The sequence below is a fragment of the Paenibacillus sp. JJ1722 genome (genome assembly GCF_048282685.1).
Taxonomy (GTDB): domain Bacteria; phylum Bacillota; class Bacilli; order Paenibacillales; family Paenibacillaceae; genus Paenibacillus; species Paenibacillus polymyxa_B.
This window is the reverse complement of record NZ_CP182500.1, coordinates 5490748-5548418: the sequence shown is the minus strand read 5'-3', so window position 1 is coordinate 5548418 and position 57671 is coordinate 5490748. Positions and strand designations below refer to the sequence as shown.

Annotated in this window: 38 protein-coding genes (2 of these 38 only partly in view); 34 read left to right on the top strand and 4 right to left on the bottom strand. The window is 42.6% G+C overall.

Translation table 11 applies throughout. From position 1 onward, the window contains the following. The 9 genes from ACM1ND_RS24590 to metK all read left to right on the top strand — a co-directional run. Positions 1-649, top strand: partial view of a glycosyltransferase family 4 protein gene (locus ACM1ND_RS24590; RefSeq protein WP_013312307.1) — the 3' portion only. The gene continues 482 nt to the left of window position 1, outside the view; the window shows 649 of its 1131 coding nt (coding positions 483-1131); the start codon falls outside the window, past its left edge; the stop codon is at positions 647-649. 190 nt (positions 650-839) lie between these two features. Then, a complete protein-coding gene (locus tag ACM1ND_RS24585) occupies positions 840-4859 on the top strand; it encodes an S-layer homology domain-containing protein (RefSeq protein ID WP_418026734.1) in 4020 nt (1339 codons plus the stop codon). A gap of 352 nt (positions 4860-5211) precedes the next feature. Beyond that, a complete protein-coding gene (locus tag ACM1ND_RS24580; RefSeq protein WP_053326259.1) occupies positions 5212-8349 on the top strand; it encodes an efflux RND transporter permease subunit in 3138 nt (1045 codons plus the stop codon). A gap of 19 nt (positions 8350-8368) precedes the next feature. Next, positions 8369-9715, top strand: coding sequence for an efflux RND transporter periplasmic adaptor subunit (locus ACM1ND_RS24575; protein WP_418026732.1), 1347 nt, complete (start codon positions 8369-8371; stop codon positions 9713-9715). Between the two features lie 542 nt (positions 9716-10257). Then, complete coding sequence (locus tag ACM1ND_RS24570; RefSeq protein WP_190298120.1) at positions 10258-12639, top strand: copper amine oxidase N-terminal domain-containing protein; 2382 nt, start codon at positions 10258-10260, stop codon at positions 12637-12639. A 99-nt stretch (positions 12640-12738) separates the two neighbouring features. Beyond that, complete coding sequence (locus ACM1ND_RS24565; protein ID WP_250240588.1) at positions 12739-14280, top strand: stalk domain-containing protein; 1542 nt, start codon at positions 12739-12741, stop codon at positions 14278-14280. Positions 14281-14326: 46 nt separating this feature from the next. After that, the gene (locus tag ACM1ND_RS24560) at positions 14327-14905 is read left to right on the top strand and encodes a hypothetical protein (protein ID WP_053326256.1); all 579 of its coding nucleotides are present in this window, start codon (positions 14327-14329) and stop codon (positions 14903-14905) included. Positions 14906-15046: 141 nt separating this feature from the next. Then, entirely contained in the window at positions 15047-15337 is a 291-nt protein-coding gene (locus ACM1ND_RS24555) for a small, acid-soluble spore protein, alpha/beta type (RefSeq protein ID WP_418026730.1), read from the top strand. A gap of 332 nt (positions 15338-15669) precedes the next feature. Next, a complete protein-coding gene (metK, locus tag ACM1ND_RS24550) occupies positions 15670-16872 on the top strand; it encodes a methionine adenosyltransferase (RefSeq protein WP_418026728.1) in 1203 nt (400 codons plus the stop codon). A 129-nt stretch (positions 16873-17001) separates the two neighbouring features. Here metK and ACM1ND_RS24545 read toward each other — a convergent pair whose 3' ends face one another. The 3 genes from ACM1ND_RS24545 to ACM1ND_RS24535 are packed head-to-tail and all read right to left on the bottom strand — an operon-like array spanning position 17002 to position 22483. Continuing rightward, positions 17002-17904 carry a TetR/AcrR family transcriptional regulator gene (locus ACM1ND_RS24545; protein WP_025722448.1) on the bottom strand — a complete coding sequence of 301 codons (903 nt, stop codon included), beginning with the start codon at positions 17902-17904 and terminating at the stop codon, positions 17002-17004. A gap of 56 nt (positions 17905-17960) precedes the next feature. Further along, on the bottom strand, positions 17961-21077 hold the full coding sequence (locus ACM1ND_RS24540; protein ID WP_418026726.1) for an efflux RND transporter permease subunit: 3117 nt from the start codon (positions 21075-21077) through the stop codon (positions 17961-17963). Further along, on the bottom strand, positions 21074-22483 hold the full coding sequence (locus tag ACM1ND_RS24535) for an efflux RND transporter periplasmic adaptor subunit (RefSeq protein ID WP_053326254.1): 1410 nt from the start codon (positions 22481-22483) through the stop codon (positions 21074-21076). The genes ACM1ND_RS24540 and ACM1ND_RS24535 overlap by 4 nt, the downstream gene beginning before the upstream one ends. A gap of 266 nt (positions 22484-22749) precedes the next feature. Here ACM1ND_RS24535 and ACM1ND_RS24530 point away from each other — a divergent pair, with 266 nt between their 5' ends. The 25 genes from ACM1ND_RS24530 (at position 22750) to ACM1ND_RS24410 (ending at position 48741) form a co-directional block, all read left to right on the top strand. Then, positions 22750-25467, top strand: coding sequence for a stalk domain-containing protein (locus ACM1ND_RS24530; RefSeq protein ID WP_316244331.1), 2718 nt, complete (start codon positions 22750-22752; stop codon positions 25465-25467). Positions 25468-25514: 47 nt separating this feature from the next. Next, positions 25515-26675 carry a sensor histidine kinase gene (locus ACM1ND_RS24525; protein ID WP_013312293.1) on the top strand — a complete coding sequence of 387 codons (1161 nt, stop codon included), beginning with the start codon at positions 25515-25517 and terminating at the stop codon, positions 26673-26675. Between the two features lie 4 nt (positions 26676-26679). Beyond that, complete coding sequence (locus ACM1ND_RS24520) at positions 26680-27402, top strand: response regulator (RefSeq protein ID WP_007432713.1); 723 nt, start codon at positions 26680-26682, stop codon at positions 27400-27402. Between the two features lie 169 nt (positions 27403-27571). Next, positions 27572-28012, top strand: coding sequence for a hypothetical protein (locus tag ACM1ND_RS24515; RefSeq protein ID WP_025719114.1), 441 nt, complete (start codon positions 27572-27574; stop codon positions 28010-28012). 200 nt (positions 28013-28212) lie between these two features. Further along, entirely contained in the window at positions 28213-30327 is a 2115-nt protein-coding gene (locus ACM1ND_RS24510; protein ID WP_418026724.1) for a DEAD/DEAH box helicase, read from the top strand. An 88-nt stretch (positions 30328-30415) separates the two neighbouring features. Then, complete coding sequence (locus ACM1ND_RS24505; RefSeq protein ID WP_418026723.1) at positions 30416-31243, top strand: ComF family protein; 828 nt, start codon at positions 30416-30418, stop codon at positions 31241-31243. 383 nt (positions 31244-31626) lie between these two features. Then, positions 31627-32094 (top strand): LysM peptidoglycan-binding domain-containing protein, encoded by a 468-nt coding sequence (locus tag ACM1ND_RS24500; protein ID WP_418026721.1) that lies wholly within the window; start codon positions 31627-31629, stop codon positions 32092-32094. 745 nt (positions 32095-32839) lie between these two features. Beyond that, complete coding sequence (locus ACM1ND_RS24495) at positions 32840-33250, top strand: TIGR03826 family flagellar region protein (protein ID WP_069009992.1); 411 nt, start codon at positions 32840-32842, stop codon at positions 33248-33250. A 196-nt stretch (positions 33251-33446) separates the two neighbouring features. Then, positions 33447-33722, top strand: coding sequence for a flagellar biosynthesis anti-sigma factor FlgM (flgM, locus tag ACM1ND_RS24490; protein ID WP_013312286.1), 276 nt, complete (start codon positions 33447-33449; stop codon positions 33720-33722). A gap of 10 nt (positions 33723-33732) precedes the next feature. Beyond that, the gene (locus ACM1ND_RS24485; RefSeq protein ID WP_418026719.1) at positions 33733-34233 is read left to right on the top strand and encodes a flagellar protein FlgN; all 501 of its coding nucleotides are present in this window, start codon (positions 33733-33735) and stop codon (positions 34231-34233) included. 18 nt (positions 34234-34251) lie between these two features. After that, a complete protein-coding gene (gene flgK / locus ACM1ND_RS24480; protein WP_418026717.1) occupies positions 34252-35820 on the top strand; it encodes a flagellar hook-associated protein FlgK in 1569 nt (522 codons plus the stop codon). Positions 35821-35881: 61 nt separating this feature from the next. Further along, a complete protein-coding gene (gene flgL, locus ACM1ND_RS24475) occupies positions 35882-36802 on the top strand; it encodes a flagellar hook-associated protein FlgL (RefSeq protein ID WP_418026715.1) in 921 nt (306 codons plus the stop codon). Positions 36803-36819: 17 nt separating this feature from the next. Then, positions 36820-37389 carry a DUF6470 family protein gene (locus ACM1ND_RS24470; protein ID WP_418026713.1) on the top strand — a complete coding sequence of 190 codons (570 nt, stop codon included), beginning with the start codon at positions 36820-36822 and terminating at the stop codon, positions 37387-37389. A 93-nt stretch (positions 37390-37482) separates the two neighbouring features. Continuing rightward, positions 37483-37935 carry a flagellar assembly protein FliW gene (gene fliW / locus ACM1ND_RS24465; protein ID WP_418026711.1) on the top strand — a complete coding sequence of 151 codons (453 nt, stop codon included), beginning with the start codon at positions 37483-37485 and terminating at the stop codon, positions 37933-37935. Positions 37936-37937: 2 nt separating this feature from the next. Continuing rightward, positions 37938-38177, top strand: coding sequence for a carbon storage regulator CsrA (csrA, locus tag ACM1ND_RS24460; protein WP_029514583.1), 240 nt, complete (start codon positions 37938-37940; stop codon positions 38175-38177). A gap of 151 nt (positions 38178-38328) precedes the next feature. After that, positions 38329-39144 (top strand): flagellin, encoded by an 816-nt coding sequence (locus ACM1ND_RS24455; protein WP_418026709.1) that lies wholly within the window; start codon positions 38329-38331, stop codon positions 39142-39144. A 175-nt stretch (positions 39145-39319) separates the two neighbouring features. Beyond that, complete coding sequence (locus ACM1ND_RS24450) at positions 39320-41197, top strand: glycosyltransferase (RefSeq protein ID WP_418026707.1); 1878 nt, start codon at positions 39320-39322, stop codon at positions 41195-41197. 173 nt (positions 41198-41370) lie between these two features. Continuing rightward, positions 41371-43122, top strand: coding sequence for a glycosyltransferase (locus tag ACM1ND_RS24445; RefSeq protein ID WP_418026705.1), 1752 nt, complete (start codon positions 41371-41373; stop codon positions 43120-43122). 297 nt (positions 43123-43419) lie between these two features. Then, the gene (locus tag ACM1ND_RS24440) at positions 43420-44640 is read left to right on the top strand and encodes a methyltransferase domain-containing protein (protein ID WP_418026704.1); all 1221 of its coding nucleotides are present in this window, start codon (positions 43420-43422) and stop codon (positions 44638-44640) included. Next, on the top strand, positions 44586-45236 hold the full coding sequence (locus tag ACM1ND_RS24435; RefSeq protein WP_418026702.1) for an acyltransferase: 651 nt from the start codon (positions 44586-44588) through the stop codon (positions 45234-45236). Before ACM1ND_RS24440 ends, ACM1ND_RS24435 begins: the two co-directional genes overlap by 55 nt. 285 nt (positions 45237-45521) lie before the next feature. Further along, positions 45522-45920 carry a flagellar protein FlaG gene (locus ACM1ND_RS24430; RefSeq protein WP_418026700.1) on the top strand — a complete coding sequence of 133 codons (399 nt, stop codon included), beginning with the start codon at positions 45522-45524 and terminating at the stop codon, positions 45918-45920. Positions 45921-45932: 12 nt separating this feature from the next. After that, positions 45933-47435 (top strand): flagellar filament capping protein FliD, encoded by a 1503-nt coding sequence (gene fliD / locus ACM1ND_RS24425; protein ID WP_418026698.1) that lies wholly within the window; start codon positions 45933-45935, stop codon positions 47433-47435. 20 nt (positions 47436-47455) lie between these two features. Beyond that, positions 47456-47848, top strand: coding sequence for a flagellar export chaperone FliS (gene fliS / locus ACM1ND_RS24420; RefSeq protein ID WP_165146241.1), 393 nt, complete (start codon positions 47456-47458; stop codon positions 47846-47848). A 3-nt stretch (positions 47849-47851) separates the two neighbouring features. Next, positions 47852-48190 carry a hypothetical protein gene (locus ACM1ND_RS24415; RefSeq protein WP_418026696.1) on the top strand — a complete coding sequence of 113 codons (339 nt, stop codon included), beginning with the start codon at positions 47852-47854 and terminating at the stop codon, positions 48188-48190. 353 nt (positions 48191-48543) lie between these two features. Further along, positions 48544-48741, top strand: a complete 198-nt coding sequence (locus ACM1ND_RS24410) for a cold shock domain-containing protein (RefSeq protein ID WP_013312263.1) — start codon at positions 48544-48546, stop codon at positions 48739-48741. 159 nt (positions 48742-48900) lie between these two features. On the opposite strand, the gene ACM1ND_RS24405 is transcribed toward ACM1ND_RS24410, so the two are convergent. Continuing rightward, positions 48901-57671, bottom strand: the 3' portion of a protein-coding gene (locus ACM1ND_RS24405; RefSeq protein WP_418026694.1) for an adhesin. 2305 nt of this gene lie beyond the right edge of the window; the window shows 8771 of its 11076 coding nt (coding positions 2306-11076); its start codon lies beyond the right edge, outside the window; its stop codon occupies positions 48901-48903.

The following is a 57671-nucleotide window of genomic DNA, read 5'->3' as shown; positions in this document are numbered from 1 at the left end:
CATCAATTTGATTGACGGTCTGGATGGACTGGCTGCAGGTGTCTCAGGAATTGCGATTGGAACTATCTTTGTGATGTCGGTATTGATGGGCAATTACATGGTAGCTATGCTTTGTCTTGTGCTGCTGGGCAGCATTATCGGATTTTTATTTTTCAACTTTCATCCTGCGAAAATATTCATGGGTGATACAGGGTCATTATTTTTAGGTTTCTGTCTGGCCATGCTATCCATGCTTGGTTTCAAGCAAATTGCTATCGTATCTTTTATTACGCCATTGATTATTATCGGTGTACCTTTGTCAGATACATTCTTTGCTATCATTCGTCGCAAGTTGCAGAAAAAACCGATTTTCTCTCCGGATAAAGGTCATTTGCATCACTGCTTACGCGAACTAGGTTTCAGTCACAGACAGACGGTGTTGATTATCTACGGTATTGCTGCATTTTTCGGTGTATTGGCCGTGATTCAATCGTCTGCTGCGCTTAATGAAGCGAACTGGGTCACCTTTGTCGTGATTTGTATTATGATGTTCTTCCTACAGATCGGTGCAGAGGTTATTGGTCTTGTTGGCAAGACCAAACGCCCAGTTATTAACACACTGATTCGGTTGCTGGCTAAGCCAGATTCCCAAACACGTTCGAAATTATAATTTTAATTTAAAAGTAAGCCTTCAAGCTTGGCGGTATACCGCGGGTTTGAAGGCTTTTTTGATGTTTGCTGTAAAAAAACTCCCTCCTTTTTTGAGAATTTACTAATTTTTTGTATGTTTACTACCGATAAAAAAAGTATTGAATGATTACGTACCCCAAGGTGCGACAGAATCAAAGGAGGACAATGATTTGAAACGATTGCTATCCATGTTGCTGACGGTTGGTCTCATCATTGGCTTGGTGCCGGCGGCCCTGGTAGGTACGGCTCATGCTGCGACGGGAACTTATTTTATTTTTCCAAGTGAAAAATATGATGTGGATTCGGCTAGAATGGTAAACACTGACCGAGTTACAGTTAACGGTACGATTAACGGAGTGAACGGAAGTACTATATCTTATAGTGTATTCCAACTCTCTAAAAATGGAACAAACCTTAACGTAGTTAATAAGAACGAGAGTCAAAAAGGCGGAATTACGGTCAGTGGCTCTACGCTTAAAGTTACAGACATTAAACTGTTTCCTGGTTTGAACCGGATTACATTTCAAAGTAGCCAAAATTCGGCTGATATGAAGGACTCCATTTACATTGAGTATCAGGATGGACCTAAGCTTTATGATCTATCTGCTACGCTGAATGGTGCAACCGAGCAGTTGCTAGAGAATCAGACAGCGGTGCTGACAGACGCACGCAATAGCGGTACGGATGATGTAAAAGTAGTCATTCAAGGTACGGCTCCTAATGCTGACAGTGTAACGCTCACGTCTGCAAAAAGCAGTAATACGTACACAGTTAACTCTTATACCGCATATAAATTAACAGGTAGTGTGGTACTCAGTCCAGGTAAAAATATAGTGACTATTAAAGTGGGCAACGGAACTCAGGCCCTCACAGTTACACGTGAAATTACGATTTATACGGGTAAACCGGAATTCTCTGATTTGACCTTGAACAAGGATGGAAATGTTTCTGCCGATCTGACCACTTCGCCTGACTTTACTGTATCGTCTACAAGTGGTGTGGTTTTAAAAGGTAACGTTTTGGTACCAGCTGGTGCGACCGATCCAGGAGTGGCCACAATTAATGCACGTTTTACCGATGTGAGTAACAATGGTAGTGCTGTGGGTAGTGCGACTGGGATTGATGCCACAATTGATACTGCAAATATAGTTACATCAAATGGCTATAAAGTATATCCATTTCAGGTGACTGTACCTTCGGAAGCTGTACTTGATCATTTGACCAGGGCATCCCTGGGCATAACTTATACGGATAGCAGTACACCTCCAGCTCCATCGGCTGTCCAATTTACGTTGCGCAGCAGTACTCAGCCGTATATTGATGATATTAACTATCTTCCTGATTTTAATACTCAATTGTTGAACAGAACTAAAGGAAGCGGGTCTGATCAGGCAGCTGCCCTAGATGAAGCTATGAAATTAACAGGTAGCTCTATGAAGAACAAGACTACAGATGCTGCATCTGTACCTGTAGGTATGGAGTTTATCGTTGTTAATGGTGCACCTTCTTCGATTAGTGAGCTTTCCGGAGTAACGGTTCATACTGTAGGGTCTCCTCAAGATGTGATTCGGACAATCAATGGTAAGTCAACGCAAGTAAAGAAAATTGTTGCTTATGTAGACACTTTACCTAAAGAAGGACAAAATGTACTGAATTTTTATCTGAATGGTGACTCGACTAAGTTAATTAAAGCAACAGTGAATCTGTTGCAGGGTCCGTTCATGAAATACGATACGATTTATGATGGGCAACAAATTCCGTTGAATACATCCAGCTCAAACTTGAATACCTATAAATTGACTCAGCTGGGCAACTTTAAAGGTAAATTACTTGATGTGAGTAACGCAGCAGATATTCATTACACTGGAAGTAACCGAAATGTATTCCTGTATGTTAATAATGTATTGGTTGATTTGGATGGTTCAGGAGCGGACTTCAAGCTTGCTGCTTCCTCGGAAACAGCCGCAGCCAATGCCTTGGCGAACGGGAATAATGAAATCAAGTTTGTATACAAGCCAGGTATTGAGTATAGCAATACGGTAAAAGTAAACTTTACACAGACGAATATTCCAGTAATTCCTGTTCCGAATACACAAGGAATCATCCCTTTTACACCAGTTAGTGGCTTGAGCAATACGCCGAAATATAGCGAAATTGCTCCGAAATCAAAAGATGCTAATTTCACCAAAGTGGATGACACTAACTACAACACATCTCTGAAAAATATCAATGTATTTGGTACTTTCAGTATTGCTGATTTGGGTAAAGCAGATCAGGTAAGTGGTTCGTTAAGTGATATTGCTAATAAAGATCAATATATTTTGGAGATTAAGGGATCGGATGACAGTGAAGTCAACTGGACGCTGAGTAACGAGTTTTTCTCAGCAGAAGATGCTAAGACAACATACAATTCCGGTTCTACTACAGATAAATTTACAAATAAAGATTTAAAAGACCTGCTTGTGTACTACCATCCGGACAAAAAGTATTTCAGCTTTGTGTTGAAAAACCAAACTATTTCGCAAGATGGAACACCAGTAGCTTATAACATTACCTTGTACAATAGCGGCAAGAGCGGACCATTTGCTACTTTCCGACTGCAAGTATCAGGTCAATCCACATCTTTTGATATTTTGCGTCCGCTCCCTGAAAAGAGAATCGTGAATCAAAACTTTGTGCAAGTTGTTGTAAACGCAGGTAATGCAGATAGTGTTACGGTAGGTAAAGAAACAGCAGTTCAAGAGGGATTCGACTCTGATTATGATGGTACCATTGATTATCCATCTACTTACAAAGCCATCGTTACAGGTCTAAAAGCCAACAAAGATAATAAAATTGACGTAGTGGTTACTGTAGGCAAAGAAAAATTGAAACAGACCATTACTGTTAAATATGTGCCTACTAATATTCCTGGTGAGCAGTACATGGAAGCGATGAAAACATCGCACAAAGTGTTCGATGGCAATCTTACACTTGCTTTTGCAAAGGGAACGAGTCTGATTCGTCGGGATTACGATCAACCGCAACAGTTCAAAAACCAGGTTTTCTCTGGTCACACTTTGTACTTTGCAATAGCAAATAGCGAAGATGGTGTGGTCGATCGTCATGAATTTGAAACCGAAAAAGCATTGTCGGATATGCAGAGCTTGATTGCAGATGGAAGTAGATACTTTAACAGAGAATTCCCAAATCGTTTTACCAAGTCAAGTCCAGTATTCTGGATTGACCCAGGTACAGCAGATGACATTAAAACAGATGATTACGATCCGGTAACTTATGGTGCCGATCCTTATCAATTGGCTAACAAGTCGCAAAATGACAGTAGCAAGATTAAAAACTTCTACTGGCGTGATCCTTCTAATGAATTAGTACCATCCAAGCGTGCAACATTAACTTTGACGTATGATAACAGTATCGCTCAGGATGCAGGGAAACAAATGACGGTGTTCTATTTTGATTCTGATCTTAAAGATTGGCAGAACATTGGTGGTGTGGTGGATCCGAAAAAACATACCATTAAGGTACCGTTTGATCGTTTCGGTTACTATGTAGTTGCTAAAGTTGGAGAAACGTATAGTGATGTCATTAAGCATAAATACGCCAGAGATTACATCGAAGCCATCTTGGCTAAAGGTGTTATGAACCCAATGGATCCGATTAATAGCTTTGGACCAGACAGCTACATTAAAAGAGGCGAATTTACGTCTATGATCGTCAAAGGTCTGCAAATTCCGCTTAATTTCAGCGGAGCGAAGCATTTCGACGACGTGTCTATTCCAAATACGATATCAGCAGATGCGCTCTATGATTATCGTTATATTGAAACAGCTGCACGCGCCGGTATTGTCAAAGGTTCGCAACCAAGAATCTTTATGCCGGAAGATGTAATCACACGCCAAGATGCAGCAGTCATTATTGCCAAGGCATTGAATTTGAAGCTGGAAACAGATCATGACAAGATCATGAAGAACCTGTCTAAGACCTTTAAAGATGCGGACAAGATTGATTACTATGCGCAAGCATCTATATTGGCTATTGCCAAAAAAGGCTTTATCACAGGGTCACCTGTGGATGCAAGCGATCTGAAAAAGGGATATATGTTTAATCCTACTTCCTTGACCTTGCGCGGAGATGCAGCGATTATTGTAGCTAAAGTTATGGCTGATAAAAAGCTGCTTCCTAAAATCTAATCAACAAAACACCTGAAATTATTAAACATCCCTCCATGCGAAATGGTAATTCCCTTTCATATACATGAGAGGGATGTTTTTTATAAATCAGCTATTTGACTGGGATTAAGGGCCTATGCCATAATATCAATGAGGTAAAAATTGTGGATTAGCCTTACAATGTTTTTGGTTTTGGATTTGGCTTAAACGTCTGTAATTAATTGCTTTTTTTTAAGTATTTATCTCAAAATGTGTTTATTATTTTTCTATATGTTTTTTTTGCACATTTATCTGAAACTTTACGCCTATTTCATCGTAGTAGAGGATGTGTGTGTTTTAATATTACATAGAGAAGTGAGTGGGGAGTGATGAGATGTCTCAGTTTTCAATACGCCGTCCTGTAACAGTATTTATGTTAATTATTGCTTTGTTAATCGGGGGCGGTATTTTTGCGTTAAGACTTCCTGTAGAGCAAATGCCGGATATGAAGCTGCCATTCGCTGCAGTGGTGACTAGTATTCCAAATGCAACGCCTACAGAAGTTGAGGAATTGGTTACTAAACCTATTGAGAAAAGTCTGGCTTCTATTGAGAACGTGGACACAATCATGTCCGAGTCTTCAGAAGGAACATCTATGGTCATGATTCAATTTAACTGGGGAGTAGATATCAATCAAGCAACCCTCGACATGCGAGATAAAGTTGATGGGGTTAAAGGGTCTCTTCCCAAGGCGGCTAATTCGCCGCGTGTCCTTAAGGTTGATCTCAACGCAACGCCGGTTATTACGCTCTCTCTTACAGGAGACCAGGATATTAACAAGTTGAAGCCTATTGCTGAAGATATTATTGAGCCGCGGCTTGAAAGAATTGCGGGAGTAGCTGCAGCCAACATGTCAGGTGGGCAAGCTCGGCTTGTGAAGATTACTGTAGACCAAGCCAAACTTCAAAGCTATGGCATTACGCTAGATCAAATCAGCCAAGCGCTATCGTCTAATAACGTAGCGGGTTCTGCTGGTTCGGTGTACCGAGGTAATACAGAAATCCAACTTCGGGTTCAAGGTGAATACAAAGCTGTTTCAGAAATGGGTGAAACGCCAATTCCAGTAGGGAAGGGAAGCATTAAGCTAAAGGACATCGCGACAGTTGAAGATTCCTTGGATGATGTTACAACCATTTCTACCTATAACGGAAAGCCAAGTATCAATATTTCTGTTACTAAAGCCACAGGGGGGAATACCCTTTCAATCGCCGATTCTGTAAAGGATAGTTTAGATTCGATACGGAAGGAATTGCCTCCGGGAACTCAATTGGAGATGGTAACAGATGCATCCAAACCGATTAGCGACTCCGTACACTCACTAGTAGAGCATGCTATATTGGGACTTATTATCGCAGCTATTGTGTTGCTGTTATTTTTGAATAGTATACGTTCTACCATTATTGCTACTATCGTTATTCCAATTTCCTTCGTAGCTACGTTTATGATGATGTATTTCACCGGACAAACCATTAATATTATTTCACTGAGCGGTTTGCTTCTGGGGTTAGGATCCTTTGTCGATTTTGCGGTTGTTATTATTGAGAATATTTTTAGACAGCGACATGAAGGGAAAAGCATGCTACAAGGGGCTATTGATGGCTCCAAGCAGGTGGGTAATGCCGTTATGGCATCTGCACTTGCGCAGATCGTAGTATTTTTACCAGTTGTTTTTGTTGACGGAATTGCGGGAGTTCTATTTAAACCGTTGGCGTTAACAGTTATTTTCTCTCACATTGCAGCCTTGCTTGTATCCCTTATGATTGTGCCGATGCTGGGATCACGTTGGCTACCTACCGTGCCAGATGAATCCATTTATTCTTCAGGTACTTATAAGGGTGTTAACCCTATTGTGTGGTTTAATATTGGTTTCGAGAAATTTAAGAGTGGGTATCGCCGTATACTGAAGTGGGGAATTAACCATAGAAAATCTGTGTTAATTATTACTTTATTAATGTTTGTGGCAGCTGGGGCTCTAGTTCCTTTCGTTAAGGCTGAATTTATCCCAGCATCCGATACTGGGGAATTCACAATTAATGTGAAACTTCCTAATGGAACGGTCTTGGAAGAAACGGAAAAGGTTGTTCAAGATATAGAAAAAGAAATTTTGAAAGTTCCGGATCTAGATAAAATGACAGTGACTGTTGGTTCTGGTGGCAATTCTGGTTATTCAGGGGCAGCTCCAACCAACTCAGCAGATCTAAGTGTAACACTGAAGGATGGACATCAGGCAACAGATGTTATAGTTGATGGCCTTCGTAAAAAATTTGATAGCATTCCAGATGCAGAGATTACAATGGCGTCTACAACAGGCCTTTCAAGCGGAGCGGCTGTTAATATTAACTTAAAAGGTGACGATATTGACGTCCTGAGAGAACTCTCGGACAATCTCGTTGCGGACGTAAAAAACATACCGGGTACGGTCAATGTGAAAAGTACCTTGAGTGCTGTTCGCGAAGAATATGAGATTACCGTTAATCGTGAACTTGCAAGTCGATATGGCTTATCAGCGACCCAAATCTTATCTGCAGTGAATACTTCTTTTAATGGATCAGTCGCCACAAGCTATCGTACAGGTGAAGATCAGATTGATGTGAAGATATCGTTGCCAGAGAAAAACCGCCATGATTTGTCAAATCTAAAAGCCTTACGGATCACCACTTCGCAAGGTATTGATGTACCTTTGTCTTCCGTAGTAAGTATTGATAAACGGACTGTACCCGATACTGTTACTCGTGAAGACCAAACGCGTCAAGTGCAGATTACAGCTGATATTGATGGAACAGGGGATATTCTTACTATTAATCAAAAAATAGATGCTCTATTGAAGACTACTCACTTCCCAGAGGGCTACAGTGCAGATACGGGTGGCGGCCAAAATGAACAAATGATGGAGTCTTTCATGAACTTAGCGATAGCTATTTTGCTATCTGTCGTGCTCATTTATATGGTTATGGCAGGACAGTTCGAATCGTTGCTCACACCGTTTGTTATTATGTTTTCCGTTCCACCTACGGTAATTGGTGTGCTTATCGGTTTAGCTGTAACCGGGGCGAGTCTCAGCGTTTCAGCTTTGACAGGTTACATCATGCTCGTCGGTTTGGTCGTCAACAATGCCATTGTTATGATTGACTTTATAATTCAGCTCCGAAAAGACGGCCAAGATCGGGATGAAGCTATTATTCATGGAGCGTCTGAGCGGTTGCGTCCGATTTTGATGACCACGCTGGCTACGGTACTAGCTTTGCTCCCAATGGCATTCGCTACAGGCAGTGGTAACGAGACACAAGCACCGATGGCAGTTGTTGTTGTATTCGGGTTATCCTTCGCAGCTGTTATTACATTGATTCTTATTCCGGTAGTCTACGTCATCATGGATAATATGATAGAAAAACGTAAGAATCGGAAATTAAAAAGACAAGCAAAGAGAGAACAAAAAAAAGAAGCGAAACTACAAAAAAGTGTTCATATATAAGGTGAGGTGGAGAAACATAATGAATAAAAAAAGTGCTCTGATTGCTACAACTTTGCTTTTATCAGTTGCATTAGCGGGTTGCGGTGGGGGGGAGGCCCCTGCCGCACCAACTACGGCGCAGCAAGCCATTCCGGTCCAAGTGGCAAAAGTGACCAAAGGTAGTATTAACGATTCAACAGGTATTATTGGAAGCTTTGCTCCTAAAGAGACGGCTCAGGTGTCTCCGAAAATTAGTGGCAAAATTCAAAGCATTAACCTTACAGTGGGGCAAAAAGTAAATAAGGGCGACACATTGTTTACTATAGACCAAAAGGACTTGCGGGACTCGATTAAGCAATCCCAGGAATCGTACCAGGTTGCCCTGGCCAATTTAAAGCAGGCAGAGTCAGGTGCAGCGCAATCGGTGCAGCAGGCAGAATCCAGCGTGGATCAAGCCAAAAGTGCGCTTGTCCAGCAAGACAACACGATCACTCAAGCTCAGACCAGTCTGGTAGATGCTCAGAGTTCTGTGCGTGATGCTCAAAATACGCTTAATCGCAACCAACAGCTGTTTAGTGCGGGTGCTCTTTCTCAATCCGAGTTAGAGCAGTCTCAAATAGCGCATAGAAGAGCTCTGACTGCGGTGGAGAATGCACAGATCACACTTCACAATGCGCAAACGTCTAAGGAAAGTGCGCAAACAACATATAATAATGCTCAAAAATCATTACGTCTTGCACAACAGAAAACGGGCATTGACGTAGCTCGTGCTTCTGTCAATCAGGCTAAGTCCAGTTTAGACACAGCTCGTAGTCAATTAGTGGATACTGTAGTCAAAGCTCCGATTTCCGGCACGATATCGGTAGTAACAGGAACCCAAGGGCAAATGGTTAGTGCACAATCTGCGGTTGCTACAATAGCGAATACCAATCCTATTATTGCCAAAGTTAACGTTTCTGAATCTGAGCTTCTTAAGTTGCGGGTGGGTTCATCTGTGACTGTAGGTGTGGACTCCTTAGACAAGCGAATTGAGGCCAGAGTATCGGCCGTCAATCCGGTAATGGATAATGATCTCAAGGCATATCCTGTCGAGATTTCAGTTCCTAATGGTTCTGGTGAATTAAAATCAGGGATGGTTGTAACTGTATACATGAAATCAGAAGCTCCTAAAAACATTTTGGTATCGCAGGATGCCATTACGGAGCAGGCAGGGAAAAAGTATGCTTATGTAGTGGAAGGAACAGTGGCTAAGCGGGTAGAGGTGCAGACAGGCCAGGAAAGTGCCAAACAGATTGAAGTAACCAAGGGGCTTGCTGAAGGACAAAATGTTGTCGTTAAGGGCGTTAGTCTGCTTACGGATGGCGCGAAGATTAATGTAGTGAAGTAATTTGTCTCGGTTATATTTACCGTAAATCACTGTTACTCCGTCATTCCTACTACTTAAAGTGTATTAGAGTATTAGATTTCAAGGGAATCTATAGACTTTATGTGCTTTATATATTCTATGGATAATTCTTAGCGAATATACTCCATTAAAGGCCGACTTAAATGTACGGAAATAATCCTTGTACATTTAAGGTTGATAAGGTAAAAGTTGTAGGATGACGGAGGAACAGGTTCAATAGTATAATTATGACTGTGGAAAGCGGAATACATAATCAAAAAAATAAAAAAATTTTTTTGAAACAGGCGCAACTTTTTGAACCCATGCTACGTCTAATTGGGTGAGTATGAAACAAAGGGGTACAAAAGCGTAAAGACAAAATTCGCTAAAAAAAATCTTTACTGCATTGTTATCACATTGTATAATACTGGAGTACGTCATAAATGGACGCTTTCTTTCAACTAGATTCCAAGCTTCTGTGATATTGTCACAGATATCATTTTATAAGGGTTCTCATAAAGCTCGGAAAGGAGGTGTAACGACTGATGAGTGACAAGATCCGACAAAAAGACAAAAATAATATTTCTGGTTATATTCAAGGAGGAGAAAAAAAGGTTATGACAAAGTTTAACAAAAAAATGATCAACGTGCTGGCAACAGCAACATTGGTTGCTGGTGTAGCAGCTCCAATCGCAGCATTGACTGCACCAACTGCAATCCATGCAGCTTCTAGCTATACTGTACTTAACACTCCAAGTATTAGCGGTGGAGCGCAAGATGGTGTTCAACTGGGTAGAGTTCGCGTAAGTATCAGCCAAGCGTCTCTTAACTCTGGTGGTAGCTTGACTGTATCTTTGCCTAAAGGTTTTAAACTTGCCGCTAAGGGAAATGGTACTGTTGGTAAATCTAATAAAAATGAATCTGTAAGTGATGCAACTTATGGTACTACAGTTTATGTTCAACAAAATGATAATGATGGAAAAAATGGTCATAATGATCCAGTAGGTTATGAAGTTGAAAAAGTAGGTTCTTCCGACAATACATTCAAAGTAATCTTTAGTGGCACTAATGACGCTGATGACCTTGATGTATACTTCAATTTCAACTTTATTAATGCTACAGGCCCTAGTAATGGTCCTATAAAAGTTGCTTTTGACGCTGCTGCGAACAGTGGTTTGACTAGTAGTGAAGTTACTGTTGGTAATGTAGTTTCTTCCGGTCAAGTAGGTCTGTCGGCTGTTGATACTGAGTCTAAAACAGATAATTTCAAATTTAGACTGAAAGTTAAAGAACAAACAGCAGGCGCTTTGGATACCAATAACAACATTAAGTTGAAACTGCCAAGTGGTTTTAAATGGTCAGGTAAAGGCGACGCTGCTGTTCTGTTTGGTGATCTGAAAGCTGGAGATGTTGAAGTAACTGGTTATGATAATAACAATGATACTCTCACAATCTCTTTAAAGAACAAGACAAAACAGCAAAGCTCTTTTGACCTTCCGTTGAACTTTGAAGTTGACGACGAGAACAGCGCAAAAGATGGGGATGTAGTAGTTAATGTTACTGGTAATACAACTACTGATGTAAGCACTTTGGTAGTAGGTACTTATGGTGAAATTGGCGGTGGAGTATCTGTTGCTAAAACCACAGATATTATCGCTGGGCACGATGAGCAAAAAATTGGTGACATTGCTATTAAAGAAACAGTGGCGGGATCCTTTGTTGGAGATCGCACAGTAACTCTTCGTCTTCCTGAAGGTGCTCGTTGGCAGTCTGCATTTGAAGGCAAAACTGGTGCAAATGAATTTGTAGGATCTCGCGAGTACACTAATGGTCTGAGCAATGTAGATGTTAGCTATAGCGATTCCGACAAACGTACGTTGAAATTGAAATTCAATAATAGTGGTAGTCAAAATTCTTCCGATCCAGGTACATTGACATTGAAAAATGTAGAAGTTGCTACTCAACCTGGATTCTCCGGTGACCTGAATGTAGAAGTAGCTGGTAGCCAAGGTTTGACTGGTACAGTTAAAGTTGCAACAGTTAAAAAAGCAGTAACTTTGGCTGCTGCGACAAAACCTACCTTGACAATTGGTTTGGGCGATCAACAAATCGGTGATATCACAATCACTGAAGCAGCACGTGAAGCTCTGACTAAATCCAAAAACAGCAGCGGTCAAGTGGTTTTGGAATTGCCAACAGGTGTACGTTTTGCTTCCACTCCAGAAGTGAAAGTTACTTCCGGTGATGTGAAAATTAAGAGCGTATCTACTGATACTTACGGCGATACAAACAAAGGTCGTCTGAGCTTCTATGTGGATAGCGAAAGCGCAACTCCAAGTACAATTACAATTTCTGCTCCTAAATTGGTTGTAGACCGTACTGTAGCACAAGGTGATATTGTTGCTAAACTGAAAGGTGAAGCTGCATCTTACACTGCTTACAAAGGTAATGCTACAGTTACTCAAAACTGGAGAGACAACAACACTGCTGCTGATGAAGTAGCAATTGCAACTGTTGGTACTCCAGCTCCAGGTGCTACTAGTACTAAAGCTGTCTTCACACTGGGAAGCACTTCTTATACTGTCAATGGCCAAACTAAAACAGCTGATGTAGCTGCTTATGCTGAAAACGGACGCACTTACTTGCCAGTACGTTATGCAGCTGAAGCTTTGGGTGTATCCCCACAAAACATCCTGTTTGACAAAGCAACTTCTACAGTTACCCTGATTAAAGGTGATCGCGTTGCTCAAATCAAACTGAACACTAACCTGTTGACTATTAACGGTTCTGTAGTTCGTATGGACGTTAAAGCTGTAACTAACAAAAACCGTACTGTACTGCCTATCTTCTGGGTGAGCAGAGCGTTGGATGCATCCATCAACTATGATGCAACTGCTAAAACAGTAACTGTTGAAAACAACAACTAATTTAAGAGCAACTCTTTTGAGTTAACTGAATTAGATGAGAAGAGGGTTCCTTTTGGAGCCCTTTTCTTTTATTAGTCTTATTGACAAAGGAGAGAAATTATGAAACGTTTTGGAGTGGCAGTACTGTCCACATTGGTTCTTTCTTCTGCGTTCGCCAGTCTTGCAGGAGCTCAACCAGGTGATATAAAGGTTATTATTAACGGTGTAACTCAGCAATATACCCAGTCCCCGGTTGTTAGTCAAAATACAACCTTGGTGCCTCTGCGTGGAGTCTTCGAAAGCTTGGGTGCGAAAGTCGATTGGAACAGCAAAGCTAAAAAAGTGACAGCATCTAAAAATGACGATACGTTAACTTTAAATGTTGGTTCTAAGCTTGCTTATAAAAATAGTAATCCTGTACAACTCGATGCAGCAACTCAAATTCAAAAGGGTCAAGTACTCGTTCCTTTACGTTTTGTGAGCCAATCATTAGGCGCCAAAGTAAATTGGGATCAGGCTACACGAACAGTGACCATTTCCAACCAAGCTAATGGCAGTACTACTGACGACCAAACCAATAGTTTATCCAGTAAGCCTCTCGCAACTCCTGTGACCCAAGTTACTTATGATACCTACTATAATGATTCTTTGACCTATGATGATGCAGTTAAACTGGCTATTGCTGATAGCACCACAATTAAAACAGTAGAAACGAATATTGATCAGACAAGAAAAATTATGCAAGAAACAGGCAAGAATATTGACTACGTACCTTTGGAGGCAGGTGTTGAAGCTTCTGATAAAGCTTACAAAGGTTATGCCCAAACGAACCTTAATTATGAGACAGCTAAAAAAAACCTGGAAATGACTAAAGAAGGTATTGAATACAATGTGAAGGATCTTTATAACAAGCTTCTTCAAAAGCAAAATGCCGTTAAGTTGGCTGCTTTGAATATTGAAGATGCAGAGCGCAAGCTCAAAGTTGCACAAATTAAGAGAGATAACCAAATGTCGAGTGACTATGAAGTCACCCAAGCAACGAATCTGGTAACTCAAAACCAAGCATCTTTAGACAAGGCAAAAAAAGACTTGGATAGTGCTTTTTTAGCCTTGAACCAAGTAATTGGCTACAAACCAGAGCAGCGTTACGAATTGAAAGATAAGCCTGTTTATTCAGAATTTAAAAGTAATGTAGAGACTACAGTAAGCCAAGTACTTACTAGTAGTACTGCCATTTGGTTAAGTGAGCAAAAGGTAGATTTGGCTGAGTTAAGCTTGAAGCTTTACAACTTTAGCACTCCTGGAAACACGCCTTATGAAGCTGAGCAGCTCAATGTAGAGAAAGCTCAACTTGCTACAGAGGGAACAAAGAGACAACTCGAAGAGGCAGTAAGAAATGCCTATAACACTATTAAAGGCTTAGAGAGCCAGTACTCACAGATTCAGGCTGGTTTGGTGAGCGCAAGAAGTGCTGCTGATATGGCTAAAAAGCAATTTGATGTTGGATTGGCTACAGAGCTTCAGGTTTACGAGGCTAATTTGAAAGTTACTACTGCTAAACAACAAGCCGAAGACATAGTTACAAGCATTGATACATTGAAGATGGCTTATGAAAAACCTTGGGTTTTACAAGGTGCAGCTTCTGGAGGAGGCGCGCAATAATTTATGCATAACCTATACTTGTTATAACCTGCAGTAGGAGGATTTCATGAAATCACGCTATAAAGTATCGTTGGCTGCTGTTTTACTTGGAGGAGGAATTGTTGCTGGCTCCTTAATGAACAATTCAGTTAATGGTGCCTCCAGTTCTGGACAACCTGGTACAGCTGATGATCCAGTCGTAACCAAAAGCTATGTCGACCAAAAAATTGCTCAGGCAATTAAAGGTGGAGTACCAGCAAGTAACACGAGTAGTAAAACGACTAGTTCGAATGCTCCAGCAACAAATACTACTTCTAACACAACGGCGTCAGGAACTTCTAGTGCAGGAAAAGCTTCCACGCCAGAGCAGACAGAGGCTTTAAAGGTTGTTGATGTAAAGCCTGGTCAAAAACTGATTGCCAAAGCAGGCTCGGAATTTATTTTACGTAATGGTTATGCCGTTGTGTATAGTATGGATGCCAGTGGTGCTATTGATATTACTTCGGGAACGGAAATTGTTCATAATCAGGCTGTCGAGAAAAATCATTTATTATCGTTTCCTAGAGAAGGAAGAGGTATTCAAGTAAAAGAAGGTCAGAAGTTTGGTCTGGTCGTTATGGTACGAGGCGGTTATACTGTTCAGTAAACTGTTTTGTATATAAGCTGCTTTCGGTGACTCTTTTTCTTAAATACTGCTTGGGATAGCAAATTGTTCTTGGCTAAGTTGAACCTAATCGCTGCACACTACCCCCATGAAAGACAATACGTTTAGTGGAGGGTGTATACGATGGCATCAAGAGGTCAAAGACGATTAATTCCTGAAAGCCGTGCCAGGTTAGATGATTTGAAGTATGAGATCGCTGCTGAATTTGGACTGCCTGTTTATAATCCCAAATATACACATATACAACCTAAGGCTGACAGTGAATTTGCTGCAGAATTGGGGGAGTTTGCGGGGAGCGAAAATGTAGCATGGCGTGATTTAACTTCAAGACAGAACGGTTCAGTTGGTGGTGAAATTACTAAGCGATTGATACAATCTGCTGAACGTAGCTTATCTGAATATGGTACATTGTAAATTGCAATAATTTTTACAGTTTTTGATTATATAGTAGCGTATAAACTGGGGTTATTTACATGTGAATCGAAAATGTTTGCATGTAAACTTACCTCAATTTCGAAAGTTGTAATTGGGCTGTATGAATTGACACCTTGTTTTAAATAGGATATCATGGCATTTGAGGCTTGTACGCAACCTTTTCCTACCGGAAAAGGTTCATTTTTTATTAATCAGGTGTAACAAGATATCTCCCGCCATTTGTTGGCTTGAAGGTATCTGAATAATACCATTGCCATGTCAGGATTTTTTTATAAATCCTCATGTATTTTAATTGTGGGAGGTTGAAATTCATGTCTGTAAAAGGCCGTCATTTGTTCACGTCCGAGTCTGTAACAGAAGGCCATCCGGATAAAATCTGTGATCAGATATCCGATGCTGTTTTGGATGCCTTTCTGGCTAATGACCCTAATGCACGGGTAGCATGTGAAGTATCGGTAGCTACTGGTCTCGTTCTCGTCATTGGTGAAATCAGCTCCAAATCGGAATACGTGGATATTCCATCCATTGTACGTAATACGATTAAGGAAATTGGCTATACACGTGCGAAATACGGTTTCGACTATAATACTTGCGCTGTATTGACTTCTTTGAATGAACAGTCGCCGGACATTGCTCAAGGGGTTAATGCTGCCTTGGAAAGCCGTGATCCTGCTGAAGTAGATAAAGAAACGGAAAACATTGGGGCTGGGGATCAAGGATTGATGTTTGGTTTTGCTACGAACGAAACACCTGAGTTGATGCCTTTGCCTATTGCTATGTCTCACCGTATTGCACGACGCTTGTCTGAAGTGCGTAAGGATGGAACACTGAATTATCTTCGTCCAGACGGTAAAACCCAAGTAACGGTAGAGTATGAAAATGGTAAACCTGTTCGTATTGATGCTATTGTGGTTTCTACACAGCATGCAGAGGATACTACTTTGGAGCAAATTCAAGCAGATATCAAAGAAAAGGTTATTTTGCCAGTTGTTCCTGCCGAATTACTGGATGAGCAAACCAAATATTACATTAATCCAACAGGACGCTTTGTTATCGGTGGCCCTCAAGGAGATGCAGGTCTGACAGGCCGTAAAATTATTGTGGATACGTATGGTGGTTATGCGCGTCACGGCGGGGGAGCATTCTCCGGTAAAGATCCGACCAAAGTGGACCGTTCCGCTGCTTACGCTGCTCGTTATGTAGCGAAAAACCTCGTGGCAGCTGGATTGGCAGACAAAGTGGAAATTCAGCTTGCTTATGCCATTGGTGTAGCTACGCCTGTTTCGATTAACGTCGATACATACGGTACGGGTAAAGTAAGCGATGAGAAGCTAGTTGAATTGATCCGAAATAACTTTGATCTGCGCCCAACAGGCATCATTCGCATGTTGAATCTGCGTCGTCCAATTTATAAGCAAACTGCTGCCTACGGTCACTTTGGCCGTACAGATTTGGATGTACCATGGGAGAGCGTAGATAAAGCTGAAATTCTAAAAGAGCAAGCGGGGCTGTAATTCCTCGTATATTATCAAAATAAAAGCAATAACCCAAAAAGACTGTTTCATGCTTTGCATGAACAGTCTTTTTTTGATGTATTTCGCTGTTAAGTACGAATTTGCTCTGATGTACCGAATACTGAGTGACTACTCGGATATCGGTGCATGGTCCAATAAATTTTTAAGTAAACGACAAACCTTTTGCAGTTCCTTGTACTGCTCCAAATACGCAAAAAAGGCTTTCAGGAGGCCTTTCTGAGGGTTCGATTTCAGAGCCTCTTCCTTTAAATAAGCGTAGATTTGCTGACACTCCTGTTTCTCCTCTGAACTCCACGAAGAGAGCAGTATACTGTCTTCCAAGGAGTGGAGAAGGCTGTTAATTTGACGGCCTTGGTCAAAGGGATTACTTAGAGCACTTTCAGGTAACCAGCCTTGCTTGCTCCAGAACAAATGTGGAGCTGAATCAGCATTGTTCAGGCTGGTTGCCAAGGAACTGGATAAGAAGATAATAAACTGTGTTAGATGTTCAATCGTTTCATCATTCATCCGATCGGCAAAGAAGCGAATATATTCAAACACAATGCTTTTAAGTACAAAGGTCATATCCCATGCATGATCTTTAATGCTCGGTCCAAAAATATCAATCAGGCAGTCGCGAACCCATTTGTACAATTTGTATTCATGATTCTCGAATGCGTAATTGAGTTGTTCATTCTGAAAAATAAGCATGGAAGGCTCAGGAAGATCCATCATGAGATACACTTTGTTTTCAACGAGATTTTTCAAGTAAAGTACAATAAAACCATGTAGTTTATCATGCTTAGAAAGATCAGGTTTACTGTAGAGAGCCCGGATGTCTTGTTCAATGTTATTTTCCAGAATGATACACATTTCTAGAGGAAGTTCTTCTTTTCCTTGAAAATATTTATAGAAGGATGCTTTCGCCATCCCACTTTCTTTGGCTATTTCTTCAACAGATGTTGAATAATAGCCTTTTCTGGAGAACAGCCGAATGGCCGCCTGTAAAATATCATTTTTTTTACTTTCCATACATACTTCCCCCTAGGGACCGACCAACTCGACAGCATAAGAATTCACTTCATACATCACAAAGGTTGGTCACGTGTGATAACTGTGTGCTGCTGTTTTTTGAGTTGACGGCGCATCTTGTGCTTGGCCATGATCATATACAAGGACGGCACGACAAACAAGGTTAACAAGGTTGAGAATAACAAACCGAAAATGACGGTAAACGCCAGTGGCTTAAAGAGCAGGCTTCCCAATAGTGCTAATGGAATCATACCTACAATAGCTGCCAAAGATGTCAATAAAATCGGTCTGAAGCGAGCAGCGGCCGCCTGTATTACGGCTTCCTTTAATTCCATTCCTTCATGTCGTGCATCCTCGATAAATTCAATTAACACAATCCCATTCCGCACAACAATGCCCGCGAGTGCAATAATTCCCATGATGCTCATAAAACCGATAGGCATACCGGTCAAGAAAATACCAATAATCCCGCCGGCTGCTGCCAGGTACACGGTCGTCATAATAATAATAGGAATGGAGAGAGAATAAAATTGCATAGTAATCAAGAGTAAAATGAGCAAGACTACAACGATCGCCAGCTGTCCTAAGTCCTTGAATATGGTCGATTGGTCAGAGGTTTCCCCACCAACCTCCCATTTGTAGCCTTCTGGGAACTTCATTTGCGCCAGCTTACTTTCAACATCAACCATCGCTTCGCTTGCAGTTCGTCCGTTCAAATCGGCTTCCACCGTAATCGTCCGCTCCATATTGTAATGCTTGATTTGCTGAATAGCAAATGACGGCTTAATCTGGACGAGCTGGTTTAATGGAATTTGCTTACCAGCTGCATTAACTACACTTAATTGTTGGAAAAGCTTACTTGGCTCCTCGTCACTGTGATTCAAATACATTTTAATATCTACCAGACTGTTTCCAGTATCAAATTGGCTGACTTGGGCTCCTTCTTTTAATAGAAGCAGGGTGCGAGTCAAATCTGTGTAGCTTACCAGGTACTGATCCATCGTTTGTTTGTTGACCTCAAGCTCCAGTGCATATCGTTCAATTCCTATATCATCCACGATGCCTGTTGTGCCCTCTACTGTCGCGATCTGCTCCTTTGCTTTTTGGGCAAGGATTTGCAGTTCATTCAGGTTCTGACCTGAGATACGAATGGAAACGGGCTTGCCCACTGGAATCCCGAGACGAGGAACATACATCGTAACTGTAACTCCAGGGTAGGATTTCTTAACATGTTGTTCCCAAGCATCAACTGTCGTATTGAGATCGAATACGTTTTCTTTGCCGACGACAGCAATCTGCCCCACCGTTTCGTTATAACTAATATTTCCACCCATACTATTAATGTCACTAAACAGTTGTGGGGCAGTCCCTCCAGCGCTGTAGACGACCTTGGAAGTTTCAGGTTGCTTTTTCACCCAGCCTGCAAGGTCTTTAACGACCTGGTCGGTTTCCGCAATTGAAGTGCCTACAGGCATTTTTACATTTAGTGCAACATGAGGATCTTCCGACTCAGGAAAAAGTTCAACTGAGGTAAAGGGAACTAATCCATAGGCGGCTGTTCCAAGCATGAGTCCGACCATGGCTGTCAACAAGGGACGCTGAATGACCTTAGGCATCAGTTTTTGTGAATAGAGCTTATTTAAAGAATGAATCTGCTGGCCGAGCAAGCCTGCTGGTTTAGACTTACCCTGAGGGTGACGAGCCTGTCTGCGCTTCTCATACCATTCTCGAAAAATAGGGATGATGGTGAGCGACATAATCATAGAGGCAAGCATGGTCAGGGAGACAATAGCAGGAATGGGTTTAATAAAGGCACCTACATTTCCAGGAAGAAACAACAATGGCGCGAAAGCTGAGATGGTGGCCAGAGTTGCAACCAAAATAGAAAGCATGACCTCTTTGGTACCTTTTACAGCTGCGACTGAGGGCGATTCTCCTAATTCCGTAAGTCTACGCTCAATATTATCATTTACAACCACGGCATCATCCACGAGTATGCCCAGTACGATGATCAGACCGACAACGGATATCTGATTTAGAGTAATGCCGAACATAGGCAAAAAGATAATGGCAATCGAAACCGAAATAGGAATGGCCAGTGCGACAAATGCAGAGGTGAGCAAATTCAGCCCCAACATACAAACGAGAATAACGGCCGCAATCGCAAGAATCGTTTCACGCTTTAAGTCGTCAAAGATATGGCTTACCTGATCCTTTTGTGCAAAAAGAGTTTGAAAGTGAACACCTGCGGGGAGTGTTTTCTCCAGCTCTTTGAGCTTGGTATTGACCTTTTCACTCATAGAAGGGATGTCTGTGCCTGTTTCTGCTCCAATACTTAGCGTAATGGCCGGTTTACCCTCTACATAGGCAAAGTATTCTGTATTAGGATGTGCCAGCTCCGTTGTGCCGACATCTCTCAAATATACAGGATTACCTTCTTTGGTGCGTGTCAAAAGGACCTGATTCAATTCATCAGCTTTTTCGGTTTCGCGAACAATAAGTTGATAGGTACGTCCGTTGTATTCAATATTACCAGTAGGAACCCGATCAATTTGAGACTGGATCGCTTGAGCTACTTGTCCCCATGACAGCTGGTATTGCTGAAGCTTCTGATTGTCAATATGGACACGTACTTCTTGATCAGGGAGACCATTGAATTTGACGCTAGATACGCCAGAAATGGTATTAAGCTGGTCTTTCCAAGTTGTTGTTAAATCATTTAGTTTATACAGTGGTGCGGAAGAGTCAGCTGTTAGGGCATAGGAGCCAATAAAAGAGCTGGTTAGTTTGTCATTTACAACAGGCACTTCAGCGCCTTGAGGAAGATCAGCTTGTGCATCTTGCACTTTTTTACGCATATCATCCCAAACCGTTTGAGGATCAACTCCGTTTTTGGATTCGATTAAAATTGAGGAGAATCCGTTACCAGAAGTCGAACTAATCGTTTTAACACCTTCAACTTCCTTAATGCGTTTCTCCAGCTCTTTAGTTACGGTTTGTTCTACTTTTTGTGGTGAAGCACCAGGGTAGACTGTTGTTACCATAGCATTCTGTATGGTGACATCCGGCATTTCCTGCTGTGGTAACTGGAAAAAGCCGAAGATTCCGACCAAAATCAGCATGACAAAAAACAGCAATGTAATTTTGCGTTTTTTTACGATGTACTCAATCATGGGCGTCCGCCTTCTTCCGACTGAATCGCATTTCCATCAAATAGGTTTTCTGCCCCTTTAACGATAATACGTTCGCCTTCACGAAGTCCCGATACGATTTGCAACTGATTATCTACAACCTGATTACCAAGCTCCACAGGGGTTTTAACAGCTTTTCCTTGAATGTCTTTGAAAATAAAAGGCTTGCTTCCCGTGTTAATGACTGCTTCGGCAGGAACGAGAATCCCATTCTTGTCGGTCACCTGTTGAGCAGCTTTAATGACCTGACCGGGTAACCAGTCTCGCTGTGGATTGTTTATAACAATCTCTACGTTAACCCTTCCCGTGTCGGTGCTGGTTGAAGGATAGACGTTAGACACCGTACCTTGACGAGTCTCTTCATAGAGCGCCAATTCTACTTGTTGACCCTTTTTCCAATCCTTAATTTCACTGTCTGGTACAGGAAGCATTACTTTGAGGCGGTCGATGGAGCCTATGCGATAGACGGCTTGCCCTGACGCGACCAAATCACCTGTATTCACGATTTTGTCTAAGATTACGCCGTTCACGGGAGAGGTTAAACGGGTGCGTGATAGTGCTAGCTCTGCCTGACCCTTGGCGACAAGGGCTTTTTCGTAGTTGGCATGGGCTTGTTTTTGGGAAGCCGCAGCCTGTTCACTGGCCGCAAGGGCTTTGCTTTTACCTGCAAGCGCATCTTGAAAGGAAGCTTGGGCGGATTGATGATCTTCGGCTGTGGCCCCTTCCAGCAAAAGGGACAGGGATTCCTTGGCTTGTTCCAGGTCTTTCAGGGCTGCGGTAGCATTCAGGCGAGCATTTTCATTATCTGATGCGGTAGCAGCGCCTGCCTCAAACAGCTTCTGTGTACGCTCGCTATCCGTCTTGGCCTTGTTATAAGCGCTTTGTGCCTTATCTACAGTAGCTTGCGCTTGTTGTTTCTCTTGAGCACGTGCGCCTTTATTGACCTTGTTAACATTCGCGCGAGCTCCTGTAATGCCGGCATCGGCGGATTGAATCGCGGAGGTAGCAGCCTGTAAATTAGCCTGTGCGTTATCAATACCAGCCTGTGCCTCCAAGATGGAGGCTGTCGCCTGTGCCACCTGAAGCTTGTAGTCAGCGTCATCCAGACTAGCAATAACGGCGCCCTTCTGTACAGCAGTACCGACAGTGAGATATGCACTGGCTACAGTGCCTCCATTTTGGAAAGCCAGTGTGTTCTCCTCATAAGCCTGAAGAGTGCCTGACAAGTTATAGGCCGTATGAAGTGGCGTGGATTTGACGATTGCGGTGCGCACAACGGTTGGCTGTGCAGATGAACCTAGAGCGGCATCTTTTTTTTCTGTAGAACATCCGGTCATTGCGATGCTCAGGGATAAAGTGAATATGATGATGGCCCGTTGTTTATTCATGATTATCAATCCTTCCGATAGGGTCATAATTGGAGTTGTGAACTAACCAGTATTATTTGAACTAATAAGTTCAAATGTATTATAGTGCGCCGATATTGCATTCGTCAATTCATCGTTTTAGATTTTATGAATTAGTTGACGGGATTTTCGTAACTTTTGCCTATATAATAAGTCTATTAACATAAGAGGATTTTTTTGTTTATTGATAGAGTACACGCGCGGAACAAAACCGTTTGAATACATTGAAGATGGGAGCTATTATCCAAATGTTTTTAAGTAATAAGAAACAGAGTGAAGTGAAAGTTAATGGCAGAGGAATCGCTAAAAGATGGGCCGTGTTAACACTGGCAGGGGTATTATGGATCGGTCCGGTTGCTGGAACTGGGGCTCTAATCCCCTTGAATGGTTGGATGTCTGCTCCAATCGCAAGTGCAGCCTCTGGTTCAACTGTAAAATTGGGCGAAGAGATCATTACTTCGGGTGCAACATTATTGAAATATCGTTTTAAAGGTTCCAAAGGAACAGCGCTGGCTGATATCATTCGAGTGGACTTGCAAAATCCGTACGTTAAGCTGGATGTCATGACGGGGAAGAATGGACAGTTTACGACCCGTCAGAGCACAGGTGGCATGGCAAAAGAGACCGGGGCGGTTGCTGGTGTAAACGGGGATTATTTTAATACTTCCAGCGAGGGAGCGCCGATCGGTGGACAAGTATCCAAGGGTGTGTTGATGTCTACTCCGTCTGATTTAACGGGTATGTATGCCTTTGCTGTAACCAAGGATGGTTCTCCGATGGTGGAGCAGTTTACTTTTGAAGGTACAGTGAAAGCTGGAGATGGGTCGTCCTTCTCTTTGGCGGGGATGAACAAGGCTTCGTATTCCCCTGAGACGAGTGGGGGCAACTATAGTCACTCTAATGCTATGTATATTTATACATCTGCTTGGAAAGCAATTGAGCGCCCCAAAAACAGTTCGACAACGCCCACCGAGATATTGGTACAAAATGGTGTAGTTACACAAGTCTCCGACAATGCTACGTTGAATATGACCGTTCCGCAGGATGGCTATATTTTACGTACTCATGGTAAAGCCGCTGATTATGCCAAAGCGCATCTGACCGTGGGACAAACCGTAGAAACGAGCTATCATCTTCGTGTTAAATCGACAGGGAGTGAAGTAGATCCTTCTAACCTTCAGATGATGATTGGTGGACATACCATATTAGTAAATGACGGCCAGAAAACCTCTTTTTCCCGGAGCACAACAAGCATAGGCGGGACACGTGCGCGTACAGCTCTGGGATATTCTCGTGACAAGCGTTACGCTTATGTCATTGCTGTTGAGAAGAATGGGAACAGCGTTGGTGTATCCCTGAGCGAGCTGCAAACGCTGATGAAGGATATTGGCGTCTGGAAGGGGATGAACCTTGACGGGGGCGGCTCTACCACTATGGTGACACGTGATTTGGGAGATACGACAGCGGGGCTTACGTTCAATACAGAATATGGTACAGAGCAACGTAGTATTGTAAATGGAGTAGGGGTATATACCAATGCTCCTAAAGGAACGCTCAAAGGCTTCACCATCAAGGGCAATAAAACGCTGCTGATTGGACAGACCGGAAGCTATTCCTTCAAAGGCTATGACAACTACTACAATCCATTTGATACCTCGAAAGTACAAGTGACGTGGAAATCCAGCAATCCGGCTGTTGTATCAGTGAGCGGCGGCGTTGTAAAGGGAGCCAAACCAGGAACGGCTACTTTAACGGCATCCAGTGGCTCAGCCAGCGCTACAACCAAGGTCACGGTGCTTGGAGCAGATGAAATTTCATCACTTACCGCAGGCACTGGAACTGGCTCGCTTACCGCTGGAGCTAAAATCGCTGTACCGGTAACGGCAAAGACAAAAGATGGACAGAGTGTCAGCATTACGTCCGATGCGCTCAAATGGGAGTTCATCGGCTTTAAGGGAAGTGTCAAGGACAATCAGCTTACGGTAAATACGGTGGATGCAGGCGTAAAAACGGGCTATGCCATCGGTCGCTATGATGGTTTCAGCGCTGTCGTCTTCCTGTCTGCTGGTGGAGCAAGTACAAACAACTGGGAGAACTTTGAAAATGTTTCGTATCCGGTTGATTTTACTTCGAATGTGGAAGGTGTTACTGGCACAGCGGCTGTTGTACAAGGAGATGGTGACCATGCCAATTCCAAAGTGCTAGAGCTGAACTACGATATGACGAACGGCAGTGGTAAAATGTATGCTTACGCTCAATTGAACGGCACATCCGGGAAAACGCTTGAACAGGCGGCTACTTCCATCTCGATTGATGTCAGAGGGGATAAGAGTCTGAACTGGCTGCGTGCAGAGCTAGAGGATGCTCAAGGCAAAACAGCATATATTGATCTCGCTAAAGTGATCGACTGGAACGGCTGGAAAACCATTAACGCAGATATGAGCGGTTTGAATATTTCGTATCCGGCGAAGCTGAAGCGTCTTTATGTGGTTAATGTGGCAGAGGGTCAGGACGAGCGCGCTAAAACAGGCAATGTTGCTTTTGATAATATTTCTTTTAATACACCGGGAACGGTCGGTACAGAAGGACTCAAAAAAGGAACAGCTCAAATGACGATCGGGCAAAAATCAATGACGGTGAACGGAACGCCGACCACGATTGATGCCGCTCCGATGACTCGCGATGGTTCAACGTATGTTCCGATCAAGTATGTGCTGGACGCATTTGGCGGACAAGCCAAATGGAATGCGGGCGATCAGCGGATCACCATTATGCGCGGCGGTGTACTGATGGATTTGACCGTAGGGAAAAAAGAAGTTGTTCTGAACGGGAAGCGTCAAAGCACTGATGTTGCACCCGTTGTGCTAGGAGGTAGGACTTTAGTCCCGTTAAGACTCGTGTCTGAGCAGTTAGGAATGACTGTAAAATGGGAACAAGAAACGAAGACCATCACCCTTCAGTCATGATATGGTATGATATATACTTGAAATGCTAGGATTGGAGTAGAACATTTGTGGACTTTCAAGCCGATATCATAGACCGAGTCATTAAAAATGCCATCCAGGTGATGGAGAACAGCAAATATCAGATGTTCGAAATATTGGACACGGCCCGGACCGAGCTGGTCACGTTAAATCAGGAGCTCCAGAGCGTCTTGAAGGAAACGGCAGAAACGATCGAAAAGGTGGACCAGCTGGAAATGAACTATCGGCGGTCCCGCATTCGGTTGACTGAGGTCAGCCGTGACTTCGTTCGCTATTCGGAAGAGGATATCAAGCAGGCTTATGAGAAGGCAACACAGCTTCAACTCGATGTGATGATTTTCCGTGAGAAGGAAATGTATCTCAAAGCCAGAAGAGATGATCTTCAAAAGCGGGCCAAAAGTGTCGAGGCTTCTGTCGAGCGTGCCGAAACCATCGGTTCGCAGATGGGGGTCGTGCTGGAATATTTGTCAGGCGAATTGGGACAAGTGACGCGGATCATCGAATCGGCCAAAAACCGGCAGTTTATTGGTCTGAAAATTATTTTAGCTCAGGAAGAGGAGCGCAAACGCATATCCCGTGAAATTCACGATGGACCTGCGCAGCTCCTTGCGCATCTAGTGCTTAGGACGGAAATTGTGGAAAGAATGATCGCCAAGCAGGAATTTAAGATGGTTCAGGACGAAATAGTAGACTTGAAGAAACAGGTTCGCTCCAGTCTTGAGGAAATGCGAAAGGTCATTTTCAATTTGCGTCCTATGGCCCTGGATGACCTGGGACTTATTCCGACGCTCCGGAAATATGTGCAGGATTTTGAAGAAAAAACGAAGATTAGATCGCTTTTTGAAACAAGGGGCAAGGAACACCGTCTCTCTTCCGCGATGGAAGCAGCCATTTACCGTCTGATCCAGGAAGCTTTGACCAACGCTGCCAAGCATGCTTATCCTACCTATGTGCTTGTTGAGATTACCTATCAGGCGCAGCTTGTAAAAATCGTGGTGCAGGATAATGGTTTGGGCTTCAAGCCAGAGCTTTTTCAGCAAAAAAGCAAAGATCATGGGCATTTTGGTCTGATTGGTATGCGGGAAAGGGTTGAACTGCTCGAGGGGAGAATGGAGATCGAATCAGCTGAGAATCAAGGCACCAAGATAGTGATTCATATCCCAACCAACGTGGAAAAGGGAAAGGAGTAACAACATGGAAAATCAGGAAATTAGCAATGCACCCATTAAAGTTCTCTTAGCGGACGATCATCAGTTGTTCCGTGAAGGACTTAAACGTATTTTGAATATGGAGGACGACATTGAGGTCATCGGAGAATGTGGCGACGGTATTCAAGTGTTGGAATTCTGTAACGTAGAGAAACCGGATATTGTTCTTATGGACATTAATATGCCAATTGAAAATGGTGTAGAGGCAACCGAAAAACTGCGTGAGATGTTCCCGGATGTCAAAGTTATCATTTTATCCATTCATGATGATGAAAGCTATGTATTCGAGACGTTGCGCAAGGGAGCCAATGGTTATTTGTTAAAAGATATGGAGGCCGAGTCCCTCATTAATGCAATTCGTTCGGTTCATGAAGGATATGCGTTTATCCATCCGAAGGTAACGGGTAAACTCATTCAGCAGCTTCGCCGGATGACCTACTTGAACGAAACAGGGGCTATGGCTGAAGGTCATACCAAGGAAGCCGGCGTGAAGTTTGTCGCAGGTGAAAATAATCCATTGACCCGTCGTGAAGCTGAAGTGCTGCGTCTGATGGCTGAAGGTAAGAGCAACAAGATGATCGGTGAATATTTATTCATTAGTGAGAAAACGGTCAAAAACCATGTCAGCAGCATTCTGCAAAAAATGGAGGTTGATGACCGTACACAAGCAGTTATTAACTCAATCAAATATGGATGGGTTACGCTGTAAAGTGTAGTTTTTCCATGCATTAGACGATGTAGCTGCTAATAGATATGAATGCTGTACCGCCTTTCTTTTGGAGCGATATGTCCGCTCATACGGAAACCCAGTACATAACCGTGACACCTCTTCCTGTTATACGGCATATATTGTCGCTATAGGAGGAGGTGGAACCCTCGTGACGGCTCACTTGGTTTGGATATTGCTTATATACGGTGTGGGAGCCGCAGTCGTTCATCTTATGTATATACGACAGGCGGTTCAGGCTTATCACAATGGTGAAGATTCACGCGCAATATCTCCGGGTCATCGTGCGACTCGCTATATTGTGATTACGTCCAATGACGGAGATCGTGTGGAATGGGTGATGCGTTCGCTGAACATACTTGCCTGGCTACACCGGAGGCCGCTACATGTGACAGTACTGGATGATGAATCTATGGACGATACGCTACCGATTCTGACACGGTTAGTGCGCTATAGTCATATGGATGTTTCAGTCATTTCAAGTCGTTTTTCACCGGGGAACCCGGTCTTACCGAAGTCAGGCGGTGAAAAGCAGGTTGTTATTGATCTTAGAACGGTCAAGTCGTTGGCGGACGCCCCACTTGTTCCTTAGCGACAGGGGATTGTGGACATCGTGGTCAAAATCGGATATAAATGTTTATAAACAGTTGCATAGGCAAGACGACAGGGATCTCATTGAGATCTACTTGATGTGAAGCACACTTCAGGCTATTAGCCATAGGAGTGTGCTTTTTTGCTGTTCTCTGGGGTGACAAGAACCGCAAAAATCATGAATGGGAGGAGAAGGGGAAGGTGAAAATTGCAGTATATGCAGTGAAGTATAAAGGGAATTGGACTCTCCGATTATCTGTGGATATTCGAGTAGATATGACATGGTGGATGAATCAAGATGAGGGACAAGAGAATGTTGTCGAAAGATGGGTGTTATTAGGAGATGAGCTTCCCTTGTCCTGGGGGACAAAGCTGTGCGAAACATTTAAGGAATTAGCAGATATGGAGCGATGGGGAAAACGGCAGTGGTGGGCTTATATTCTCGCACAGCTAAAAAGTGAACTGGCTCCTGAGCCTTTTGACGGAGAACGGATTTTATCTGGAGGAGTAGAAAATATATGCATTTGGGATGGTGGACAAGGGCGGACTTCTCGCACAGAAAGTAGGAATGAGGGACGAGAAACAAACGGAGGTTTACGTTCTATTCAAAAAAGGAGCCTCGTCACGGGAATTGATGGATTGGATAGGGAGTGTTTAACACGACAAGCGAATGAGCTGGTTAATTTGTTGTCAGGACGCCAGTTACTCGTTCCGGAAGCCGAAGCGCTACTGGCAGAGGCAGCGCCAGGTTTGGAGCGTACTTGGCGATCCGCTGCACAGCTTGCATATCTGCAAGGCCGACTCAGCTTTGCTGCTGGCCTCGCTCCAGCACCACGTACGCGATGGTCTGCCGCGCGTACGCATGAACTCCGCTGCAACCGTTGTGGCAGCGGGCTAGTGCACCGCACGAGCTGTGCGTCGTGCGGACGTAAGGCGTGCGCTTACTGCGAGACATGTCTCGCGCTGGGGCGCAGCCGTGAATGCTCGCTGCTGCTGCGCGGTGCAGCGAAACCCGCCCTGCCGCACACAGCAGGCACAGCCCCGGTGACGGAACTCGACCGCTGGGGGCTGAGCCCTGCACAGCGTGCCGCGGCCGAAGCGGCGCTGCGCTTTTTGGCCGCACCGCACGGCGAAGTGCGGGGACGTTTTCGCCCGGAAGGCCGTCGGTTCCGGGCATTGTTCCGGCGCGACATGGTTGCGCGCCGAGGATCAGATGCTGCCGCTTCGCATGGCAGCACCCTTGTCCAAAGCAAGCAGTCTTCGCCGAAACCTGGCGAAGGTGCGAGGCATAACGCTGATCGGCAGGTACCTGATACCACGGTAGAACGTTTTCTGCTCTGGGCTGTAACAGGCGCAGGCAAGACGGAAATGATGTTTCCGCTATTGCAATATGTGTTGGACCACGGAGGAACGGCACTTGTGGCAACACCACGCCGTGATGTGGTACTGGAGTTAGCCCCTCGTTTGGCCATTGCTTTTCCCAGTGTGAGCATGGTGACGCTCTATGGGGGGAGCGCAGAACGGTGGCAAAGGGGACAGCTGACCCTGGCAACGACACATCAGCTATTGCGTTATCGTCAAGCCTTTGATTTGGTTGTGATTGATGAGATAGACGCGTTCCCTTATCACAATGATCCTATGCTTGCTTTTGCTGCACGAGCAGTATGTAAGCCGAAGGGCAAGTTTATCTATTTGTCTGCTACACCACCGCAATCCTTGCAGAAAGAGGCTGCACGCGGTCTACTGCCACACGCCAAGGTTCCCGTTCGTTTTCATCGTCATCCCTTACCTGTCCCATTTCGCCTGGGGGCTGCTTCAGTGCAACATTGGCTGCAAAAAGGTCGGCTTCCCCTATCCTTTATTCAACGCCTACGCGTATCTATACAACGTGGGGCACAGGTTTTCCTATTTGTGACACGAATCTCACATATTCAGGGACTTGTGAAGCTGCTGATTAAACAATTACCTGATGTACCTATTGCGGGCACCTCCTCACAGGATGAGGAAAGAACCGCTAAAGTGCGCTTATTTCGAGCTACTGAAATACGTGTTCTGGTCACCACGACTATTTTGGAGCGAGGGGTGACTGTCCCACGGAGTGATGTGTATGTATTAGACGCGGATAGCAGTCTTTTTGATGAAGCCTCTCTTGTCCAAATGGCTGGTCGCGCGGGGAGATCCAAGGATGATCCATGTGGAGGTGTTATTTTTACATCCCCTCAATGGACTCGAGGTCAAAAAAGAGCGATTAGACAGATTAAACGTATGAATGCACTGGCTCGGAAAAGAGGATACCTGAAGGAGTTGAAGCACTAAATGTATTAAATAAAAAAAAAGTTTTTTTGGAAATGTGAAACCTGAAACAATGTCAGTACGTAAACTACCAAGAAAGGTGCATTCTGGTATGGGGATGATTCCAAGAACCCGTCTATTTTTGAATTGGTTATTCCATCGCCAGTCCCAAACATGTATGGCTTGCGGCACTCTCACAGGGCGTTTTTCCGAATTCCCCGGGATTTGTACTTCTTGTTCGCTTCAAATTCCTTGGGTTTACGATATTCGTTGTGTTCATTGTGGACGTCCGACGTCTTGCCCGGATTGCGGAAGGCTTGACCGATTAGTACGTTACTTTGTATGCAATCGGAGTGCAACCAGCTATACGCCGATGATGAGAGAATGGATTGGACAGTTCAAATATCGCGGGAATGAAAAGTATGGTTCCCTGCTGGGTGAGATCATGAATCGAGCCTATCAGGCGATGAGGTATGAGTTTGCAGGTCATAAACATTCTCGTTTCAAGCGATCTTTGTGGAGTGTAGATGTAGTGACATGTGTCCCGGTAAGTGAGAAGAGGCTGACAGAGCGAGGCTTCAATCAGGCTCAGATCTTGGCAGAAGAGATTGCTAGGAGGAATAAGCTCCCCTTCCTATCTTTACTAGCTCGTCCACAAGATACAGGCAAACAAAGCTTTAAATCAAAAAAGGAACGCATGAATACAATGAATAATGCGTTTTCTGTCCACCCCAATATGACAAATTTGCTGAAGTCTTTTATTTTAAAAGCTGAATCTCAATGTGTTACGAAGGATAAGCTTTCCGTTACCGTTTTGCTTGTAGATGATATTTATACAACGGGGAGCACATTGCAGGCGTGTGCACGTGTATTGAGAGAAAAGGCATTAGAGCAAGGAATACATTTGACTATTTTTTGCCTGACTTTAGCCAGATCATAAGTCCAAATCTCCAGTATTTCTCATGATTATTTTGCTTGAAACTATGAAAAAAAGAGTATAATTCCCTTAATGGAAGAATTAGATGATAGAGCAAAAGTCTTTTAAGCCGTACAATCAGCAGGATTTGACAACGAGCTAGAGAGAGGTATATAATTAAAATATAGAGACAAACAAAAAGTAAGGAAGTGAGGGATGAAAACAGAATATTTCAATTTAGAGGTTGATTTTTTTGGAAAAGAGGAGTACAATTTCTATCTGTTGATAGCTAACATGATTGGTAATAAGTGATTAGCTAATGACTAAAGAGCGGACATTGGGAGTGTCTCGCTCAGTAGTAAAGCAGTTAATTAAAATTTAAAGCTAAAAAGAGGAGAGAACAAATCATGAAAAACGTAATGAAAAAAGTAGCAGTATCTAGCATGTTGGCAGTTAGTTTAGGTGCAGTATCTTTGTTGAGTCCACTTGCAACAGGTCAAGTATTGGCGAAATCTGGTTCAGATTACAACAAGGATCGAGCTGAAGAACAACTGATCATTCAACAACAAGAAGAAGCTCAAAAAGCATTTGAAGCAAAAGTTTTTGGAACTGTAACTACTGAAGATGCAGCAACTACAACACCAGCTCAACCAGCTACTGAGAACAACAATCAAGCAACAACCACAAAACCAGCAACGACTACAACTGAAACACCAGCAACTGTAAATACAATCACTGTAAATGTTCAAGAGGGCGACACATTGGCTTCTATTGCTGAGAAATACGGCGTAACTGTTGAAGAACTGGTTAAAATTAACAACCTGGTTAAAGTAGGCCAAGAACTGCAAGTACCGCAAACAAAAACAAATAAATAATTATCATTATAAATGTATAATGAAGTATGTTTTTTAAACCAAGCGTTTGACTATAGTATACGGGAAGGCCACTATTAAAACAATGCTTTTTTGAATAATTATTTGTGAAATAGCTTGTTTTTTGGGTTGCAAATTTCCACTGGTGCATCTAGCTTGATTTCAGATAGGTTATAAGTTGAGATGATGTTAGGTCCATGAGATTTATGAATACCCACACTCCATGTGCGGAGCATTCGTATGGGCGCCGTTCCCCCGGATTTACAGGACTTTCTTGGTGTCATTCGGGGCACAGGTGAACATGAATTCTTCTGAGGATTGTTTCGCCCGGTTTTTCCCTCATCTTAATAATTAATTTCTACAGTTACTCATATTCATATAGCTATTTTAATTGTATAATGAAGCGCTATTCCCGAAAACAACTGGAATGGCGCTTATTTTATTTTCTATCTAAAGTACGGAGCAATGTTTGACGATAAATAGACACATGCAATAGGCTGAACATTAGCTTTCATGGGCTTTCTTTATTTTTATGTCATTGCATATTGATGCATATAGATGTAGAGAAACTTTTGCTGATGGGTCATTCTCTCTTATACTTTTAATATGATAACTTATAAGATGTGCAATTGTGTAAAATCTGAAAATCTCTTTTTGAAATATTTGCTAGACGAGGCTCTTCATTATAAGGTAATGTAAGGATAAAAGTCTTTTAAAGATCGGAAATTGGAAAGGGGCGCTACAGAGGATGAATTTGGATAACTGTCCTCGATGTGGAAAGCTGTTTATTATGAACGTCAGGGGAATCTGCCAGAACTGTATTAAAGAAATTGAAATTGAATACGAACGCTGTGTCAAACATATACGTGAAAATAAGGGCATTCATATGCACGAGCTTTCGGAGGCTACTGAGGTATCCGTAAAGCAAATCACGACATTTATACGTGAGGGACGTATTTCCATTGCTAATGCGCCCAATATGACGTATCCTTGCGAGGTATGCGGGATACCGATTCGTGCAGGGCATATGTGCGATTCTTGTCGAACACGTCTGACTAAAGACCTGCATCAGGCTGTACGCGAAAGTAGTAATCAGGATCAAAGTAATAATATGGGCTCAGGTACCTACAGCGCGATTGATAAACTTCGTGGAAAGTAGTACAGGGGAATTAAAAACACATTCAGCTATTCAAAAAGTTTCAAATACCGCCGATAATCTTTATAGAGCTTATCGGTTTTTTTATTTTTAGCAACCATGCACAAAATAAAGAAGTGAGGCATAATACGAACCATGCTCGACGCTATGTCGTCTGATACATTCTGACCATATCAAATAACTAAGGAAGGTGGAAGTTATGAAAATTAACGAGACCAACCGCATCGGAGCTATTAATCCATATCAGCGCAATATTGAAACAGGGCGCCAAGAGGAACAAAAGAAATCCCGCCGCAAGGACGAGGTTTCCATTTCTCCGGAAGCAATGGAAATGCTGAACCGCAGCAGTGATGCAGACCGCGTTAAGAAAATTCAGGAGCTTAAGCAGCAAGTAGCTTCTGGTACCTATCGTGTGGATGCCGATAAAATTGCAGAGAAGCTGTTACCTTACTTCAAGCAGTCTTCTGAAAGCTAGGTGAAGGAATATGCCTTTAGATCGATTGATTGATGTGCTGGAACAGCTAGACCAAAAGCATCTTATCTTGTTAGAACTAGCAAAAAGCAAAAAAAAGATTGTTATGGAAAATGATATGGATAGCCTGGTTCAGCATCTGAACCAGGAATCCAGACTCCTTAAACAGGTGGAACAGCTAGAGGAAGCTCGTATGGAGATTTCGTATGAGCTTCTTCGTGAACGTGGTATTAAGTCTCAGCTTAATTTGACTATAACCGAGCTGGCACGTCTTGTATTTGATCCTGAAGATAAGAACAAACTCCTCAGTGTCCAGAGCCGCTTATCCCACACTCTCTCAGAATTAAAGGAAATTAATGCAATCAATCAAAAGCTCATCGAGCAATCGTTGGTGTTTATTGATTACTCGTTAGATCTACTTGTAGGTCGTCCTAATCAGGAGATGACTTATATGCATCCAGATCAGAAAAGTAATCAACTTGCACGACCTGGATTGTTCGACACTAAGGCTTGATCCGAGGAGGAAAATAGAGTGCCATCCACATTTCATTCCATAGAAACAGCTAAAAGAAGCCTTTTTACACAAACGGCAGCTTTAAATACAACAGGACACAATATAGCTAATGCCAACACAGAAGGCTATACACGGCAAACGGTTAAGATGAGAGCTTCTATACCTATGGAGGCATATGGTATTAACCGTTCTAATGTGCCTGGTCAGTTGGGAACAGGTGTTGAATTTGATGCTATTGAACGCATTCGTGAGAAGTTCTTGGACAGTCAGTATCGTGGAGAAAATACTGAGCTGGGTAGTTGGACGATTCGGAGTAACACACTTGATAAGCTACAACAGATTATGAATGAGCCGTCCGATACAGGGATTCGCAAGGTTTTGGATAACTTTTATAAATCTTGGTCTGATTTAAGTAAAGACCCAGAAAGTGTAACCGCACGAACTATTGTTAAAGAAAATGCGCTTGCGTTGACTGATGCAATGAATCATATGAGTAAACAGTTAAGCAATCTATCTGCCGATTTAACCTCAAATGTGGAGGCTAAGTCTAGCGAGCTACAAAGTTATGTGAATTCCATAGCGGACCTGAATCAATCAATTACTAAAATTGAAGGCTTGGGAGATAACGCTAATGATCTTCGTGACCAGCGTGATTTGATCGTCGATAAAATTTCGAAGATCGTTAATGTAACGGTAACTGATACTGATCAAGGCTACAACGTTAATATGGGTGGTCAAGCATTAGTAACTGGGTTTGCACCGACTACTGGAATTAACGGCGCTTTTTTACAAGCTGCTTTTGCTTCCAATGATTTGCAAGGAGGCGAAGTCCATGGAATGATCATTTCCAGAGATCAATTTGTAGCAGATTATACTGCACAAATGGATAACCTTGCTGATACATTGGCAAACGGTGATATTTCTGTAACGCTACCTAAAGGCTCAGTATTGCCAGAAGGCACTGTACTGAACGGAGTGACTTATACAGGGACCAATCGCACACTTCAATCGGATTTAACAGTTACGGTTAAAGGTCTTAATGGTTTGCATCAATTGGGTTATACCCAAGAGGAAAAAGATGCTAACGGTAATATGGTTGCAGGTAAACCTTTTTTTGTAGCTTCAAATAATGGCGGGACGATAACGGCAGGCAACATTACGTTAAATACTGCTATAGTAGATAATCCTAACGCCATTGCAGCATCCCTTCGTGTAACAGGCACTGCTCCTACTGAGGAATTGGTTAAAGGCAATAATACATTGGCATCCCTCATGTCCAATTTGAAATTAAATAATTTCACTTCTGTTTCTACAGGGAACAAGGCTACTATTGATAGCTTTTTCAGTTCTATGGTTGGTCAGTTGGGTATAGAGGCTCAAGAGGCAACAAGACAGACACAAAACTCGACAGCCCTCGTATCTCAGGTTGAAACTATGCGCCAGTCTGTGAGTGGTGTTTCACTGGATGAAGAAATGTCCAATATGATCAAGTTTCAGCATGCCTACAGCGCCGCTGCTCGGTTTATGACCACATTCGATCAATTATTGGATAAATTAATTAACTCCACAGGTGTAGTTGGAAGATAAGAATGGGGATTAAATATCTTAGTCTGTATACAAGGGTATTTAATTACGGAGGGATATAATTATGCGAGTTACTAACAATATGCTAAGCTCACAGCTTTTGCTGAATTTGAATCGAAATTCTGAGCGTATGAATAATACGCAGAACCAGATGGCTACCGGACGTAAGCTGAACAAGCCCTCTGATGATCCTGTAGGGATTACGTATTCCTTAAGGTACAGATCTGAATTGTCTTCAAATGAACAATACCAACGGAATGTGGACAGCGCAGTGTCTTGGCTTGATTTTAATGATACGGTCATGGATCAGGCAGGCCAAATTATGCAAAGAGTACGTGAACTAACAGTACAAGCCTCTACGGGAACTAACCCACAATCTGCGCTGGACAGTATCAACAAAGAAATTGGCCAGCTTAAGGAACAAATGATTGATGTTGTGAACAGCCAATTGAACGGGAAATATATATTCAATGGTCAGACCTATGACAAAAAGCCTTATGATCTCCCTTTGAATGCTGATAATACGCATGATACGTCTGGCGCAGCATCCATTGCTACGGATACAGGAAATGTTAATTTTATAGTGGGTGAAAATGTAGCTTTGCCCATTAACGTTACTGGTAATGAAGTCGTAGGAACAAGCACGGATGCCGATAATTTATTTACAATTTTTAATCAGCTATCTGCAGCTTTGGCAAGTGGTGATATTAAAGCGAGTGGGGATCAATTAGCTAATATTGATTCACGTGTGGATAAAATGCTGAAAGTCCGGTCGGAAATGGGAGCTAAATCCAACCGTGTGGAGTTAATGCAAAGCCGATTGAGCGATCTGGAAGTAAACTTAACGGACTTGCAGTCTAAAACGGAGGATGCGGATTACGCTGAGCTTTTAATGAATTCCAAGATCCAAGAGAATATTTACAATGCTTCTTTGTCAGCTGGAGCTAAAATAATATCCTCATCATTAGTTGATTTCTTGAGATAGTCTAAGGAGGGGGAGAAATGGCCATCATTCCGACACTTCAGATCCGGCAAACTCCGGCTATCCTGCATATTGACGCAGACCCTGGGCAGTATTCGATTCGACAGCCCTCGGCAGATATGGAATTAACGACACGACGTGCTCAACTGGAAATTCACCAATATAAGCCACAGCTGACCATAGATCAAAGTGCAGCCTTCTCTGCCTATAACGGGGGCAATTACCTTGAGATGAATAATCGAATTTATTCAGGGTTGCCGCAGATATTTCTACAAGCTATTGCGCATAAAGTGGAGCAAGGTAATCGGATGGCGGATATTCACATTCCTGGGAATACTGTAGCCAATGTTTTTGGAGAGGATACAGAAACGCATGTGCTTCCTGAATTTAGGGGTCCAGCATCTATGGATAATGTCGATATTCGTGTTGAAACGCGGGCACCTGATATTACATATACACCTGCTGTATCGGAAATGCATGTGACCGTTAATCGTCCAGAGATTGAGTATACCCGGGGGAAACTGGAGATTTATATGCAGCAGTATCCATCAGTGGCCTATATTCCACCTGAAATTGATGTCGCGATGTAAAATAAGTTAAGGTTATAGAGGTTGTTCAAGCCGTCTATAGCCTTTTTTTTATAATAAAATGTATATATCTGATTAAATATTGGAGGAATATTAGTGATTATATCCACATCTATTTGGGGTGACATTGAAGTAAATGAAAAAGAAGTATATCGTTTTGAAAAGGGAATTCCGGGATTTGAGGAGACGACCGAATTTGTGTTGCTTGATCATGATGAGGCTCCCTTTTACTATCTCCAGTCCCTTCAGCAGAAGGAACTATCTTTTGTCTTAGTGGACCCATTTATTTTTCATCCTGAATACGAGTTCGAACTCCCTGATAGTGAAACGGAAGAACTGGAGATTGAATCTAATTTAGTCGTTCGCAGCATATTAACATTACATGAGCAGGTAGAGAACTCGACGATCAATCTATTGGCACCTTTGGTTTTCAATCCTGATAATAGGCAAGCCAAGCAGGTTGTTTTGCACCAGTCCCCGTATTCGACCAAGCATTCACTGCAACCCACTAAGGAAGACGAAACCATCCGTTCAAAGGAAGGTGAATAATCATGCTGGTACTTTCGCGTAAGAAAGGCGAGTCTATTATCATTCAGGATCACATTGAGGTGACGGTGCTCGGAGTAGAGGGAGATACAGTGCGTATAGGGATTTCGGCTCCCAAACAGATGGACATCTTTCGCAAAGAAATCTATTTATCCATTCAAGAGTCTAATCGTGAATCTGCTGCCCATACGCAGTCAAATTTGGATGCTTTGCGCAAGATGATAAATAAAAATAACGAAAAATAAAAAAAATCCTAAAATGCTATTAAAAGATCGACGAGAATGTCGATATATATAGTACAAGCTATTACGGAGGGGCGGCCGACTTCAACGAATAGCTGTAACAACAATAAACCACATGGATGTGGGACATTTACCTTCAGGGAGGAAATTTAAAATGATTATCAATCACAATATTGCTGCAATGAACACTCACCGTCAATTGAACACAAACACTACTAACACAAACAAAGCAATCGAAAAGCTGTCTTCCGGTCTTCGTATTAACCGTGCTGGTGACGATGCTGCTGGTTTGGCAATTTCCGAAAAAATGCGTGGTCAAATCCGTGGTTTGGATATGGCTTCCAAAAATGCTCAAGATGGCATTTCTTTGATCCAAACAGCTGAAGGCGCACTGAACGAAACACACAGCATTCTGCAACGTGTTCGTGAATTGTCTGTACAATCCGCGAATGATACGAATACAAATGCTGATCGTGCTGAGCTTCAAAAAGAAGTTGTTGAGTTGACTAAAGAAGTAACACGTATCTCCACAGATACTGAGTTCAATACTAAGAAATTGTTGGATGGAGCTGGCGTTAGTAACGCAGTGTTCCACATTGGTGCTAACGCAGGCCAAGCAATTACATTGTCAATCAATAACATGGGTGCTACATCATTGGCAATTAATACAGTTGATATTTCTACTCAAACAGGTGCGAATGCAGCGATTGCATCCTTGGATACTGCTATTGCATCAGTTTCCTCTGAGCGCGCTAAACTGGGTGCAAACCAAAACCGTTTGGAACACACAATTAACAATCTGGGAACCACTTCCGAGAATCTGTCTGCTGCTGAATCCCGCGTACGTGACGTAGATATGGCAAAAGAAATGATGAACCAAACGAAAAACAACATCCTTGCTCAAGCTTCCCAAGCGATGTTGGCTCAAGCTAACCAACAACCACAAGCTGTACTTCAATTGCTTCGCTAAGATTAATATATTCCTTAAAGTATTAAAAGCCCTCGCCTAAATAGGCGAGGGCTTTTTTTTGGGGATTCCTTGTAATTCCTTATAATTCCTCTTTTCGGCACTAACTACTCTCTAATATATAACCGATATAAAGAGTAATAGCATTTATTTAGTGGTGAAAGGAAAACCTAAACTTATGTCTAAAACAATAGCGTTATGTATGATAGTGAAAAATGAAGAACAATTCTTAAGACGGTGCTTGGACAGTGTCAAGAACAAAGTAAATCAAATTATTATCGTAGATACTGGCTCAACTGATAATACTTTAAGTATTGCTAAAGAATATACTAATGATGTGTACAGTTTCAAATGGGTTGATGACTTTTCAGCTGCCAGAAATGAATCTATTAAATATGCTACCACTGATTATATTTTGGTGATGGATGCAGATGAATATTTGGAAGAAGATTCGAACCTGCAAGATGATATCTCTACGGGAAAAGATTGGTATTTTTTGAAAATTCATAATATTTTATCACAAGGGCGAAAAATAACTCATATTGCTGTACGGCTTTTTGCAAATAATAAAGGGTTGTTTTTTCAAAATCGTCTCCATGAGCATTTAAATATATTAGTTGAGGACAAAGTTTTTACAAATGACTTTGGTAATTCAGCATTGCAACATACTGGTTATACCGATGATATGATGGAAGATCGAGACAAAAAGAAAAGAAATCTTCCCCTCATGTTGCGGGAAGTACAGGAAAACCCGAATGCTTATAATTTATTTAACATGGGTAGAACTTACAAATGGGTCGAAGAATATGAAAAGGCAATTCATTACTTTCAAAATGCATATCCTTTGAGTAAAAATCTAACTATTATGCCTGATCTTTTGATGAATTTAACTAATTGCTTAGTTAGTTTAAAGCGTGAACAAGAAGCACTAAAGATAATTAATGATGCAGCTATTTTGTTTCCAAATGAAACTGATTTACGGCATACTCAAGCTCTTCTTTTTTTGGAGCTCGGTTATTTAAGAGATGCCGCCAAAACTTTTGAAACTTGTCTTAGTCTCGGAGATCAAGGAATAACCATTACTGAAGGTAATGGTGGTTATATGTCACATTTTAGGCTTGCTGAGGTATATGAGAAGAGCTACCGTATATCAGAAAGTTACGAACATATTATAGATGCTGTACGTGATAGTAAAAGCTTTGCCGTAGGAATATCAAAGTACTTTCAAATTGTTACAATGGCCAACATTCCACTTGAGGACGTCTACCAAAATTTTAGTCAGATATATAAAATGTCAAAAGTCGAAGAACTTCAACTTTTAATTGAGATACTTTATATAATGAGACATCCTATTTTGAATAGGTATTTAAGTGAATATGAAATTAAAGTTGAAGAAAAAATAAGCGCAGTGGCTACCCAATACGATAAACAATATGAAAAAGCAAAATTATTATGGACTAAAATGGTAGAAATTACTCGTGAAAATGGCGAAGATATCTTGTTACTTGCGTTTATTTTGAAAGACTTGGAGCTATTTGAATTATCACTCTCTTATCTAAACTTAAGCATGAGAGAGACAAAAATGCTCCGATCTATAATTCTAAATGAAGAATTAAGAAATTTGAAATTTTCGAGTTATATAGAGAATATTTTGGCGAAGATAATTGAGAATTTACTTGTATTACAAGAATATGAAGTTTTTCAGTGTGTTCTCAATTATGCCGAGCTAGGTTCTATAAATTTTAACTGTAGTGTAATAGAGAAGATAATTAAATACGGCTTTTATGAAGTGGCTATTGACTTACTTATTAAACTATTCAAAACTAATGCTAATAATATAAAAGTAATACAATTACTGGGAGATATGTGTTATAAGCTGAACTACTTAGAGGATGCACAGCTTTTTTATAGTAAACTATTGGAGCTTTGCCCTGAGTATAGTTCATATGAAAGGTGCTACATGCTATTTGAGAAATTAGACGATAAAGAAAATCAGTACATTTTAAAGGAAAGCATAAAAAAAAGTTTTCCTCTCTGTTTGTGGGTTTTAGAATGAGGATTTTAAGAGATTCACTTAAAACTTAAAAAATTTATTTATTATTTTTAATCAGACATTCAATTTTTTAAAAAAATATTTATTTGTTACACAACTATAGAACTTAGGCTATAGATCTTTCAACTTGACACAGTATACGATTTTTATAAACTTTACTTGGAGGAAGTGATGAGGTGCTAAGTAGCATCATAATATTAACGTATAATAAATTAGAATATACAAAAGAATGCATAGAAAGTATTCGCGATTATACAGATCAAGGTACTTATGAGATTATTGTGGTCGATAATGCGTCAAATGATGGGACAAAAGAATGGATTCAAAGTCAGGAAGATATTTTTGATATTTGTAATGAAAATAATTTAGGATTTCCTAAGGGCTGCAATCAAGGTATTGATGTTGCACAAGGAGACAATATTGTTCTTTTAAATAATGATGTGGTGGTAACACCAGGATGGCTAGATATTTTACTAAATGCTCTATACAGTTCTGAGAATACTGGAGCAGTCGGTCCTGTCACCAATAGTGCGTCTAATTATCAAGCTATACCTGTTTTTTATCAATCAAAAAGCGAAATGTTAGCTTTTGCAACTCGGTATAACCGCCCTGATCATATTAAATGGGAGCAAAGGCTAAGACTCATTGGGTTCTGCATGGTGATTAAACGGGAAGTGGTTGACAAAGTAGGTTTATTGGACGAAATGTTTACACCAGGTAATTATGAGGATGATGATTATTCTTGTAGGATTATTCAATCTGGATATAAGTTGATTTTATGTAAGGATGTATTTATTCACCATTACGGTTCTATATCTTTTGGAGAGGTTAATGGGTCGTATAAAAAACTGTTGGAAAAAAATAAGTGTAAGTTTAAGGAAAAATGGAATTTTAAATCTGAGGATCTGAGTAATATAAGGCGTGAATTAAGCAATTTTATAGAGCAGCCAAAAGATGGACATATTATTAGAGTTTTAGAAGTGAACTGTGGGTGTGGCGGAACTCTTTTAGAAATTAAAAATAAGATTGAAAACGTAGAATTATTTGGATTAGAGGCAAATGAGTTTGCGGCAGCTTTTGCACGTGAAATTGCAGAAGTTCGGGTTGCAGGTGTCGAAGAGGCATTGAATTATTCTGAAAATTATTTTGACTATATTATTCTTTCAAATACATTCGAAGAGTTAAGAGATCCATGGGGCTTTTTGAAAAAATTAAAAATGCAGCTAAAACAGAACGGGAAGATCTTAGCTAGTATTTATAACGTAATGCACTATAGCATTATTAAATCTATGTTAAATGGTCAGTGGAGTTATACAAATAATGGTTTACTGGCCCACTCTCATATTAGATTTTTTAGCCTCCGTGAAATTGATAAGATGTTCACGGAAGCAGGATTTGAACATATGGAATATCAAAGTATTATGCTACCAATTTCTGATTTAGATCAAAGTTATATTGAGGATTTGAATAAATTAGGGAACCAATCGGTAGAACAGTACAAGGCTCATCAATATGTTGTAAAGGCTTTTAATAACAATGATAATGATATATTGCAAAAAATCCTCTTTAGATTGGAGGACGAAAATTATCCGAAAGGGCTTCTAAATGAATTTATAAATTTGATTACTATGAATAACATAACTTACGTAGATATCATTAAAGAGATAGAAAAGTCAGTGATTATAAATAAGCAAACGATGTATAACATATTGGGAACAGCACTATATAAGGCCGAATTATTTGACCATGTCTTTCCTCTGTTTTATGCCTCGTATGAATTAAATAAACTTGATAAAGAAACTTTATACAATATAGGGTTTTTACTGCATAAGGCTGGTGATAATAATTTATCATTGCACTATCTTCGACAAATTGAAGATTACGACCAAGAGACCGCTAAACTTATTAAGTTAATACAATCTTGTTGAATTATTAGTAACAAAGTAAGTTACAGATATACAACTTCAGTAGTTCAGTCCTTAAAAGAAGTATGGCAGAAAGAAATTGCAACTGTTATAGAATCATTTTCACTATATGTAAGAAAGAGTCACATAAATATTTAAGATGTCTACTGTTATCATTGTTTACGTTTATTCTGATTCAGTTAATTATCATTTGAAAATTACTCAGAATCTGAATAGGTTTCTAGAAACCTCCTTTCAAAGGGTCAATGTTTGATAATAGTCTTTGCATTGCATGAAAACTTATAGAGAGCAGGTTTCCTTATGACGTTAGCTGAACAAGAAGAATTGATTAATATTCTGTTGGAACTTGATAATGGGTTAATAACAGAAGATAATGTTGCGAAATTACTCAGTGACATACAAAAAAATGATGTATTAGAAAAAGTCCTTAACACTATTTCAAATGAAATAACTAATAAAATAGATATTCTAAACTATCTAGCTGTTGAAGGTTTCAACAATGGTATGTTTGACCATATAATACCTTTACTTCAAACATCTCTTGAAATCGACCCTTTTCATAAGGGGACCTTATTTAATTTAAGTAGCATTCTATCTCATTTCGGCGAAATAGACCTTGCCTTAGACTATGCCAAAAAAATACAGGACAATAGTGATGATACTTTGGCTCTAATGAAAGAATTAACGAATGCAATTGCCGTAGAGAAAAAAAGCGGTTCTCAAAGTATTTTGAACATGGAGCAGAATGATATCAAATTTACAGGAGAACGTTTGGTCATTAATCAAGATGTAAAAGACAACTTTAACAATGTGCTCGAAGAACATTTGCGCAGATATGAATTAGCTTGTGAATATTCTAAAGATAAAATAATACTTGATGCTGCATGTGGAGCGGGATATGGCTCAAAAATGATGAAATCTGCTGGAGCAGCAATGGTTGTGGGTGTGGACATTGATCAAGATAGTGTGAACAATGCAAAAAGGACTTATCATGCTGACAATATCAACTTTATGTATGGTGATGTGAATAAATTACCATTTAAAGATGAGACCTTCGATATGGTCGTTTCTTTTGAAACCATAGAGCACATTGCTAATGGAGCCGATTGGATTAAGGAATCTGCCAGATTACTTAAGGAAGAAGGCCTGTTCCTAGTATCGACTCCTAATCGCTCTATTACCAACCCCGGTAACTACTTTGAAGAACAACCCTTGAATCAACACCACTGTTTTGAATATAACATAACGGAGTTTATCGGTGAATTAATGAACGAGTATGATATATTGGATATTTTTGGTCAAAGCTATATCAATGACCATGATAGTTACTACTATCATGTTATGAGAGAAGCCCGTCAGCTCAATAGGGGATTTGCACCTGACAAAGTAGTCGAACAAACTGAAAAACACGAGTTGATCTCACTTAAAGATGTGAAGAATGCGCAGCCAATGTATATAATTGCAGTATGCAAAAAAAAACTAAAAGATCATCAGACTATAACCAAATCGCAGAAACTTTAAAAAGACCTGCATTTTATAAATTGGGTGAAAATGTATCTATTGGAGAAGGGTGTGAGATTATTGGTGCTGAAAGAATTTCTATTGGCAATAATGTCATGATTAGAAAAGATTGTTGGTTAAATATAGTTATTAATCAAAACTATAAAAAAAAAACTGGAATTATCATTGATGATGGTTGCCAGATTGGAAAAAACTTTACTATTTCGGTTTCCAATAGAGCGCATATTGAACAAAATGTCCTGATTGGTGCTAATGTATACATTGCAGATTGTGGACATGCATATGAAAATATTGCAATCCCTATTATGCATCAAGGGGTATCTTCCGAAACGAACGAAGTTTCAATCGGTGAAGGATCATGGTTAGGAATTAACAGCGTTATTGTTGGAAATGTCCGAGTAGGTAAAGGGTCCATAGTGGCGGCAAACTCTTTTATTAATAAAGATGTACCTGATTACAGTGTTGTAGCCGGGAACCCAGGGAAGATCATCAAAATGTTTGATAGTGTAAGCAAATCGTGGAGAAAAGTATACAATGATGAAGATATCCAATTTATATTAAAGAATCGAGTTGACTCATCCGAGTTGAGTCTATAAAAGGAGTTTTGTTATCTGAACACAGAAAAGTGCAATTCAGATGATTTTTGGAGATTGGGAAAGTAAGCTCCTGTGGAGTTTTTCTGACCCAATCATTTTTTAAGTGAAAAGGAACTGTTTTACTTTAACTATTTTAGGATCTTTTGTATTTCTGATCCCTTGCTTCTGTTATGGGAAATATTCTTTGTTTTTCTATGGTACGTATCTCGGAACTCTATTTTTATTCTTCACAATATGCTCTAAACAACCGATAAAATAATAAATAGGCCATCGGAGGTTGGAAGAATGAATCTACAATTTTCGGTTTCAACGAATCAGATGAATGGACAGGCGAACGGTGTGTCTCAAAGTAGTGAAGGTTTCACTACTAGTAACAAAACAACTGAATCATTAGTAACTGCTATAAAAAGTGGGTTAGCTTTAACTAAATTGGAGCAGCAGGGGGTTGCTATTCCTCTTGGAGAAGAGCAACTTATTCGTGCTATAGATCGCGCAGTCAAAGCTCTTCAGGGACCTACAACCACGTTGGAAATGAGTGTGCATGAAAAAACACATCAGATCTTGGTCAAAGTTCTCAATAAAGACACAGGAGAATTGATTCGGGAGATTCCTCCTGAAAAGACGCTTGATTTAGTAGCAAAGATGATGGAGATTGCAGGAATTCTCATAGATGAAAAAGTATAAGGAGGCAATTAGATGCGTATAAATGGTTTTTCAGGAATGGATATAGATAGTATGGTCACCTCGTTAATGACCGCGAAGAAGTCTCCATTGAATAAGCTGAACCAGCAGAAGCAGACATTAGAGTGGACGCGTGATAGTTACCGTGAATTAAATACTAAGATCGTTCAGTTTAGCGATAAGTTGCGTGATTTAATGACTAAGTCTGACAAATTGAACACTCAGAAAGCAACGCTAACGGGTAATACAACGGCTATTAAAGCGGAAGCTAATGCTGATGCTAGCTCTACACCTATGTCTATAGTCGTTAACAAGCTAGCTACAAAGTCCAATATGCAGACCTCTACAGGCCTACGTACTGCTGGAAGCAGTACGGCAGATGCTACTAAAAATACTACATTGGAGCAAATTGCAGGTGGCAGTGCGTCAGATACTTATGAGTTAAATATCAATGACAAAACAATCACTTTTCTTAAAACCGATACAATATCTGCAGTTATGGGCCGCATCAACTCAGAAGGGGCGAATGTAACAGCGACTTTTGATGAAATCAGTGGTAAGTTCTCCATTACAGCTAAAGATTATGGGGATAGCAATAATATTAAATTAACTGGTGCTGATAAGCAGGTTAAAAGCAGTACGCTTATGGATTTATTCCAAATTAGTTCTACAGATGTAAAGGCGGCTGAAAAAGGGGAAGTTATAGTAACGAATACTGCAGATTCGAGTTCTAAAACTTATAATCCTGATAACAACTCCCTTGTCGTTAATGGAGTGTCACTGACTCTGTTAGAGACCACGGGAAGCACTGAACCGGCTAAAATTACAACCCAATCAGATCCAACAAAAGCTATGGAGACCATTAAATCTTTTGTGGATACTTATAATGACCTATTAAGTACATTTAATACGAAACTAAGTGAACAAAAGTATCGCGATTTTCCTCCACTGACAGCCGATCAAAGGAAAGACATGAAGGAAGATGAAATTAAGCAGTGGGAAGAAAAGGCGAAAAGTGGTCTTCTTAAAAATGACTCCATTTTAAGTTCTGCTGTGTCTTCTATGCGTATGGTTATTTCCAGTAAATTAGGAGATTTAAGTTCGGTTGGTATTACTACAGGTCAATATTTCGAAAATGGTAAATTACAAATTAATGAAGAGAAGCTGAAAGCTGCTTTGACGACAAATCCGGATAAGGTTATGAATATATTCAAAGGGTCGTCTGATGTTGTAAACAGCAAGCCTCTCTTTAGCGAATTAAGAAGTAAGCTTGATACTACGTTAAACATGTTTGTAAAAAAAGCAGGTACATCAAAATTTGATACAAATGGCAGCATGACCTTTAAAACAGAAAGCATAATGGGAGATCAATTAAAAGGCTATAATCGCCGTATTACAGATTTATCAAGCCGGCTTAAAGATGCTGAGACTCGTTATTACAAGCAGTTCTCAGCCATGGAATCGGCTATGAGCAAGTATCAGTCGCAGTCTTCCAGTTTGACAAGCTTTTTACAATAGTCTAGAAAAGGGTGATTCGTTTGATCTCATCTCCTTATGAAAAATATAAACAGTCTTCGGTACAGACCTCTACCCCGGGGCAGCTCATTATTATGTTATATGATGGTGCCATTCGGTTCGTAAAGGCCGGTCTTGATGGAATATCATCCAATGATATTGCTAAAGCAAACATAAACCTGGGTAAAGCCCAAAGCATTATTAGTGAGTTAATGTCTACGTTAAACTACTCGTATGATATTTCCAAAAATTTATATGCTTTATATGAATATATGAACTATTTATTGATTCAAACCAATATCAAGAAAAAGATTGAGTCAGGTGAGGAAGTTCTGGGTTACCTGCAAGAATTGCGTGAAACTTGGATTGCAGTGAACAAGCTAACGGCAGGTATGTCATTGTCAACGGAACAGTAAGCTATGATAAATGACGCTTTATCTCAATTAGAGCAATTAACCCAACAATTCATACTTCGACTGAATGAGACAAATTACGAGGAAGTTGAGATTTTTGTCGAAGTTCGTCAGATGAAGGTGGATAAACTGCTGAGTGTCTTGAAAAATACGCCTATGACAGCGGAGCAAAAACAGAAATTAGAGTCTATTCTAAGCCACGATGCAATAATTGATCAGCACATGCAATCGCTGAAACAGGAAGCCCAAAATTGGCTTGTCCAGCGAAATATGGCCAAATCGCAACGTAATGCTTATGAATCTAACTATACGCCTGATAGCTTTCTGATGGATCGTAGGAAATAAATTTAAATAGCTCTCGCCCAACACGTTATATGGTGTGGACGAGAGCTTTTTAACATTTAGAAAGCCACTAATTGAGTTTAAGCGAAAAGAAAGGTCCTATACAAAAAAACTATCAATTTATTGTTTCAGGCACTAAAATGTAGTTTAAAACATGATTAGTAAGTCTACTTTTAGTTCAAGTTCTAGTGTTTCAATGAACAAAGTTGTTGACTATTTACCCATTGTATTATATATGGAATAACTATACATGAAAACATTATCAATTCCAATTGACAATGGATAACTTTGGGTGGTATAGTCGGAAATGTGGGCGAGAGCTTCACTTCATTTGATGACGAAGGGAATGTTAGTGCATGCAAGGTAAAGTAAAATGGTTTAACGCAGAAAAAGGTTATGGTTTCATTGAAACGTCTGACGGCGGCGACGTATTTGTACATTTTTCCGCAATTCAAACAGAAGGCTTCAAAACACTTGAAGAAGGACAAGACGTGGAGTTCGACATTGTCGAAGGCGCACGTGGACCACAAGCCGCTAACGTAACCAAATTATAATCATCCCCGGCATAGCCGACCTACATAATTGGTAAGATGGTTAGCAATGGATAACGCGCTAGCAACTGCCCTGGAAAATATTCCAGGGCTTTTTTATGTTTTCTAATTACATAAAAAAGCCCCTTACCCAGTGGTAAGGAGCTCGACACAATAGAACATTTACTCTAGAGAACCATCAAAGTCAGCCATCTCCACAAAAATGGTATTGGAGGAGGCAGATTGTTTCTCTACGCTTCCGTCTGGATAGCGGAATTGATAGCGCAGGATGACCTGGGCGATCAGATACGCGCGGAGCGCAGATTCGATGTCGAAAGAAAAGACGATAACGGCTTTGTGGTCTGGGTCAAGCCGACCTAACGGAATATCTTGGAGCAGGTTAGGATGCGGAAGCGGCACAGAATTCACGGTGACAGTTCGCAACAAAATGAAATCTTCGGCTGCAAATGGTGCAGTGAGCAAGAGTTCTTCCAGCGGAGTATTGCCGATGTTTTCCACATGGACGGTGAAGGACAGGGTATCTTCTTGCCCGACACGCAAAGCGCTGGAGCTAAGTGTAAGTTTAGGGATGGCTGCAATAACGGTCACGCCGACGGTGTTGGTTTGGGTTGTTTCCTGGATGGTCTCTCCTCCACTACAACGTGAGGTATATTCGATGGTGGCTTGGTTGCTGAATGTTCCCTCTGTTGGTGCTTCACGAATTTGTGCCTGGAGCGTAAGGGTGAGCGTCTCCCCTGGTGCAATATCCGGAAGCGTGATACCTGCGGCGGGATTAGCGCCTGGCTGTGCTTTTTCTTGGATAGTTAGGCTGTTGGGTACATAAATGAGTCCATGTGGCAACGGGTCTGTGAACAGCGGATACTGTGCTGGAATTCCTCCTTTGTTTGTAATCTGAATGGTGAAGGTGAGTATGTCTCCTACAGAGGCATCCGTGGTATTCACTTTTTTAACTAATTCGAGCAGTGGGAATACAACTGGGATGGTAACGGTATTCGTAGTCAATGTCCCTGATACGACTCTTCCTCCAGGTAACGTAAACGAGTAGGCAAAGGCAGCTTGATTTACGATGTAGCCAGATGGAGGCGTCTCCGATACGGTCACTTGATAAGTCAGTGTCAATGACTGTCCAGGTTCCACAGACCCCAGACTAACACCGACAGCAGGATCGGTTCCCAACAGTGATTGACCGTTCAACTGTATGCTGTCAGGAATCAATAGAGTCCCGGCAGGAATGAAATTTTGCAGTGTAACTTCGGATGTTACGTTGCCAAAGTTGTTGAGCAGTACCGTATAAGTAAGGCTTTCTCCTGCGATGGCCTCCGTATTTTCCGTAGAGATACTTGCGGCAAGCTGTGGATCAAAAACAGTTATAGTCACGGTGTTGCTGGTAACCTCGCTCGCACCCTCATTGCCAGCATAATGGAGCCGTACGCTATTGTTTAGACGTCCTCCGAGAGGCGGAGACTGAACGTTCACGCTGTAGGATACATCCATTGTCTGTCCCGCCTGTAAGCTGCCGATAAATAATGGTTCACCTGGCTTGCTAGAAGCAGGTGGAGAACCGTTAATTTTCAAGCTGTCCGGGTTTATGATGGTTCCAATCGGTACGTAATCGGCTAACACTACATCGGTAATGACTGAGCCTGCATCATTAACAAGAGTCAGCTGATAAGGCACAGCATCGCCTAATGCGACAGTAGATACTGTTGTGCGTAGCACAGCTGACAAGGCTCCTTTAGCAGTAGGGGCTACTTTAACCGAGATAGAAGGTGAAGCAGTTACCAGATTCGTGCTTCGTCCGTCCGGCAGCTGGTAGGAGTAAGCCAGTGAAGCTTGATTCACCAGTGTGCCAGACTCGGAGGCACGAACGACAAGCGCGGAGAAGACGGAAGTCGTTTTTTCTCCTGGTGCGATGGTACCTAGGGCAATGCCTTGCCCTGGACTGACCCCATATTGAGGGATTCCATTAACCGAAACAGAGCCGGGAACAAAAGAAAGCTCCGATGGCAATGAGTCCGTTAACAAGCCAAAGGCACCGATATTTCCCGTATTTTCTGCGACGATGGAATAGGTGATGCTTTGGCCTGGCTGTACGCTCTCCGTGCTGGCTATTTTCGTCAGTTTCACCACAGGCTGAAGTAAGGCAATGGTGACAGCATTGGACAAAACGGCACTCGCTTCTTCACCATTTGAGAGTAACAAACGCGCCTGGTTCGTACGTGGTCCTGGCTGTTCTGTCGCTGTGATACGGACATCAAAGGATATGACAGTCTTGGTATTCGCTTCTAACGGTGGCAAAGATATGCCAGTGCCGGGATCGCTTTCTACCACCGTAGATCCATTAATCTGAACTGAACCTGTAATAAACTCGATGTCCTCTGGCAAAGTATCCAGCAAACGGGCATCTTGCACGGTATTCGTATCCTCGTTGAGGATCACGAGTTCATACGTCAAGGTATCGCCAGTAGTGGCGAAAGGTGAGCTTACGCTTTTACTTAATGTGATGTCTAGCGGTGACACGGCAACCTCAACAATGTTGGATAAATGGAAACCGCCTGCCTCTCGCCCATCTGGTGCATTAAAGCGATAGTCTACCTCAGCCTGATCGACCAGTAATACGGTTGCAGGGATGGAAGATACCAGCACTTGGAAAGTGACGGTTGCCGATTGTCCTGGTGGTATGGCTGGAGTCGGGATGCCGGAAACCGGACTTGCACCGGGAGCTGCAATGCCGTTAATCGAGACTGTGTTCGGAAGGAATACAGAGCCGTCCGGAATATTGTCACTTACAGTAGTTGAGGCTGCAATGTTACCCGTGTTGGATACGACAATCGTGTAAGTGATGATGTCTCCGACTGTGGCATTATTGGTATTGCTTGTTTTGACTGCTGTCAGGATCGGCTGGAAGACCGGAATGGTTATTACATTAGATGTTGAGCTACCAGTAAATGCCCCGCTGGTAAAGCTAACGGATGCCTGATTGTTTAATTGTGCCGGTGTGGGCAAGAAATCGACTCGAACCTGGAACGTAACAGTAGTAACAGCTCCTGGAGCGAGCGTACCGATGGCAATACCAAATCCAGGATTTCCATCAGGGAAGGAAGTTCCGTTTATGGTAACACTGCCATTTACAAAGGAGCTTCCCGCCGCAATCATATCTGAAACCACTATATTATTGGCTGTACTGATCCCATTGTTGGAGACAGCCAGTGTGTAGGTGATGATATCGCCAATAATGGCGTCGGTAGCCGCCGTTCCTTTGACAATGCTAACGTCTGGTGAGGATACAGAGATACTAACTGAATTGGATACCGCAGATCCGGATACAGTTCTGCCATCTGGTGGTTGGAAAGTGAATGAGCCTGATGCCTGATCGACCAGTACCTGTGGATTAGGCAGTGTATTGATAATGGTTTGGAACGTTACGGATACCGTTCCGCCTGGCAACACGGATCCAACTGGAACGCCAGTTTCGATGGACAATCCAGGTTGCGGACTGCCAGCAATGCTGACACTGTTGGCAAGGAAAGTCGATCCGGCCGGGATGCTATCACTGATGGTAAGCGCTGCTGCAATATTGCCGCTATTCACGGCTGTAATCGTGTAGGTCAGTGTATCGCCGACGGAGGCGTTAAGAGTGCTGGATGCTTTAGTAATTGCAATTAACGGTTGGAACACAGGTACGATGAGTGGATCGGAAAAGGCAGTGCCAGTGAACGTTCCGCTAGTAAACGTGACGGCTGCAATATCTGAGAGCAGTGGTGGCTGCGGCAAAGACTGGACAGTTGTCTGGAAACTGACGACGAATGTATTTCCAGGTGCGACGTTTCCGATGGCAATTCCAGCAACCGGAGAGGCATTAGGGAAGGCTACTCCGTCGATTAGGACACTGCCCGGAACGAAGGAGGTACCTGCAGGAATTGTATCGGTTACAACAGTATCTGTGACTGAATCCACGCCACTATTCGTGATGCTCAGTGTATATCTGATCGTATCTCCGACTACAGCGGCTGCCAGGCTGGATGTTTTAATTACCTGAATATTAGGTGCAGACACAGCAACGTTGACTGTATTCGATGTGACAGAACCGCTCAGTACTCTACCGTCAGGTGGTGAGTAGGTAAAGTCCGCTTGCCCTTGGTCGGTCAATATAGGTGGAGTTGGCAGAGACGAGACGATGGTTTGGAAACTCACTGTAATACTGCCTGAAGGGGCCAGTGATCCGAGCGTTATGCCTGTAACTGGCGAAGCTCCCGGGACAAGGATGCCGTTAACGACTACGCTGTTAGGCAGTAGTTCAGAACCTGCGGGGATGTTATCTGACAGCACAGGTATAACGGCAATATTTCCGGTATTAGTTAGCGTCAGGGTATAGACCAATGTTGATCCGATCTGTGTGTTGACGGTATTGACGGTTTTGGTCAGGCCGATGATCGGCTGATAAACAGGCAAGGTAACCGGATCGGATTGCGAAGACGTGGTCAACGCGCCTGAAGTAAAGCTAACGGTCGCTTGATTGGTTATTTGCGGCGGCTGCGGCAGACTAACGACGGAGACCTGGAATGTAACTGCTGCCGAACCACCTACTGCAATGGTGCCTACAGGGATACCGGAGCTTGGTGACGCAGCAGGTACAGAAGTTCCATTTACGGTTACGCTACCCGGAACAAAGCTGGTGCCGGGCGGCAGCTGATCAGATACAACGGCATTGACGACTTGACTGATTCCGTTATTCGTAGCAATCACAGTATACGTAATGGTATCTCCGACTACGGCATCTGTAGCGGATGCTGTTTTGATAACGTCCACATCTGGCGAAGAGACCGAGACGGTCACGGACGGAGATACTGCACTTCCAGTCAGGACACGACCATCTGGAGGCTGATAGCTGTAAGCTGCGGTCGCCTGATTGACCAATGTACCTGATGCGGGCAGTGAGGTAATGACTGCCTGAAAGGTCAGAGTGACGGTCGTAGCTGCACCTATGATACCTAATGGAATCCCAACACTTGGATCTGAGCCAGGTGCGGCGGTGCCATTGATCACTACACTATTAGGGATAAAGGCAGCCCCAGCCGGGATGGGATCACTAAGGACGGTATCTGCACCGATGTTTCCAGAGTTTGTAACGGAGAATGTATAGGTTACAGTATCTCCAACCGTAGCTCTTCCCGTTCCCGCGCTTTTAGTTACAGTGACGATCGGTTGATACACAGGGATGGTAACGGGATTGGATACCGAAAATCCATTAAATGCACCTGAAGTAAAGCTTACGGTCGCCTCATTGGTAATGGACGCTGGCGACGGCAGAGATTGTACGTTAAGCAAAAAGCGAATGGTAGCTCCGCCACCAGCTCCAAGCGTTCCGACAGGAATACCGTTTTGTGGGTTGGCTGTAACAACAGGCGTACCATTAATTGTAACGCTGCCCGGGACAAAGGCGGTTCCAAAAGGAATGGTATCCGTGACGATTACGCTAGTAACAGGATCGAGTCCGTTATTGAACGCAGTTATGACATAGGGGACAGAATCACCCACGACAGCGACAGCCACATCAGCTGCCTTCGTGACTGTTACATTCGGTGACGAGATCGGAATGGATACAGGCAGGGCCGCTCCGCTTCCGCTCAGCGTTCGTCCATCGGGCAATTGGAACGTGTAGCTCACAGTTGCCTGGTTGGTTAGTATGGAGCCAGGTGGTACTGATATGACCACGGCGCTAAACGAGACGGTTACCGTCGCACCTGGGGCGACCGAACCGATATTAATGCCTGTAATCGGGTCTGCTCCGGGAATGGGCGAACCGTTGACCAGTACGCTATTTTGATTCAGACTAAGCGAGCTGGACAACAGATCAAGCACGACCGTTTCTGCGGGCGCGTTGCCGGTATTGGTTACAGTGATGAAAAAGCCAAGTGTATTCCCTACGGTTGCACGATCTGCACTGAGGGTATTGGTCACATTCAAGATTGGCTGAAATACAGGCAGGCTGACCTGATTCGAGGCGGATTGACCTGCGAAAGCCCCGGAATTAAAGGAGACCGTTGCCTGATCCGTTGACAAACCTGACGCTGGCAAGGATGTTACCGTTGCCTGGAAGGTGACCGTTACTGAGCTGGCAGCAGGGATAGTGCCTACGGATACGCCTGTGGCGATGTTGGCTCCCGGTATAGTGACACCATTGACTTGTACGGAGTTAGGTATAAAAGTAGTGCCATCCGCAATCGGGTCGATAAAGACCGTCCCTGTTACGGGTGTAATGCCGCTATTTGCTGCGTTAATGGTATACGTAATGGTATCGCCGAAGGCTACAGAGGTCTGATTGACCGTTTTGGTCACGGTGACATTCGGATTGGATACGGGAATGAACACCGGATTCGATTGTGCGCTTCCATTTAATGTGCGACCGTCAGGTGGCTGGAAGGTGAATGTGGCCGAAGCTTGATTTAACAGACCCAGGCCAGCAGGGACAGCGTTAATGACCACTTGAAAGGTAAGAGCGACAGAAGCCCCCGCTGCAATGTTTCCGACCAGTACCCCTGATTGGGGATTGGCTCCAGCAACAGGCTGACCGTTCACGGTGACGCTATTCGGTATAAAGGAGGAACCAGATGGAATGGCATCGGTGAAGGTGGCGGTCGCTGCTAGATTACCTGTATTTTGAGCAGTGAGTGTATAGACTACGGTGTCGCCTACCGTTGCTTGACTCGTATTTGCAGTTTTAACAAGACTGACAATAGGCTGGTAAACAGGGACGACAACTGTGTTGGAGAGTGATGTGAAATTCAGTGTACCGCTGGTAAAAGAAACTGTAGCCTGATCACTCAGCTGAGGTGGGTCAGGCAGGCTGTTGACAGACACGGAAAAGGTGACGGTTGTTGACGCACCAGCAGCGATGGAACCGATTGGAATCCCCGTTAAGGGGCTGGCTGACGGCAATGTCGTTCCATTTACAATAACCGAGCCAGGAATAAAAGTGGAGCCCGACGGTATCGTATCGTTTACCCGAACATCCGTCACGGTTTGGACTCCGCTATTGGTAGCTGTAATGGTATAGGTTATCGTATCCCCAGGAACGGCGTCAGCTACCGAAGCGCTTTTGCTTACTTGCACATTGGGTGACGATACAGGAATTGTGACAATATTGGACGAGACATTGCCGTTAACAATCCGGCCATCCGGCGGTTGAAAGGAAAAGCTGATATTCGCCTGGTCGGTGAGTTGGGGAGGTAAAGGCACGGAAGTAATCACCACCTGAAAAGTTGTTTGAGTCGCGGCTCCAGGTGCAATGGAGCCAATAGACAGACCTGCTTCCGGACTGGCACCGGGAACAGGAACACCGTTGACGACCACACTGTTCGGTACCAGTGTTGAGCCTGCGGGAATATTGTCTGTCAATGTGGCAGCAGCAGCAATGTTACCATTGTTGGTCACCGCCACGGAATACGTTACGATATCGCCAACCGTTGCCTGTATGGGATCTACAGTTTTACTGACAGTTAGCACTGGGGCATTGACGGCTACCGTCACCGGGTTAGATACTGATACGCCTGAAAAAGCACCGCTGGTGTAACTGGCACGCGATTGATTGGTGAGCTGCGGAGAACTTGTTAATGGAGAGGATACCGTTACCCTGAAAGTGATTGTAGCTCCCCCTCCAGCGGCAATGCTCCCAATTACGATACCTAAAGACGGATCTCCACTGGCTATTGTGAAGCCATTCAGCGTTACGCTACCGGCAGTGAATTGAGAGCCGGCCGGGATAGGATCGGAAACGACCACATTGCTCACGGTCTGGATTCCGTTGTTGAGTACGGTCAGGGTGTATAACACCGAATCACCCGGAATGGCGGTGGAACGGTCTGCAGTCTTCGAAATGGACACATTCGGCGCAGACACAGGAATGGATAACACGTTGGACGATGTGCTATCTGTTCGCACTCGCCCATCGGGCAACGTAAAGGAAATGGCGGCGGTGGCCTGGTCTGTCAGTTGGGATGGTGTTGGAAGGGTAGCCACTACAGTTTGGAATGTCAGTGTGATAGGGCTTTGCGGCGACACGGTTCCGATGAAAATACCTGCTGCTGGACTGGCTCCAGGCTGACTAACGCCATTGATTACCACGCTGTTCTCCATAAATGTGGACCCGGCAGGAATAGCATCTGTCAGCGTTACAGAAGCATTATAGTTGCCGCTGTTCGTGACTAACAATGTGTACAGAATCGTGTCGCCTATCGTAGCTGCTGTTGTATTTGCAGATTTGACCACACTGATACGAGGCTGATAAACCGGCACAGAGACGGTATTTGTCTGGGATGTTCCGGTAAAAGCACCACTGGTGAAGCTGACACTGGCTGTGTTTTGCAGCGGCTGCACGGATGGAACGGCATTGACCAGCACAGCATAGGACACCTGCACGGATGCGCCTGCGCCAATGGTGCCGACTGGAATGCCACTTCTTGGGTCGGCTGTGCTCACAGGTGAACCACCGACGGTTACGCTTCCGGGTACAAATGACACGCTGCCGGGGAGTGGATCGGTAATTACGGTGTTTGTGATGGGGTCAATTCCGTTATTAACGGCGTTCACGCTGTAGGTCAGCGTTTCGCCAACACTAACGGATGTGAATCCCGCAGACTTGGTTACTGCTACGTTGGGAAGAGAAATCGATACGGAAACAATATTGGAGAGAAGCGAGCCCGACAGGGTTCTTCCGTCTTGCAACTGATATGAGTATTGGAGCAGGCCCTGATCGTTTAATCCACCCCCGGGTGGTAGCGAATCCACTGTCGTCCGGAATGAGACTGTAATTTGTGCACCAGGGTTTACGGTGCCTACTGAAATTCCCGTATTAGGATTGGCGCCTGGCACTGAGGACCCGCCGACAATGACGCTTCCGGGAATAAAGGTGGAGCCTGTCGGTACAGTTTCCG

Coding starts and splice junctions, on each gene's coding strand:
- ACM1ND_RS24580 (WP_053326259.1), top strand. CDS start 5,212: ATGTCTCAGTTTTCAATACGCCGTCCTGTAACAGTATTTATGTTAATT.
- ACM1ND_RS24575 (WP_418026732.1), top strand. CDS start 8,369: ATGAATAAAAAAAGTGCTCTGATTGCTACAACTTTGCTTTTATCAGTT.
- ACM1ND_RS24570 (WP_190298120.1), top strand. CDS start 10,258: ATGAGTGACAAGATCCGACAAAAAGACAAAAATAATATTTCTGGTTAT.
- ACM1ND_RS24565 (WP_250240588.1), top strand. CDS start 12,739: ATGAAACGTTTTGGAGTGGCAGTACTGTCCACATTGGTTCTTTCTTCT.
- ACM1ND_RS24560 (WP_053326256.1), top strand. CDS start 14,327: ATGAAATCACGCTATAAAGTATCGTTGGCTGCTGTTTTACTTGGAGGA.
- ACM1ND_RS24555 (WP_418026730.1), top strand. CDS start 15,047: ATGGCATCAAGAGGTCAAAGACGATTAATTCCTGAAAGCCGTGCCAGG.
- metK (WP_418026728.1), top strand. CDS start 15,670: ATGTCTGTAAAAGGCCGTCATTTGTTCACGTCCGAGTCTGTAACAGAA.
- ACM1ND_RS24545 (WP_025722448.1), bottom strand. CDS start 17,904: ATGGAAAGTAAAAAAAATGATATTTTACAGGCGGCCATTCGGCTGTTC.
- ACM1ND_RS24540 (WP_418026726.1), bottom strand. CDS start 21,077: ATGATTGAGTACATCGTAAAAAAACGCAAAATTACATTGCTGTTTTTT.
- ACM1ND_RS24535 (WP_053326254.1), bottom strand. CDS start 22,483: ATGAATAAACAACGGGCCATCATCATATTCACTTTATCCCTGAGCATC.
- ACM1ND_RS24530 (WP_316244331.1), top strand. CDS start 22,750: ATGTTTTTAAGTAATAAGAAACAGAGTGAAGTGAAAGTTAATGGCAGA.
- ACM1ND_RS24520 (WP_007432713.1), top strand. CDS start 26,680: ATGGAAAATCAGGAAATTAGCAATGCACCCATTAAAGTTCTCTTAGCG.
- ACM1ND_RS24505 (WP_418026723.1), top strand. CDS start 30,416: ATGGGGATGATTCCAAGAACCCGTCTATTTTTGAATTGGTTATTCCAT.
- ACM1ND_RS24500 (WP_418026721.1), top strand. CDS start 31,627: ATGAAAAACGTAATGAAAAAAGTAGCAGTATCTAGCATGTTGGCAGTT.
- ACM1ND_RS24495 (WP_069009992.1), top strand. CDS start 32,840: ATGAATTTGGATAACTGTCCTCGATGTGGAAAGCTGTTTATTATGAAC.
- flgM (WP_013312286.1), top strand. CDS start 33,447: ATGAAAATTAACGAGACCAACCGCATCGGAGCTATTAATCCATATCAG.
- ACM1ND_RS24485 (WP_418026719.1), top strand. CDS start 33,733: ATGCCTTTAGATCGATTGATTGATGTGCTGGAACAGCTAGACCAAAAG.
- flgL (WP_418026715.1), top strand. CDS start 35,882: ATGCGAGTTACTAACAATATGCTAAGCTCACAGCTTTTGCTGAATTTG.
- ACM1ND_RS24470 (WP_418026713.1), top strand. CDS start 36,820: ATGGCCATCATTCCGACACTTCAGATCCGGCAAACTCCGGCTATCCTG.
- csrA (WP_029514583.1), top strand. CDS start 37,938: ATGCTGGTACTTTCGCGTAAGAAAGGCGAGTCTATTATCATTCAGGAT.
- ACM1ND_RS24455 (WP_418026709.1), top strand. CDS start 38,329: ATGATTATCAATCACAATATTGCTGCAATGAACACTCACCGTCAATTG.
- ACM1ND_RS24450 (WP_418026707.1), top strand. CDS start 39,320: ATGTCTAAAACAATAGCGTTATGTATGATAGTGAAAAATGAAGAACAA.
- ACM1ND_RS24440 (WP_418026704.1), top strand. CDS start 43,420: ATGACGTTAGCTGAACAAGAAGAATTGATTAATATTCTGTTGGAACTT.
- ACM1ND_RS24435 (WP_418026702.1), top strand. CDS start 44,586: ATGCAAAAAAAAACTAAAAGATCATCAGACTATAACCAAATCGCAGAA.
- ACM1ND_RS24430 (WP_418026700.1), top strand. CDS start 45,522: ATGAATCTACAATTTTCGGTTTCAACGAATCAGATGAATGGACAGGCG.
- fliD (WP_418026698.1), top strand. CDS start 45,933: ATGCGTATAAATGGTTTTTCAGGAATGGATATAGATAGTATGGTCACC.
- ACM1ND_RS24415 (WP_418026696.1), top strand. CDS start 47,852: ATGATAAATGACGCTTTATCTCAATTAGAGCAATTAACCCAACAATTC.
- ACM1ND_RS24410 (WP_013312263.1), top strand. CDS start 48,544: ATGCAAGGTAAAGTAAAATGGTTTAACGCAGAAAAAGGTTATGGTTTC.